The following is a 55,691-nucleotide window of genomic DNA, read 5'->3' as shown; positions in this document are numbered from 1 at the left end:
ATGCTCAGCCCGTACTTGGCCACGATGGCTTCGGCCTCGCCCAGCCACTCGTGCCAGATGCCAAAGCTGGAATGCGGGCCGCCCACGTTGGTCTTGCCGGTGCCGCCGGAGCCGAGGCCGGGATTTACCCGCAGGCCGCAGCGGCAGCCGGGAAACAGCTCGCCGAAGCGCTCAAGCTGGGCCAGCGAGCAGGCGTTGAAGCGGATGCCGTGCTTGTAGAGCTGGGCAAAGTCTTCGGGAAACTCCTGTGTGCTGAGCGAAATGTGCTCGGCCGGGATGCCCGCCCGCAGAGCGCGTTTGACCTCGAATCCGCTGGAAGCGTCGATGTGCAGCCCGAGCCGGTGAAACACGCGCAGGATGGCGGCGTTGGGGGCGGCCTTCATGGCGAAGCGGACCGTCAACCCGAAGGCGTTCGGGAAGGCCAGCGCGGCCTCCGCATGGCGTGTCAACGCGGCTTCGTCATACACGTAAACGGGCGTGCCAAACTCTTCCGCGATCTGGCGGACACTTTCGGGTGTGAGAAATTTCAGGGTCTCCTTGACCATGCGCGCACGATGAACGACCCGCCTCAAAAATTAAAGCACAAACAGGCGCTGTCCATGGCCGCACAGGGAGATGAGCCGGGCTACACCCGGTGGTATCAAGGGGAACAAGTTTCCCTTCGCCTCAAGAAAGGTCGCTCCCCAGTGTGGCCTGCCCCGGAACTAGAGGCTACTCCGATACGGTAAACAACCCCTCGGGCACGGCGGGGAGATCCTGCCGCCCCACCTCGAAGACAAAATGCCGGGGTCCTTCGGCCCGGGTCTGCTCGGCGGGATCGAGTCGGGCGGCAAAGCCGGAGCGGAAATAAAAATCCGCCACCAAAGCGTTTTTCTCCGTCGGGATATATAAGCCGGTCACGCGCCGGATACCGCGCTCGGCGGCGGTCCGCAACAGCGTTGTCACCATGTAATCGGCCAGGCCGCGCCCGATCACCCGGCAGCTCATCAGGAAAGTGTCCACCTCCCACTCCCCTTCGCGGGGAGCGGTGGCGATGACAACCCCGACCAGCCCGTTGTCGCCGTAGCGATCTTTTAAACGAAAAACCCGCGTCCAACCCGCCGGGTCAGCCGCGAAGCGCCGCAGCGCCTCCGCCGGGTGACGGCGCGTGGTCAGGTTAAACTGGTTTGTCTTGCCGACAAGCTGGGCCACCCGCTCCAGGTTGACCTCCGTGATTGGCCCGTGCGAAACGCGCATCCGCAACTGGCGTAGAAAAGTATTCAGATCGGGAGCGGCGGCTTCCAGTTGGCGACGCTCGGCGTTCGCCTGATAGGCGGCGTGGCGCACGCGGTCTTCCTCCGAGAGCGTGAGCGCCTCGAACCACCGCCCGCCGGCGAGAATGTTTATAAACTCCGCCGGGTCGGCCCCGATTTCGGGCACGGCGACCTGTGGCAACTCCTGCCGCACACGGGCCCGCTCCACTGGGTTGTCATCGACGAAGACAAAGCTGTCCAGCCCGACATTGAGGGTCTCGGCGATCCGGCGCAGGTTGACGGGCTTGTCTTCCCAGTTGGCCACGAAAACCGCGAAATCCTCCAGCCCGAGCACCATACCGTCGTGTTTTTCAAAGGGCAGGCGGGCGTCGGCCTCGTTGTTTTTCGAGCAGACAGCCAGCAAAATGCCGCGCTCCTTCAACTCACGGGCATAGCGCTGGAACTCGGCATAGGCCTCGCCCTCGGCCTGCGGCGGCCCCACGCGGATGCCCGCCAGCCCGTCCTCGCCGATGACGCCGCCCCAGAGCGTGTTGTCGAGGTCGAGCACGAGGACTTTCCGGCTCAGTCCGAGCACGGCGCGAATCAGCCCCAGACAGGCGTTCGCCAGCGCCGGAAGCGCGTCCAGCGCCGGGTGCTGCTTGTGCATATACCACTGGCGCGGATCGACCCAGCCAGCCGCCCCGGCGGCGAGCGCCTCCAGATCGAGCACGGCAACGCCGGGTGGAGCCTCGCGGCGCAAGCGTTCGTTGAGCGCGCGCAGGCAGCGGATGCGCCCGCCGGGCGCGTTCGCACCGAGCGCGCCGCCCGAGTCACCCGCGGGCAGGTCAAAGCTGTGCTGAATGACCGGGCACCCCAGCCGCTCCCGCAGGAGCCCCCAGCCGTGTTTCAACTCGGCGACAACCGGTGGCACTTCTTCAGCGGAAAGCAGTTCCACCGCCCCGGCCTCATCTTCAGCGGCAAAGGTGGCCAGTCCGGCGTCGCGCCAGTGCGTGGCCAGGACGACCACATCCGGCGCAAAGGCGTACAAGCCCGAGCTTTCGCTCAAAATCTCCTGCCGCCAGGTTCCGAAGGGGGCTTCGTAGATTTCGGGGAAAAACCCGTCCCGCACCGCTGCCACGCGCACGGTGGCGGCGTAAAACGTCGTCGTGGACGAGCCCAGGAGCGCGATCTTCAACGGGCGCTCCGGCATGGGGAACTTGGGCAAGAGCTTGCGGGCCAGCCGGTCGGCCCTACTCCAGAAGCCGTAGCTTTCCTCGCCCCGCCGCAGCGCCTCGCGCAGCGTCGCCAGTGCCAGCGGCGGATGCCCCGTCCGCAATTGCAGCCGTGCTACGGCCAATAGCGCGTCACCGGGATGGCCGTAGGCCCCGGACTCGGCGATAACTTTCCACGCCGACAAGGCCGCATCAGTTTCCCCCGCCTGCTCCAGCAGCGAAGCCTGCAACCACGCCACCATCGGGGCAGGGGCGGTTTCGGAGGTCCCGGAGGCGGAGTCTTTTTCAAGGGACGATTCCAGCGTCTCCAAATCCATTCCCTCCGCCGCCAACACATCGAGCAGTGCCGCCGCCAACGGCAGATCCACCGTCGGCAACGCCTTCACCACCGCCCACAGTGCGCGCACGGTCCCCGGCTCCGGAGCGGCGCGCAGGAGCGCGGTCAGGGCCGGGGTATCAAGACGGGACAGGGCTTCGGCGGTGAGGTTCAACATGGCGGAACGGGAGGGGAAGATGCCTTCTTATATAGTATAGCGTTTCAAGTAATATTGCAGCCCAAGGGTTACACGGCTAAATGGCTGATTGTTAATTGCTGGATGCTGAACGTAGGAAATAACAATTAACCATTTTAGCCATTTAACCATTCAGCGTTTCAAGAGTGACTGACATTTGATTTGAACACCATCTACGGCAAACAGCGCAGGATGTCCGCCACCGACTTGATCTCGGCCACCTGGGCCATCTCCAGTTCGCAGCCGAACTCCTGCTCCACCGCGAGGACGATCTGCACCATGACGACCGAATCCCACTCGGGATGGGCGGCGGTGGAGAAATCCTCCGCTAATTGCAGCGATGGCTCGTCGAGCACATCGCGAAAGATGCGTTGCAGGCGCGGCAGGCGAGAGTCTGGCATGGTGCTGGAGAGTTTCCGGGGAGATAAAAGTTCCGCCCGTTGTATTGGAAGACGGTCTTTATAATAGATAGGCGAAAGACAAGGCCGCAGCCTAAAACTGGCGGGTCAGACTTGGCCAGCCCGCAATGACGCCAGCGAAAGCACCCCCTTGCCCGCCTCGACCAGTTCGACGAGCAGTCGCCGCGCATCCATGAACCACGCGATCCGCCGCCCCGGAAAGGCCACTGCCGGGACTGGCTCGCCCAACGGGAACATCCCTCCGGCACGCAGATGAGCGCAGGCCGCCCCCAGCTCGTCCACCTCGTAGCAGAGGTGGTGCAGGCCGCCGCCTTTTTTCAGGGCGGAGCTGAGCTTGCTGTTTTCCGAGGCCGGGCTGACCAGTTCCAGCCAGCTATCCGCGCCCGGTTGCCGCAGGAACTGCACCCGGGCGGTTTGCGCAGAGTCCTCGATCACCGCCGACTCCACCCGGTAGCCCAACAGCCCGCAGAAGTGCGCGCCCGCCGCCGGGAGATCGCCCACCAGGTAGCCAGTGTGGTGGAGATTAAAGGTGGGCGCGGGCGTTTCCATCGGGCGTATTTTTATTTAGAGAAAAATGCTCGCTCAAGTCTGCGGTGCGTACTCGACGGACGCCATCGAGCAGTCGGCCAGTGTTTCGGGCAGGCGCATCAGGGCAACGCCCCACGACAGCCCGACGCCAAAAGCCGCCACCGCCACGAGCGTTCCGGGCTTGAGCCGCCCGCTGCGCCAGGCTTCGGCCAACGCCATCGGCGAAGATGCGCCGCTCATGTTGCCGATTTTCTCCAGAAAGAAAAACTGCTGCTCCGGCCCCAGGCCCGCTTTTTTGTAAATCAGGTCGAGCATCATCCGATTGGCCTGATGCAACACCAGCAGATCGAGATCGCCGGGGGCGATGTTCCATTTCTCAAAAGCGCGCTTGAGCGCGGCGGGCGTCTCACGGATCGAGAACTGGAAAACCGCCGGGCCGTTCATCTGAAGGTGCTCCTGTGTGTGGACCGAGCCGGTCTCGTCCTCGATCTCCCGCGCGGTCTCGGCACTGCGCGGGTGGCGCGCCCCGGAGGCCGGGATCATCAGGTGTTCGCCGCCGGAGCCATCCGTCCCCAGTTCGAAACCGAGCAGCCCCGCCTCGCCGGAAGCCGGTTCCAGCAGGGTTGCTACCGCTCCGTCACCGTGGAGCGGGACCAGCCCGCGGTCCCGCGGATGGATTACCTTGGTCAGAGTGTCGGCGTTGATGAGGAGCACGCGGCGGGCAACGCCGGTGGCGATGAGGCCGTTGGCCACGCTCAGGGCGTAGGGAAAGGCCGAGCAGCCCAGCCCGATGTCGAGCGCGCCGCAGTTTTTTGCCAATCCAAGCCGCCCGTGCAAGACACAGGCCGAGGCCGGGAGCTGGTAGTCGCCCGTCTGGGTGGCAAACAACACAAAGTCAATCGACTCCGGCGCAACACCCTGCGCTTCCATCAAGCGCCGGGCGGCACACTCGGCCAGATCGACCGACGTCACCCCCGGATCGGCCACACGGCGTTCGGTCACGCCGGAGAGCTTGGCGATATTGGCGACCGCTTTTTCCCCGAAGCGCTCCGCCAACTCCTCCTGCCCGAGAATGTCGGGGGGGATACAATAGTGCATGGCGGTGATGGTGGCGCGGGAAGCGGTCATGGTGTTACTTTCGCATAAAAGGTTTGGCCGGGACCCCGAGCACGCGTGCTCCGGCGGGAAGATGGGTGACGACCGCCGAACCGGCACCGATCGTACAACCGTCACCGACGCGACGACCGGGAATCACCGTGGCGTGAGAGCCCATGAAGACCTGCTCTCCCAGCTCGACGAAGCCAGTCAGATCGCAGTACGAGCTGACCGTGCAGCAGGGGCCGACTTTCGCGTCGTGCCCGCAGGTCGAGTGGCAATTGAGAAAGGAAAAATCCCCCATCCGCGCATCGGCGGAGACCTGGGTATAGGGGGCCAGCACAACGCCTTCGCCCAGCACCGCATTGCGCCCCAGGGTCGAAGTCGGATGCACAAAGGTCAGGAAGCGCGCCCCCCGCTTCTTCAGTTCAGGGCAGAGGCGGGCCTTGACCGAGGGAGCGCCGAGGGCGCAGACCAGCCATTCGCTGCTGGCAGGTTTATAACTGGAGATGCCGCCGACCACGCCGCCCGGATAGTCATAGCCGTCGAGCGCCTGCGCGTCATCGTCCAGAAAGCCCTTGAGCCGGTAAGTGGTGGCGAATTCGGCATCGACGGCGAGCTTGTGCTCCAGGTAGGACCACACTTCGCGGCCCAGGCCGCCCGCTCCGAGTACCAGTATTTCCTGCATCGCGCCTGTCATTTGAGGGTGTAGCCGCCATCGACGACGAGATTCTGGCCCGTGATCCAGGCCGCACGTTGGCTGAGCAAAAAGAGAACCGCCTCGGCCACCTGCTCCGGCGTCCCCAGGCCGAGCGGGTACAGGGTCGCGTTCTCCTCCAGTGCCTGCGCCGAGAGTTGCGCGGCGTTGGCCTCGGTCATGGCGGTCCGCACCTGGCCGGGGGAGACGACGTTCGCGCGGATGGCCTGACGCGCCAGTTCCAGCGCGAGCACGCGCACGGTGGAGATCAGCGCCCCCTTGGAACCGGCGTAAAGGGCGTTGCCGACAGTAGCGGCCTCGGCCGCGATTGACCCCAGATAGACCAGCGAGGCCGAGGGGTTGATTTTTTTCGCCTTCAGCAGGGCCGAAGTCAACAGGCAGGGTGCCCGGTGGTTGATAGAAAAAGTCTCCTCCCAGCCCGCGTCGTCGAGGAACTTGGCCGGCTTGATCCGGTGAAAACCGGCGGAAAAAACCACCCCATCCAGCGCGGGAACGGACGCGGCCAACTCGCGGCGGGCGGCGGCGTCGGTCAAGTCGGCAGGCAAAAGCGTATGCCCTTCTCCCGGCAGCGCGGCCAGCGTCTCCTCCAACCGGGTACGGTCCCGCCCGTTGAGCACGAGCGCGGCTCCGGCCCCGGCGGCGGCAAGGGCACAGGCCCGGCCGATCCCGGAGGAAGCGCCGCAGACAAGGATGCGTTTCTGGGCCAGGTCAGACACGGGAATTTATTGTTTGGCCGCCACCGCCTGGCAAAGCTCGCCCAGGTTTGCGCAGGCCAGAAGCTCGTCGCCGGGGAGTTCGACTCCGTACTCGCCGTCGATCATGGCCAGCACACTGAGGAACGCCAGCGAATCCCACTGCTCCAGCTCGCGGAACGCGGTCTGCGCGGTGAGGCCATCCGGCTCCAGGCCGTCGATGGCCTCGGCGAAGTTCGTGATAAAGGATTGGATATCCATAGTCTTAGAGATCAGGCAGATAGGGGTATGGGGCGGGTTGCCGGTTTCTGTCTTATATTGAAATGAAAAACCGCCTTGGTTCAAGTCCCGATCCGGGGTCGCCCGCCCGGCACGCCAGCTCCGGCTTGCCGGCCAGTTGCGTCGCCACGCTTAAGTCCCCCATAAGCATAGTTAAAGAACGCTTGATGCGGCGGGGATGGAGACTCAGTATCGTCCGACTGGCATGCCCCTTGCAGCCTCACCCAACACCATGGACGCCCCAAGCCTCATCCACCTGCTCAAGTTGGAGTCGCTTCCCGACGAGGGGGGATTTTTTCGCCGCGTCCACACCCATCCCCAAACCGTTCCGGGCACAGATCGCCCACTGTCCACCTGCATTTATTATCTCGTCACGGGCGACGGTTTTTCGGCCATGCACCGGGTCGATGCCGAGGAGACTTTCCACTTCCACGCCGGAGACCCCGTCGAGATGCTCCAGCTCCACCCAACAGGGTTAGGGGAAAAAATCCGCCTCGGCTCCGACCCGACCGCGGGCGAACTTCCCTTCGCCGCCGTGACGGCGGGCACCTGGCAAGGCTGCCGCCTCGCCCCCGGAGGGTCCGCCGGTTACGCGCTTTTTACCACCACGGTCAGTCCCGGCTTCGTCTGGAAGGGGTTCGAGCTGGGCTCTCGCGCCGTATTGGCCAGCGAATGGCCGGAGTGGACCGAAGATATTACAGCTTTGACTCGTCATTAGAAATACTACTCCTGCGGCGACTTTGCAGAATTTTGTCGAAATTAAGTCTCATTCGCTTATAAATAGCCAACGAACACGATGGCCAGTACCTGCACTCTATCCGAGATGAAACCGGGAGAAGCCGGAGTTCTCGACTCCTTCAACGCCCGCAACGGCACCCTGCTGCGGCTGCATGAGCTCGGGCTGACTCCGGGGCAAAGCCTGAAGGTCGTCCGGATTTCTCCGCTCGGCGACCCGATCGAAATCAAGCTGCCGGGCTTCCACCTGTGCCTGCGCAAGACTGAAGCCAGCGCGATCGAAGTCCGCCGCGCCTGAAAGGCCCTGGTCCATGCCCATCGCTGAACAATCGCCCCTTATGGGGAAAACTCCGGTCGCGGAAAAAGTCTTTGTCGTCGTCGGCAACCCCAACTCCGGTAAAACCACGCTCTTTAACGGACTGACCGGTCTGCGCCAGAAAGTCGGCAATTATCCCGGCGTCACCGTCGAGCGCAAGGAGGGCCTGTGCTACTCGCAGCACGGCAAACCCATCCGCCTGATCGACCTGCCGGGAGCCTACACCATCACCGCGCACTCGCCGGATGAGGCCATCACGCAGGACATCCTCATGGGGCGGCGCACGGACACCCCACGGCCCAGCGGCATCATTTGCGTGGCCGACGCTACCAACCTGGAGCGCCACCTTTTTCTCACCACGCAGCTTTTAGAGCTGGGGCTGCCCGTCATCCTCGTGCTCAACATGATCGACGACGCCGATACCGCCGGGGTCGAGATCGACGCCAAGGTGCTGGAAGAAGCCCTCGGCGTGACCGTGGTCAAGACCCAGGCCCGCACCGGCAAGGGCTTGACCGAGCTTCGCCTCGCCATGAGCCGGGAAAAACTCCCCCTGCCCAAGTGGCGCTTCGCCCTGCCGGAGGACTTCCAGCTCGCCCTTGACGAGACCGCCGCCCGCCTGCGTGAGCTGAGCGATATACCCCCGGCCCAATCCCGCGCCGAAGCCTGGCTCATGCTGACCGAGGCCACCCCGGACGAACTTCACCGCAATGTGCAGGAGCTGCCGCAGGCGGCCAGGGAATTCGCCGCCGAGTGGACCCGCAAACTTTCCCAGTCCGATCCGACCTGGAAGGAAAAACTGGTCGGCGAACGCTACGTGCAACTCGGTCAAGTCGTCCGTCAGTCCATCCGGCGCGGCCCGGAAAAGACCCCCACCCTGACCGACCGGATCGACGCCGTGCTCCTGCACCCCGTCGGTGGATGGGCCTTTCTCGGCCTCATCATGGCCGGTATCTTTTATACCATCTTCACCCTCTCCAGTATCCCGATGGACTGGATTGACGGGGCCTTCGGCTGGTTGGGGGGAGTCGTCCAGGAACACATGCCGGCGGGCACTCTGCGCGACCTGATCGTGGACGGTATGATCGCCGGGGTCGGCGGCGTGGTCATCTTCCTGCCGCAGATTCTGATCCTGTTCTTTTTCGTCGCGCTGCTGGAGGGCACCGGCTACATGGCCCGGGCCGCGTTCCTGCTCGACCGCGTCATGCACAAAGTCGGCCTGCACGGCCAGTCCTTCATCCCGCTGCTAAGCGCCTACGCCTGCGCCATCCCCGGCATCATGGCCGCGCGCACCATCGACTCGCGCAAGGACCGGCTCGTCACCATCCTCGTCACCCCGTGGATGAGCTGCTCGGCCCGCCTGCCGGTTTATTTCCTCATGATCGCCGCCCTCGCCCCCGGCGACCCCTGGGTCAAAACCGGGCTCATGTTCTTTGTTTACGCGCTGGGGACATTCTCGGCCTTCGCCTTCGCGTGGATCTTTAAAAAGACCCTCATGCGTGGCGAAAGCCCGACCCTTATCATGGAAATGCCCCCCTACCGCCTGCCCACCACCCGCTCGGTCGTGATGGACATGCTGGAGCGGGCCAAGCTCTTTCTGCGCAAGGCCGGGACGATCATCCTCGGGGTCTCTATCCTGCTGTGGTTCTTCGTCTCCTACCCGAAAAACGACCTCGGCGAGACGGAAATCTCCCAGAGCTTCGCCGGGCAGGTCGGGCATATGCTGACCCCCGTGACCGACCCTCTCGGCTACGACTGGAAAATCAACATCGGCCTGCTGGCCTCCTTCGCCGCGCGCGAAGTCTTCGTCAGCACGATGGCGATTATTTACAAGGTGGACGACGAGGACGCCGAGGAAGGCGGCCCGCTCGCCCAAGTCCTCCAGAACGAGAAACGCCCGAACGGGACGGCGGTCTTCACCCCATTGACCTGTCTGAGCCTGATGGTTTTTTACGTTTATTCCCTCCAGTGCCTGAGCACCGTCGCCGTCGTCAAGCGAGAGACGAACTCCTGGCGCTGGCCGCTGTTCCAGCTCGGCTACATGACTGTGGTCGCGTACGTGGCGGCGCTCATCATCTACCAGGGTGGACATTTGCTCGGTTTCAGCTAAACTGCCGCAACTGAGCCTCCCTCAACCCGACCGCCATCTTTTTGCATCACCCATGAACCTTTTCGGCCAGGAACTCGACACACAGGAACTTATCGCACTGGGCATCGTCGCCGTGACTCTGTTGATTTTCTGCTGGCTGATCGTGCGTAAAGTCCGTGCAAAAGGCTGCTGCAGCTCCGACTGCGCTTGCCCAACCGTCAAAAAGGGCAAACTCGTCCCCAAGCGCAAGGAGTAGTTTTTCCTTTGGGCAGGTTTTTTTTAACCACAGAGGACACAGAGAGCACAGAGATTTTTCAGGGATAAGTGAGGAGTCGTTTTCGCGCTTATTTGTTCTTTTGGGGCTATAATATTTCTCTCAATCACTCGCAAAGACTTCGCGCCTCTTCGCGTGACTTCGCGGGCAAACCATCCCGAAAAAGTCAGCCGAGCAGAATACCCAGCGTCATCAGCAAGCCATAAAAGAGCAGCAACTGGGCGGTACGGGCGAGCAGCCAATGGAAATCCCTGGGGCGGTGTGCCCGGGTCATGGCAACGCAAAGGAACGCCGCGAAGGGAAGTGTCAACAGCGGCAGCAGCACCCAGCCGCTGTAACCGGTACGCATGAGCAGGTCCGGCATGGCATAGGCGACCAGAGCGCTGGCCACGTATTGAATAACCGCATAGCGGTAGCCAAAGCGAACAGGCAGCGTTCGCTTGCCCGCCTCGCGGTCGGTCTCGATGTCACGGGCATTATTAACTACGAGCAGGTTGACCGAGAGCAGGCCGCAACCGGTTCCCGCCCAGAACGCCGCCCAGGAAAACTCGCCGGTCTGCACGTACGCGGTGAACATGACCGCCACCAGGCCGAAAAAGATAAAGACAAAGATGTCGCCCAGCCCGTTGTACCCAAGCGGATACGGCCCGCCGGTATAGGCGATGGCGCAGAGGATGCTCAGCACGCCGACCGCCACCAGCCACCAGCCGCCGTAAAAAACCAGCGAAAGCCCGATCAGGAAAGCCGCTCCGAGCACGATCATCGTCGCCCGCCACATGGTCTGCGGGGCGACCAGGCCGGAAGCCACCGCCCGCACCGGACCGACACGCTTGTCCGTGTCCGCCCCTTGGCGGTAGTCGAAATAGTCGTTGGCGTAGTTGGTGCCGATCTGGATCAGTAGCGCAAAGACCAGGCAGATCAGGGCCGGAACCAGACGGAATCCGCCCTCATGCACAGCCACCGCCGTCCCCAGCAGGACGGGCACGACCGCCGCCGGCAGCGTCTTCGGGCGCGCTGCCAGGAGCCAGATATTCCACGGAGTTTTTCTCAAGGATGCCACTTTTTACCTGTCGCCTGCCCGCAGCACGCGGACAATCGAACAAGGAAGCAGCCTACGCCTACGCTACCGGAAATTCAAGCCGTTCCCACGAGGATCTCACACAATTACCGGTGAATATAGCTGTCACCCGGCCAAAGCGCCTTCGCCCCGCGATCATCGTCGAAGCAGGCGTGATCCACCGAAAAACTGCCCCGCTCAAGAAGCAAAGAGAGAGGCAAACGCAGTTGCCCCGACAAATCCGCTCAAAGCGGATTGCTCATGATATAGACACGCCGGGTAAAGGTCTGCCCGTACATCTTCAGGAACTGCTCCCACGTAATTCCCATGTCATCCCAAGAGTCGTTCCCCACCATGTTCGCGCCCTCGTCACCAAGGACAGTCATGGTGATGTCGGCATAGACCAAGTGGCCATCGACAGCATCGTTATAGCCGGAGGTACCATCCCCACTGTCGGAAATGTAAATGCGGTCAGCGACAACAAAAGCCAGTGGATTGCCTGTCGCACCCTCATTTGAAGTGATGGCTTTGATATCCTTGGTGCCATCGGCATTACGCGTACCATCGTCATACCAGAAGATGACCTTAAAGTCCGCCACATTGGCGCTGAGGTAGTTATCCTTGGCAAAAACGCCAGTGATGCCCGTCCCCATGTTCCCCTCCCAGTAGTTGTCGTAGAGCGTACCACCGGCGGCGAAATTCGGCACGGTCATGACATCATTAAAGGTCGTCTCGGCATCAACCACCCGGCGGTAGAGTCCGTAGCGGCGGCGGTCAGTGGAAGTGGGGTTGAACGGGTTCTGATATTCTGTCGCGTAGGCGACCGCGCAGTAATCGCCTGCGACGTCACTATCCCGGTCGGTAACCGGAGAAAAGAAAAAGAGCCGCGCCTGATCATCGGAATTACCGACGGTCCCATAGACAGCCTGCATCCATACCATGCCCTTGCTGTTGAAATAGGCGGCTTCCATGTCCTGATTGATAAAATCCAGGGCGATGCGGGCCTCGTAGTTCTGGGCAAGCTGGTCAGATGAAAAATTCCAAGTATTGAGCACGTTCGTGGTCAACCCCAGCACGAGCAGGATCACCGCGACCATGATCCCGGTGGCGGCCATGATTTCCACCAGCGTGAAGCCCTGGCGTGAGCGCATCGTGCGCTGTTCAACGGGCTGCTCGGAGGCGGTGGGCTGGGAATCGTTATCCAGGGAGAGCGTGGTCATGGGGGAAAAAAGCAAAGCGGTTATCGCAGTTTAGCCGAAGGGTAGGAAAGGACACGGTTGGCCTCGCCAAGATTAGCAACATTAAATCCGCCATCCAGGTCCAGTTGATAGATGGTCACCAAAAAGGGCACGTAAGCTTCATCGTCGGGATCATCATACCCGTCCAGATCGAGCTTGGAGAGTTTAACAACAAAGGCCGAGCCGAGCATATCGGCACGCTGGGCGGGGGTAGGCTCGGTCGCTGACATGACGAGATCCACCGTACCACTCGCTGTATCCTCTTGCTCCCAGGCATAGCGATAGATATCAGACGTGCGGGTGCCAGCAACATCGTCGTAGGTCATCTGGTCGTTGACATAGGAATTAATCAGGCCGACCAGCGCGGTGGCCTTGTTTCCGTCCACCACCTGCTTGACCGAGCCCATTGTGGGCGCGAACAGTCCAAGCATGGCCACGACCGCGAGCGAAAGGACGCCGATGGCGAGCACGACTTCGATGAGGGAAAAGCCTCTGGAACGGATTCCGCCCCGGAACGAATGCTGGGATAGTGTAGAGCGAGCCATGTCCGTGTACGTTAAATGTTATTCAGGTCGTCAAAATCGGCAAGGATGACACTGCCGGTTTTGCGGATGTAGAAACCGGTAACGGCATACTGGTTGTCAAAGGTCAGACGTGGAGCACCTGTGGTACCATCATAACCGGACACCGTCCCGGCGGCGAAGACGACCGTATCACCGTTGTTATTTGACAGGCCGTTACTGTCGAACTCGTAAACGTAGCCCGTTACCCGGACACTCACCGTCGAACCCTCGACCGGTCGGAAAGTCACATTATCCGAGGTCATCGCCCCTCCGGTAGCTGTTTCACTGGCAATAGTCAGGACGCTGCTATCAAATCCACCCGTACGCGGCACGTAATAGACCCCCTGCGGAAGGTAGGTCCCGGCGTTCGCGGCCACCCAAACGTCGGCACCGGAAGAATCCGTCGTCTTGTAAATAACCTGGAGAAAGCGCAGATACTTTCCCGGATCGATACCTGTGTCGCCACTCTCGTAAACAACAACCTTGGTCTGCGTCTGCTTGAGCACAGCGATGGAACGGGCCGACTGAAAAACACCGGCCGCGATGCGCTGGCTGCTGCCAAGGGAGGCGCTGGCGTTACCGCCCCCCAATGAGACGCCGATGACCGTCGCCATGACGGCGATGATCCCGATGACCGCCAAAAGCTCGACCAGAGTAAAGCCGCGAGCGGCACTGGATGGGGAATGTCTCATATCAGATTAGTCCCAGGAGTAGACGCCTTCGCCTTCGGCGAAGTTGCTCGTGTCGCTGTAGATGGCGACCTTGGCGCGAACGGTTTCACTGCTCCCACTACCGGTGCTGGGGTTAGGGAGGCCGGTGATCTGCCCGTCGTTATTGTAATCCACCTTAATGATGATATTGGGATTACGAAAGGCGTCCACCAATGTATCGGTGGTCTCATCCGGGTCAAATTCATCTTCGGCAAAGGAGTAAAACGGAACCGCCCGGCGATTTCCACCTTCCTGGATCGGGTTGCCGTTCGTGATATTACGCCCGGAGAGGGTGTTAACGAACTCAGCTGTGTTGCTACCGACATTGTAGGAGGTCGCATCACTGGTGAAGAATTCCGGCCAGTAGCCATAAGTGCTTTTAAAGCTCTGAATGGCATTGGCGTAGCCGGTGAACTGGGCCTTGGTCTTGGCCTTGTTGGCGGACTTTCTCGCCGACCCCACGGTGGGGATCAGGATACTCGCGAGGATGCCGATGACCGCGATAACGGTCAGCAGTTCGATCAGGGTAAAGCCGCGACGGCGGGGGCGAAGGGTCTTTTTCATAGGGCAGTTAAAATTAGGTGTTACGGAGCTTCCAGGCCGAAAATAATGTTATCGAAAGCATAGTTCGTCGTACCAGGTGTACCAAAGTAGTCGTCTCCGTTCTGGGGAAAGATCCCAGTGCCCAGGTTGTAACCGGTGCCAGAGGTCGGTCCGGTCCGGCGGTCCGGCCCGGTGGACATCAGAATGAAGCCAGAGTGGTTCCAGCCCGTACCGCTGCGCCCCTGAGCCACGGTCTTGTAGTAGTACTTGTACGGGTTGCCCCACGGGTCGATGAAATAGTCAGGATTATTGCTGGTTTCGTGGGCATCAATAAGGTTTTCGTCGATCAAGGGCACCCGTTGAGCTGTGGACGGGTCGGTCATATCGTACTGAGTGCCATTCTTGCGCAGAACCAGTTGTCCCGTCAGTACCTGAAACAATTCTTCGGCATTACCCACGCTGGAATCGGTGGCGTCGGCGCCGAGCCAGGGATAGTCGCCGTACTTGAGCTTGAAGGACTCCAGCGCGTTGGCAATGGCCTGCAGGTCGGCTTTGGCGCGGGCCTGGGACTGCTGGTAGTAAACACCGCGCTGCACGCCGACGACGATACCGGCCAGGATCAGGATAACGCCCATCACCACCAGCAACTCGATCAGGGTGAAGCCGGAACGGGGCTTCCGCATCTTCATAAGGGGGAACTTCATAGGGTAAGAAATTGCGAGTCTGACAATACTGCGCAGGCTGTCAATTGAGAACCCGCGCCACGAGTCTAATGATTAGTATAGCCCGTCCGGGACGAATTTGCATCCCTGCCGCACCGTCAAATGCCAAAAAAGCCTCCCAAGAGCCGATAAAAGGCCGAAAATTTGGGCTTGATTCCCCCGCCCGGCCCTGAGAACCTAGCTAAAACCGGGACGAACTTGTTTCTAACCGCCCGGAGGCCAATTCGGCCCGTCACCGCACCGTAGCGGCAGACACCTTCCCCTTCTTTCCACCGCTCGCACGCAGCTTGACGGCTCCGTTGCGTGAACACCTTTTTTATGAGCGAAAACCACTCGCCAGAGAACCAGATCACCGTCGAAGGCATCTTCGAACCGTCCAACAACAAGACGGGCCAGCTGCTCGATCCGTCCAAAAACGGACGCCAGCGCCACAGCGACCCCTTTATCCCGCGCGAGCTCGTCCGCCGCTTTAAGCTCAAGCGCGGCCAGTGGATCAGCGCCAACGCCCTCCACGACGGACGCTTCCCCAACCCGAAGGTCCGCTACATCGAGGCCATCGACGGGCTCAGCGTCGAAGACCGCCGCCGCCGCTACGACTTTTCCCAGCTCACCACCATCGCGCCCAACGAACGGCTCAACCTGGAGAGCAAGGACGGACGCCTCACCACCCGCGTGATCGATCTGTTCTGCCCCATCGGCAAGGGCCAGCGCGGCCTTATCGTAGCCCCGCCTCGCACCGGCAAGACCACCCTGCTCAAGGACATCGCCGAGGGCGTGATTGAAAACCACCCCGAGTGCTCCGTCATGATCCTGCTGGTGGACGAACGGCCCGAGGAAGTCACCGACTTCCGCCGCGAACTGCCCACGGCCGAGATTTTCGCCTCCTCCAATGACGAGGAGCTTGAGAGCCACATCCGCATCGCCGACATCGCCATCGACCGGGCCAAGCGCCAGATGGAAGTCGGCAAGGACGTCGTCCTGCTGCTGGACTCGATCACCCGCCTTTCCCGCGCCCACAACGCCAACCGCAGTTCCGGGCGCACCATGACCGGCGGTCTCGACGTGCGAGCCCTGGAAAAACCGCGTCAGCTCTTTTCCTCCGCCCGCAACACCGAGGAAGCCGGCAGCCTGACCATCATCGCCTCCGCGCTCATCCAGACCGGCAGCAAGATGGACGACCTCATTTTCGAAGAGTTTAAAGGAACCGGTAACATGGAAATGGTCCTCGACCGCAAGTGCGCCGAACTGCGCCTGTGGCCAGCCATCAACATTAACGCCTCCGGCACCCGTAAGGAAGAGCTCCTGCTCGACCCCAAGACACTCGACAAGGTCGGCTTTTTCCGCCGTGCCCTCGCACCCATGAAGATCGAGGACGCCTGCGAAACCCTGATCGAGCGTATGAGCAAGACCAAGAACAACGCTGAACTCCTGCGCCTGCTGGAGGGCTGAGCGTCGGCCGCTACGGTTTCTCCTTCAGCCCGCACGACTGACCGGTGCTACTGCCATCCGCAAATATTGCCGCGGCGCAGTCTCTCCATTGCTGCCGCAATCACAGCCAGTTTCGCCGTATCTACTCTTCCCTTCCCATAAGCGTCAAATTCAGCGTAAACTAAGGCCAATCTATACCCGGGAATCGGCCAATGAGGCATTCGCTGCCGGGCAACAAAATGAGGCCTTGAGCCTAACCCTCCCCCTGCAAATGGCACCTTGAGGCAACCAAAAGCCCTACTTATAAATCTGGTAAGATTTTCAACTAAAAGGACTTGGACATTAAGCCCAGCCGCCGAACACCGATATCAGCGTATTGTAGTCATGAAAGCGACCTCCCGCGAGCAAAGCGACCTGCGTCGGTTATTCCACGATATCAACGGCGAAATCTTTCTCATCCGAGGAAACGCTGATCTCGCCCTGATCGGAGTGCCTGGTGATTCAAAGGCCAGGCAGCAGCTTCAGGACATTATCAATCACACCGAAAAGCTGGGGATATACCTCAGACAGGTGCAGGATTTATACTCTAGTAAAGACGCTATTCCCGCAGAAAGAACAATATAAGCGTTTTTTTATTTAAGGCGCAGAAGCAAACCCCGATAAGCCCACCTAACCTATGACGCCCTGGATTGATTTTTCTGATACTGGAGAGCCCGTGCTTCCTCGCAGTGGACAGTATCAGCCCCCCTCCGCCAAAGTCCGCCAGGAAATGGTCTCGCTGGGCCGTGAATTACTGCTGGACCCCGAGTATCCGGCTTCCGACATTCTGCGTAAAATCGCCAACGCCGTGATCGAAGGCCGTTAGGGCCTAACGACACAGGTATTCCCCGGCCCTCCCCCCCTGTGGCCCAGCGACAGTCTGTTTGTGCTGATACGGCCATAATTTTGTAGTTTTCACTACGGCGCATGTTCGCCACCCCCCTAACTGAGCGAACAAAAAACGCAGGGGGCTCATAAAAAGAACGCCCATTCCGCACCGGGTTGTCGGGGCGTATGCCTGCGAAGACTGAAAAAAACGGCTTCGTACGCCTTTCGTGTGGACGGCACGGCTTTTCTCATTAGGCTTCGTGGCTCAAACGTAACGCCACGTCGTTTAAGCTTAACCCTTTAGCCATTTATTTATCATGAGCTGGAACCGCTTTAAAGAATACTGCCTGAACATTCCTTCCCTGGACCTGTCGCTGGACGTCAGCCGCGTCGATTTCCCCGACACCTACCTGGCGGAAATGCAGCCGAAGATCGCCAAGGCCATCGCGGACATGGAGGCCCTCGAAGGCGGCGCCATCGCTAATCCCGACGAAAACCGCATGGTCGGCCACTACTGGCTGCGCAATGCCGCCATCGCCCCCGATGCGGCCATCACCGACGAGATCACCAAGACCCGCGCCCGCATCAAGGACTTCGCGAAAAAAGTCCACGCCGGAGAAATTGCCGGTCAGGACGGTCCCTTTAAAAACATCCTCTGCATCGGCATCGGCGGCTCCGCCCTCGGCCCTCAGTTCGTCTCCCAGGCGCTCGGCCACCCCGCCTCCGACCCGGTCAAGGTCTACTTCTTTGACAACACGGACCCCGACGGCTTCGACATCGTGCTGAGCCAGCTCAAGGGCCAACTCGGCCAGACCCTCGCCATCGTCACCACCAAGTCCGGCGGCACCCCCGAAACCCGCAACGGCATGGTCGAGGCGCAGGCCGCCTGGAAGGCCGCCGGCCTGGACTTCGCCAAGCACGCCGTCGCCATCACCGGCGAAGGCAGCAAGATGGACAAGGTCGCCGTCTCCGAAGGCTGGATCGAGCGTTTCCCGATGTGGGACTGGGTCGGCGGGCGCACCAGTGAGCTTGCCGCCGTGGGCCTCGTCCCCGCCGCGCTCAACGGCATCGACATCGACGGCATGCTCGACGGCGCCGCCGCCATGGACGAAGTCACCCGCAACAAGGACTTCCGCCAGAACCCCGCCGCCATGCTCGCCCTCATGTGGTACCGCCTCACCGGCGGCAAGGGCGCCAGGGACATGGTCATCCTCCCCTACAAGGAGCGCCTCTCCCTCTTCGCCAAGTACCTCCAGCAGCTCGTCATGGAGTCTCTGGGCAAGGAAAAGGACCTCGACGGCAACGTCGTCCATCAGGGTATCGCCGTTTACGGCAACAAGGGTTCGACCGACCAGCACGCCTACGTGCAGCAGCTCCGCGACGGGGTGCCGAACTTCTACGCCACCTTCATCGAAGTGCTCAAGTCCCGCGCGGGCGACTCCATCGCCGTCGAAGGCGAGCACACCGCCGGAGACTTCCTTCAGGGCTTCCTGCTGGGCACCCGCGACGCGCTTTATGATAACGGCCGCAACTCCATCACCATCACGGTGAAGGAAGTCACGCCCTTCACGGTCGGCATGCTGATCGCCCTGTACGAGCGCGCAGTCGGCTACTACGGCACGCTGGTCAACATCAACGCCTACCACCAGCCCGGCGTCGAAGCGGGCAAAAAAGCCGCCGCCAGCACCCTGGAACTGCGCCAGGCTATCCTCGACGGCCTCCGGGCCGCCAAGGGCGAGAGCTTCACCGCCGAGTCGCTGGCCAAGAAAATAGGGCGCGAACCCCAGACCGAACTGATATACAAAATCCTTGAGAACCTGGCCGCAAACCCCGCCAAGGGCGTTCAAAAAAGTGCTGGCCAAGCGTTCTGCGACAATCAATATTCCTGCGTTTAGCCCCACCTTAAATCAGTTACCCGCTTTATGAAAATGGTTTCCATTCTACTCCGCCTTATCGCGATCCTCGGCGCCTGCGCCGCCGTTGCCGGCTGGGTCCTCACCCAGGGCAAAGTCGATGAGGCCAACGCCAAGCTTGCCGATAAGGACAAACTGGTTGCGGATGCCCAGGCTCAGGCCACGGACGCCCGCAACCAGCTCGAAACCCTCCAGGGCAAGATCAAGGGCCTCGACTCCGACCTCGGAGCCAGCAAGGACCGTGAATCCAAGGCGCTCTCCCAGTACGCCACGGCCAACCGCAACCTCACCAGCCTGCAGAACGAACTGCAAAAGGCGAAGAGCGACCTGGCCAGCCTCAAGAGCGACAATGACAAGCTCAAGCGCGAGCTGATCGGCCAGCGCACCAGCGCCCCGGACAGCAGCACAAACGTGGCCGCCTATGAGTCCAAGATCAGCGCCCTCGAAGCCCAGGTCAAGACCCTGACCAGCCAGCTCGCCGACGCGCAAGCCCAGGCTCAGGCCGCCGCTTCCGCTGTCACCAGTTCCGCCGCCACTGCGGCCAGCACCACCCCTGCCAAGACGACCGCTCGCGTCGATCCCACCTACGGCAGCTCCACCTACACCCCGGCCGTCAGCAACAGTGAAGCTGGTACCGCCACCGAGTCCGCTCCGTCCGAGCCCGTTGTCACCAGCACCGCCACCGTGCTCAAGATGGACACCTCCAGCGGTATCGTCATCATCAGCCAGCCCAGCCAGGGCAATGTGAGTTCGCAGACCGAATTCGGTATCGTCAAGGGCTTTGAAAAGCCCTTGCGCCTCAAGGCCAGCCGTGTCGAAGGTGCCTACATCATCACGAACATCGTACCCGGCCAGAACAGCGCCCGCGTTTACAAGGAAGGCGACACGATTTCGATTATCAAATAAACGTATTATGTGGAAAAAAATTCTCTGCCTGAGCGCACTCATCCTCGCCGCCTTTGCCATCAGCGGCTGCGAAAGCGACCCGGATGAATCCAACATCCCCTGGGGCCGGCCAGCCTCCTGGGAAGGCGGTCCCGCCGGTTACGGCGATTCGCTCCCGGGCAAGGAAAGATACTAATTTCAGCGCCACCGCGCATCAAACAGGTTCCGTTTCACGGAACCTGTTTTTTTATGCCCCGGGCGGACAAATCGCGACAAGCTCTTGCCATGCTGGCCTCTCCTGCTGAAATAGTCCCATGACTCAGGACAATCCAGACGGGCAAGCCCCGGCCACCCCTGAAGCGGCGCTTTACGTAATCGGCACTCCCATCGGTAACCTCGGCGACCTGAGCCGCCGCGCCACCGAACTGCTGTGCGCCTGCGACTGGATCGCCTGCGAGGACACCCGCAAGACCGGCCAGCTTTTGGCACGCATTGGCAGCACCCGCCCCACCCTGTCCTGCCATGAGCACAACGAACAGGCCCGCGCCTCGGAACTGGCCGACAAGGTCGCCGCTGGGCAGTCCGTGGCCGTCGTCTCGGATGCGGGCACGCCCGCCATTTCCGACCCCGGCTTCCGCGCCGTGCGTGAGTGCCGCCGCCGGGGGCTTCCCGTCGTCCCCGTGCCCGGCCCGAGCGCGGTCATCGCCGCCCTCAGCGCCTCCGGCCTACCCACCAACGGCTTTCTCTACGTCGGCTTCCTCCCGCCCAAAAGCGCCGCTCGCCGCCGCTTTCTGGAGGAACATAAGGACTTCCCCTACACGCTCGCGCTTTACGAGTCCTCGCACCGGATTGACAAGTTCGCCGCCGAAATGGTGGACGTGCTCGGCCCGGAGCGCGTCGTCTGCCTGGCCCGCGAAGTGACCAAGCTCCACGAGACCTTCCTCGTCGGCGGGGCGGAAAGTGTTGCCGCCCGGCTCACCGGCCATAACCTCAAAGGCGAATTCACCGTGCTGATCGCGCCCCGCGATTACGTGCTGTGAGCAGGTAAATCCCCCCCTTTTTTTTCGGCATGAGAATCGGCGTCATCGACATCGGCAGCAACTCGATCAAACTCCTCGTGGCCGAAACCGGCTCCACCCTGGCCGCGCTTTACCAGACTACGCTGGAGACCCGCATCAGCGCAGGCATTAGCAAGGACCAGCCCGTGCTCAGCCAGACCGCCATAAAGGCCGCCACCGAGGCCGTGGTCAAGCTCGTCGGCGAGGCCAGCCGTTTCTCACCGGAGAGCTTCGCCATCGTCGCCACCAGCGCCGTGCGCGACGCCGTCAACCGCAAGGAATTCGTCCAGCACATTGAGGACGCCACCGGCCACCGCCTGCGTGTGCTCAGCGGCGAGGAAGAGGCCGCCTACATCGGCCGCGCCATCACCACCGACCCCGCGCTGGCCACCTACCCGGCCTTTACCCTCTGCGACCTCGGCGGCGGCAGCATGGAGTTCATCCGGCTGGAGAACGGCGCCATCACCGAAAAAGTCAGCCTCCAACTCGGCGCGGTCCGCCTGCTGGAGCGCTTTGTCAACGATCCCGCCGCCCCCCTGCCCGCCCGCACCGCCGCCCGCATCGCCGATTACGTACGCGCCAAGGTGGCCGAGTCCGGTTTCTCCGGCCTGAAAAACCAGCACACGCTGGCCGCCACCGGCGGGGCCTTCAACGTGGCCCGGGCCGTGCGCGCTTCCTGGCTGGGGCGCAGCTACACCGAGACGTCCTCTGTCATAACCGTGAATTACCTGCGCTACCTCAGCGAGGAACTCAGCGCCGCCACCTTGCTGGAGCGCCAACGCATCCCCGAACTCCCCGACGCCCGCGCCGACATCATGCCCGTGGCCTGCGTCATCCTCCTGACCGTGGCCGAACTCGCCGGGACCGACCACTTCGTCCACTCCCTGCACAACCTGCGCTACGGCATCGCCGCCGAGGCGGGTGGTGCGTGACCGCACAGGACAACGAGGGGCTGCCGCCCCTACGGTGTGCGTGACCGCACGGGACATTAAGGGGCTGCGCCCCTACGCGGCCAGAAAGGCCGCTACCCCATGCGTGAGCGGACGGACAATAAAAAAAGGGGGCGTACTGGACCAGCAATCCCCCTGCGCCACCACAAAGGCGGCTACCCCGTGTGGCCCCTTTCGCCTGCCCGCACGTAGCGCATTCAACGGGCCAGGCTCTACATCAGCAGAGACTCCAAAGTCGGTCCGGCGTTTGTGCGCAGCACGAACGCCGGACCGGGGGTGCAGCCCTCGGCTGCCGCAGGGTTTGGGGGCGCGCAGCCCCCAATATATCTCACCACCCTACTCGCTACTTGCGCAGGTCACCGAGGCGGGGGCCGCCCTGGGCCTTGGCACGGGCGCGCAGGCGCAGGCCTTGGAGGTGGATGAAGCCGCTGGCGTCGTCGGGGTTGTAGTCGCTCTTGACGCCTTCCATTGAGGCGATGTTCTCGTCGTAGAGCGAGACCGGGGACTTGCGGCCCACGGTGATGACGTTGCCCTTGTAAAGCTTGAGCCGGACGGTGGCGCTGACGCTCTTTTGCGACTCGTCGATAAAGGCCTGCAGGGCTTCGCGCTCGGGGGCATACCAGAAGCCGTTATAAACCAGTTCGGCATACTTCGGGATCAGGCCGTCACGCAGGTGTTCGAGATCGCGGTCCAGCGTGAGGGACTCGGCCTGCTTGTGGGCGTGCAGCAGGATGGTGCCGCCGGGGGTCTCATAGACGCCGCGACTCTTCATGCCCACGAAGCGGTTTTCCACCAGGTCCACGCGGCCGATGCCGTGCTTGCCCGCGAGGGCGTTCAGCTTGAGCATGACGCCGGCGGGCGAGAGCGCCTCGCCGTTGACGGCCACGCAGTCGCCCTTTTCAAAGTCCAGCTCGACGTACTCGGCCTGGTCCGGGGCGTCCTCGGGGGAGACGGACAGTTTGAACATGCCCTTGTTCTCCGCTGTGGTCGGGTCGAACCACGGGTCTTCAAGGATGCCTGCTTCGTAGGAAATGTGCAGGAGGTTGCGGTCCATCGAGTAGGGCTTAGAAGCGCTGGCCTCGACGTTGACGCCCTGCTGGCGGCACCAGTCGATCATTTCCTTGCGGCCCGGGAAGGCTTGACGGAACTTGTCCATGCGCCACGGGGAGATGATTTCAATCTCCGGGGCGAGGGCGGCATAGGTCAGCTCGAAACGGCACTGGTCGTTACCCTTGCCGGTAGCACCGTGGGCGACGTGGGTCGCGCCCTCCTGACGGGCGATCTCGATGTGGTGTTTGCCGATGAGCGGGCGGGCGATGGAGGTGCCCAGGTAGTACTGCCCCTCGTAGATGGCATTGGCACGCATCATCGGGTAGATAAAGTCGCTGGCGAACTCCTCGACCAGATCGAGCGTGTAGTGCTTGACCGCGCCGGTGGCCTTGGCCTTGTCTTCCAGGCCGTCGAGCTCCTCCTGCTGGCCTACATCGGCCGCGAAGGTAACGATCTCGGCGTTGTACTCTTCTTTCAACCACTTGACCAGGACGGACGTGTCAAGCCCGCCTGAGTATGCCAGGACAATCTTCATAAGTCTCCACAAGCATGCGCTTTTGCCCGTCGAGTCAATGCTGATCCCATGCGCCTGCGTTTTTGAGGGCCGTGGCGGGCAGATTTTTCGGCGGGTTTCCCCTAACGCCTTGACAGCACTCCGCAGTCCATGACGCTCTGGTACGGGGCGTGCTGGCAAAAGGCTTTGCGGCTCAGCCCATTTTTCCGGCATGGACACCGAATTTGACGCCTACACCACCTTCACCATCGGGGTACTCTTTCTGCTCGTCGGAAAAATGCTCAACAAACGCGTCCGCCTGCTGCGCGAGTTCAACATCCCCGAGCCGGTCACCGGCGGCCTGCTCGCTGCGCTCATCGGCCTGGCGGCCTACCTGACAGCGGGGATCGAGTTCACCTTCGACCTCGACGCGCGCGACGGGCTGATCCTGTACTTTTTCACCGGGATCGGCCTCAACGCCAGCCTCTCGAAACTACGAGCCGGGGGCGTCCGCCTGATCATTTTGACCGTGATCTGCGTGGGCTATATCTTCGTCCAGAACTACCTCAGCGTGAGCCTGGCCGATGCCACCGGCCTGAAACCGGTCAGCGGACTGCTCTGCGGGAGCGTGTCGCTGGTGGGCGGGCACGGCACGACCATTGCCTGGGCCCCGACTTTTATCAACCAGTACGGTATCGCCAACGCCATGGAAATGGGCATCGCCTGCGCGACGGCGGGGCTGGTGCTCTCAAGTATCATGGGCGGGCCCATCGCACGGGGGCTGATCCGGGTCTTCCGGCTCACCCCGAACACCGACCGGCACATCGACTTCGGCGTGATGTACGGGGACAAACAGGAGAAGAAAATCGACTACTTCGACGTGCTCGGCTGCTGGTTCATTATGAACCTCTGCATCGCCCTGGGCTCGGGGCTGGACGAGATTCTGGAGTCCTTTGGCATCATGCTCCCGACCTTTGTCTCGTGTCTGGCACTGGCCATCGTCGCCACCAATACCGTTCCGCCCCTCCTGCGCCGCTGGAACATGAACGTCCGCTGGCCCAACGACAGCGACTCGCTCGGCCTGATCTCGGACATCTCACTGGGCAGCTTCCTCGTCATGTCCCTGATGAGCCTGCACCTGTGGGCGCTGGTTGACCTGGCCGGGCCGATCCTGATCATCCTGGCCGCGCAGTTCGTCCTCGCCGTCATCATCACGACCGTCGTTGTGTTCCCGCTGATGGGGCGCGACTACGAGGCGGCGGTAGTCGCAGCCGGATTCGGGGGCATCAGCCTCGGCGCGACCCCCATCGCCATCGCCAACATGCAGGCCGTCACCGAACGCTACGGCGCCGCCCACAAAGCGTTCATTATCGTGCCGCTGGTCAGCGCGTTCATCATCGACATTGCCAACGCCGGGACGATCAAGCTCTTCCTGCACTGGTTCGGCTGAGGAGTTGATATTTAACAGAAAGGACGGGAAGGACGGGAAGGGCGGAAAGAGAAAGTCACCAAGCGGAAACAAAAAGGACAAGAACTGGTCAATTCGCGCAGGTTTTTCAGAGGTTTGCGCCCCTCATTTGCCCCTCCCGACCCCGCGAAGCGCATCTGATTTGAGCGATTTGCGGCATTAGGAGCATTTTACTGTTTCCAAGCGGGCGGAAATCGGGACAATGGCCCGCGCTATGACGCCGAAGAAAGTTGGAATCCTTACCGCCGGAGGGCTCGCGCCCTGTCTTTCGTCCGCCGTTGGCGGGCTGATCGAGCGCTACACCGAGATCGCTCCGGAAGTTGAAATCATTTGTTACCGCGGGGGCTACAAGGGCCTGCTTCAGGGCGACTCCATCAAGGTGACGCCCGAGATCCGCGCCAACGCCGCCATCCTGCACCGCCACGGCGGCAGCCCCATCGGCAACAGCCGCGTGAAGCTCACCAACGTCAAGGACTGCGTCAAGCGCGGCCTGGTCAAGGAAGGCGAAAACCCGCAGAAGGTCGCCGCCGACCAACTCGTCAAGGACGGGGTGGACGTCCTTCACACCATCGGGGGTGACGACACCAACACCGCCGCCGCCGATCTGGCCAAGTTCCTTCACGAGAACGGCTACGAACTGCACGTCATCGGCCTGCCCAAGACCATCGATAACGATGTCTTCCCGATCCGCCAGAGCCTCGGTGCCTGGACCGCCGCCGAGGAGGGCGCGAAGTTCTTCCGCAACGTCGTGGCCGAGCACAACTCCAACCCGCGCATGCTCATCGTGCACGAGGTCATGGGCCGCAACTGCGGCTGGCTCACCGCCGCCACCGCCAAGTACTACCGCGAGAACGTGCTGGGCGACCGGGGCTTCCTGCCCGAAATCGGCCTGGCCAAGAGCAACCTAGACGTACACGCCATTTTCATCCCCGAGATGGAGATCGACTTCGCCGCCGAGGCCAAGCGTCTCAAGGCGATCATGGACGAGGTGGACTGCGTGAACATCTTTGTCAGCGAAGGCGCGGGTGTCTCCAGCATCGTCAAGGAACTGGAAGCCGCCGGCAAGACCGTCGAACGCGACGCCTTCGGCCACATCAAGCTCGATACGATCAACCCCGGCCAGTACTTCGCCAAGGAGTTCGCCAAGAAGCTCGACGCCGAAAAGACCATGGTGCAGAAGAGCGGCTACTTCTCCCGCGCCGCCCCGGCCAATGTGGACGACCTGCGCCTGATCAAGTCCTGCACCGACCTGGCCGTGCAGTGCGCCTTCGAGGGCAAGAGCGGCGTCATCGGCCACGACGAGGACCAGAACTGCGTCCTGCGGGCCATCGAGTTCGAGCGCATCGCCGGCGGCAAGCCCTTTGACATCGACCAACCCTGGTTCGGCGACCTGCTCGCCGCCATCGGCCAGGCCAAGGGCACCAAGGTCGAAGTCGAGCACTAAGCCGGGTTCAGCGGCCCCGCCCGCCGTGACTCATTCTTTTTCCAAAGCCTCCGCCTTTCCGGGCGGGGGCTTTTTTGCGGCCCGGTTCCCCGCTTGTTCGCGGGATCGACCGGGAGCACTCACGCCTCCCGGACCGTCAAGGATTGCGTACACCGGAAAATCACGACTTGCCGGGCGGGCAGGCAGCATTCAGTTTTGCTGTCACAGCTCACGCGTACCCTCAGCTTTTCTTCAAAACAGATAAAAACAGGGCCGCGTCATTCCTCACCGCTATTGTTATGGACCAGCCACCTTCCTTACCGCCCCAACTTCCGCCGCAATTACCCCGGCAGGAGCATCTCGTAAAACCCGCCAAGCCGCGCTCGAAGCACTTCAAGCTACACCCGGTTTCCTGGATCCTGCTGACCATTACCGTTCTCGCCTGCCTCGGCGGGGCCTATGCCTCCACGCACGGGCAAGGCTTCGGGCCAGAGCAGATCGGTTTCTACATCGGCACGCTTATCGGAACCCTGATCCTGCCTTGTGTGCTCGGCTGGCTGACCTGGCTGCTCTCGCGGCGGCGGCAGTGGGCGGGTAATCTCGTCTTCTCGCTGCTGCTCGTTCTGATGCTGCCGGGGCCCGTTGCCATGTTTTTCCAGGCTCAGGACGAGGAAGCAATCCTGCGCCAACGGATTCAGGAACTGAGCGCGAGCAACAAAGACGAGAGCATCTCCGCCGAAGAGCAGTTGCAAACGATGAAGGAATTGACCACCAGCCTCAAGGACTATGCCGCCCTCACCAGTGACGAGCGCGAAGCCGCCACCGCGCGCGTCGGGGCCGCCTTTATGGAGCAATCGCAAAGCCAGCTGGATAAATTCCTGGCCGCCCACGCGGCTTTTGCCGACGACGACTCGGTCACGCTGGTCGCCGGTAGCTATACCGAGCCCGTACAGCTTAAGCATGCCCGCACCGTCACCCAGGCTTACGGCCAGTCAGCCAAGGCCGTGCTCGATCTCTACGGCAATCTCACCCCCCGGTTCACGGCGATGTTTGAGGCACAGGGTTTCCCTCCGAAAGCGGCGGCAGAATCCGCCCGTGAAATCGCCTCAGAGGTCGGGCCAGAGACCCTCGACAGCATTGATTACATCTACGGCACCCACTATGAGTATGCCACCAGCATCGACAAATTCCTGAAACTGCTTCAGGACAACTGGGGCCAGTGGGAATACGACCCGGACGAGCAGATGCTCTACTTCGAGGACGACGATACCCTCGCCGCCTACAACCAGCTTTTAAAGCGCCTCGTGTGGCTGGAAGAACGCCTCAACACCATCTCTGAAGACAATCAGGAATAGAGGAAGGCGAGCGCGCTCACGCTGCCAGTCCGTAATCCGCCCAGCCCGCCTCATTCATCCGACCGGTCATTTTACCGGGAACGGGCCTTGGCGGCATCTCCCGTCCGGTGGAGTTGTGCTTCAATCCCGGTCAACCCGCGTTAAAACAGGTGCGAGAGTCCAGTCAGCTTGCTCCGGCGGCGACAGCGGCGGCACAACGTCACAGCGACAAAAACCAACACCGCAAATCCACCCACCATCAGGAAAATTCCGCCGAAATTCTGCACCGAACTTCCCCCCGCAGCCTCAGTGCTGGCTGCCGATAATGTGGCAGTCAACATGAGCGACATTGAAAACAGCGCGCAAATCTTACTCTTCATAAGCCCGTTATTATGAATATACAAAATACAAATTTAACGACGCCGTCAATCAGAAGGCGTCACCCCATACCGGGATAGGGACTTTGCAAAAAGATGAGTATCTGGCAAGGCGATTAGTCGATCTAGGGTAAAGCTTGAGAGTTTTTCAGGGTTGCCTCGACAGGAACAATGGGCATCTTCAGCGTGTCGCGTGTGCAAGACCGCATGAAAGTTCTCTCCCTTATCCTCCTGGCAGCCTCCAGCCTCCTGCCAGCCCTCCGGCTCACAGCCCAACCGCCCCCGATTTCCGCTCCCACGCTGCCCGTGTCCGAGATACAGCCCGGCATGCAGGGCGAGTGGAAAACCGTCGTATCCGGCTCACAGATTGAGACCTTCCGGTTCGAGGTGCTGGGCACGGCCCGCAATTTCACCGGCCCGCAGCGGGACATCATCATCGCCCGCGCCCTGGACGAGAGCCAGATCGTGAGCGGCCCGGTCGCCGGGATGAGCGGCAGCCCCTGTTTCATCGACGGCAAGCTCGTCGGCGCCTACGCCTACGGTTACTCATGGCCCAAGGAACAGACCATCATCGGCATCACTCCGATTGCCGACATGCTGGAAACCTTTGAGAAAGAAGCCCAGCGCCAGCCCGATAAGGCACGACAGGCTGGCTATCCCGGCTACCACGGCGAAGCCTCCCACTGGCAGCCCCGCAGCGGCCAGGAACAGATGAGCGGCATCCCGCTGGACAGCGTGCTCAAGCCCCTGCCCAGCCCGCTGATGGTCTCCGGCATTTCGGCGGACACGCTGGCCGCTTTTAGCGAGGAGTTCGCCCGGCGCGGCGTCGAGCCGATGCGCGCCCCCATTGGCACGACTTCGGACCTCAGCGCCACCGACATCCAGACCGGCAGCCCCGTGGCGGGTGTACTCATGACGGGGGACTTCCAGTTCGCCGGGGTCGGCACCGTCACCTGGCGCGAGGGCGACCAGGTTCTGGCCTTCGGGCACCCCTTCTTCGCCACCGGCGACGACAACATGCCGATGGCCCCGGCCGAAATCATCACGGTCATCCAGAGCATGCCCGGCTCCTTCAAGCTCTCCAATGTCGGCCCCGTCGTCGGCACCATTTACCAGGACCGGCTCACGGCCATCGCGGGCGCGGTGGGCGCGCCGCCGCCCATGACCGAAGTCTCCATCCACGTCCACGGCCCCGGCACCGCTGAGCGCACCTTCAGCAGCCAGCTCTACCAGAGCCGCCAGTGGTCGCCGCTCATCACCGCGCTGGCCCTGCTGGAGAGCCTTAACAACACGATGGAGGCCTCGGCGGAGCAGACTTTTTATGTGCATGTAAAGATGGATGTGGCCGGGTTCGGGCCGCTGGAGTTCGACCATGTCGCCACCGGCCCCAGCGGCGCGGTCGGCACAGCCTTCCGGCTGATGCGCGACTACGACCTGCTGCTCAACAACCCCTTCGGCATGGCCGAGGTCAAGTCCATCGCGGTGGACATAAAAATCGCCGACGAGTGGGTCCGCAGTTCGCTGTACTCGATCCAGATCCTCAGCGGCGAACTCCACCCCGGCGACAACCTGGAGCTGGCCGTCACCCTGAACAACTACCTGGAGGAGCGCACGCGGCACCGCTTCAACATTCCGATCCCGCCGGGCACCGCCGGGGAGAAGCTGACCGTTTTCGTCGGTGACGCCTCCGCTGCCGACAAGCTCGACCGCTCGGGCGTGCTCAACACCGCTGACTCGCTGGCGGGCATCGTCAATTATCTGCGCACCGGACGCAGTAACGACCGCCTCTACGTCAAGGTGTTGCGCGAGGCACGGGGCCTCAACGTCAACGGCCGTCGTCTGGGCGAGCTTCCCGCCTCCGTGCGCGCGCTGCTGGATTCGGAGCGCAGCCCCACACCCGTGACCGACAACCGCACCGTCACGCTCTGGGAAACCTCTCTTCAGGTCCCCGGTGTATTCGATGGTGAATACACCCTTCCAGCCCACATTCGCTAAAAATAACGCCACCATTTCTCCGCCTTTCCATGAACAAACCGCTTTCCGCCTTCCTCGTCCTCGCCTTCGCGGCCAGCCCGCTGGCCGCCGTCCAGACCCACTCGGTGCTCCAGGCCGACTACGCCGCCTTTGCCGCGGGCGAGCCCGCCAACGTTTCCATTTCCAACCTGGGCGAGATCGGCCTGGCCCCGTCGCTGGAGCAGTTGACCGTGCTCGACGACCCCATCATCTGGCGTGCGGTGGCCGACGCCGACGGCAACCTCTACCTGGGCACCGGCAAAAGCGGCACGGTTTACAAGATGGCCCCCGACGGCAGCCTTGAGACGGTCTTCGAGCCGGAGGAAATCCTTTCCCGCGCCCTCACCCTCGACGCCGAGGGCAACCTCTACGTGGGCACTTCGCCGCAGGGGCGTGTTTACCGCATCCCGCCCGGCCAGCGCCCGGAGATTTACTTCGACCCGCAGGACGAATACATCTGGGACCTGACCTTTGACAAGGAAGGCAACCTCTACGTCGCCACCGGTGCCGCCGGGGCCATTTACAAGCTCAAACCCGACTTCAAGCCCGGCGACGAGGCGATCAAGTGGTTCGAGACCGACCGGGCACACGTCACCGCGCTGACCTTTGACGACGAGGGCAACCTTCTGGCCGGAACCGCACCGCGCGCCTACGTTTACCGCATCGCGCCCGACGGCAAGGGCACCGTCATCTACAACGCGGGCACGGACGAGATTTCCGGCCTCAGCGCCGCCGAAGACGGCACGGTTTACTTCTCCACCCTGCACATGAAGCCGCAGGGCGGCGACTCCAAGGACAAGCCCTCCTCCCCCGCCCCCGGCGACCTGACCAGCATCCTGGAAAAACTCTACCGCGGCCCCGGCGGCAGCCCGAGCGGCAACGGCAAGGACAGCAGTTCTAAAGAGCCCGCCGCCGCCAGCGTTCCGAGCCTGCTTTTCCGGCTCGGAGCCGACGGCTTCGCCGAGCCGCTCTGGTCTCCGGTCAACATGAATATCTGCGCCTTTCTCCCCGACGGTAAAGGCGGCTTCACCATCGGCGGCAGCGAAAACGGCAGCCTTTTCAGTGTCAGCGGTCTCAACGACTGGTCCCTGCTCCAGTGCGCCGAGGGTGGCGGCGAAGTCACCGCCCTGCTCCCGGTACCCGGCGAGGACGGCGGGCTCTACGTGCTGACCAGCAACCCCGGTGCGGTTTACAAGCTCTCCGGCCAGCCCGCCACCAGCGGCAGCTACACCTCCGAACCGGTGGACGCCTCGAGCGTGGCCGCATGGGGCGCACTGCGCCTCTTCGGCAGCCCTTCGCAGGAGTTGCCCGGCCTGACCTGGGAAACCCGCACCGGCAACTCCCCAAGCCCGGACGCAACCTGGACCGGCTGGGACGCACTGGACACAAACACCATCGCGAACCCACCCGGCCGCTACCTCCAGTATAAGGCCACCTTTACCGAGACCGACGCGCTCCTGCGCGGGGTACGGCTCTTCTACACTACACGCAACGCCGCCCCGCTCATCAGCCGCATCAACGTGCTCCCGGTCGGCCTGACCGTGGTCAGCCTGCCTCCCAAGACTGCCCCGATCACCCTTTCCCAGCTCACCGGCAGCTCCGGCAATGACAACCTCGACCGCGAGCCCGCCCCCATCCAGCAGATCCGCCCGCTGGGCGAGGCTGGGTACTTCACAGCAGGCTGGAGCAGTTTCGATCCCAACGGCGACGAGCTCATCTACTCCGTCGCGATCAAATCCGAGGGCGCGGACGAGTGGATCACTCTGGCCGACGAGTTGCCCGCCAACGTCTATTCCTTTAACACACGCGGACTGGCCGATGGCTACTACCGGGTCCGGATCACGGCCAGCGACCAGCCGGGCAACCCGCCCGGCGAAGCCCGCATCGGCTCGCGGGTCAGCCAGCCCTTCCTCGTGGACAACACCAGCCCGGCCGTCAGGCTGGAGACCCAGAAGCGCAACGCGGCCAGCACCGTGCTCGTCTTCTCCGCCACCGATGCAAGCAGCATCATCGCGACGGCCAGCTACGTACTCGACGGCGGCAGCCCGGTCATCCTCCAGCCCGAGGGCGGTATCTTTGACGCGCAGGAGGAGATCTTCCGCATCCAGCTCGACTCTCCCAAACCCGGCCCGCACAGCATCGTGGTCGAGGCCGTGGACGAATCCGGCAACCGCGGAGTCGCTCAGACGACGTTCACCATCGAGTCCGACAGCGAAGAACCAGCGACCGAGTAATCCTGTTCCCGATAGAGGTAAGAAGCTCACACGGAGGCACGGAGGAAGTAAGGAAGGCTGCGTCTCCGAACTGACTTCGCGTTCTTCCCGTCCTTCCTGTTAAATCCTTCGATTGATCATAACGATGGAAGACGCCCCCATGTGGCCGTTCCCGCGACGGGCGTTTTTGCTCGTCGTCAACCGGGCCACCGGCTTGAATAAACATCCAAGCCCGGCGGCACGCGCAGCGACCGCCCGGGAAAAGCCATCACAAACAGCCTCGCGAAGCCATTTCCTCCATGCCTGCGGACCATGCCACTGCTCCCGACCCGGCGGACTGGGTTGATGAGTACGGGGACGCCCTGTACCGCTTCGCCTTTTTCCGGGTCAACAACGCCGCGCTGGCCGAAGACCTTGTGCAGGACACCTTCCTGGCCGCGATGAAGGCACGGGACAATTTCTCCGGGCGCTCCTCAGTCAAGACCTGGCTCACCGGTATCCTCAAAAACAAAATCATCGACCACTACCGCAAAAAGAACCGTACCCAGTCGATGAGTGAGCTGGCCGGTTTTTACGAAAAGGAGGAGGGCGAACTGTTCAGCCAGGACGGAGCCTGGAACCTCGGCAGCGGCCACGCCCCCGGCGACTGGACCCCGGAGGCCGTGCAAAAGCTCGACCGGGCGGAGTTCATGCAGCATTTCCACGCCTGCGCTTCCAAGCTGCCCGAACGCATCCGCCAGGTCTTCCTCCTGCGCGAGATCGACGGCATGCCCAGCCCCGAAATCTGCGAGCGCATGGACATCACCCCGCAAAACCTCTGGACCATCCTCCACCGCGCCCGTATGGCCCTGCGCCAGTGCCTCGAGGAGAACTTCCTCGGGAAAAGTAATACCGGTTCAAAATAGCTTTGAGGGTTATGCGAGAGGGTCTTTTTTGAAAAAACACCCTCTCGCGCTCTGCCCCAAAAACTTTTGAGACGGAACTTCGTTCCTTTGCAAGAACGCGAGAGACCTAGGTCGTGTCCACGTGGCCTAGGCTACGCACGGGGTAGGAGCCTTTCTGGCTCCGTAGGGGGCCTGTCCCCTCATTGTCGAGTGCGGCCACGCACCCGTAGGGGCCTGTCCCCTCATTGTCGAGTGCGGTCACGCACCTTGTCCTTGGCCGCTTCGCGTTCCTCAGTCAGGCGGGCACGCTCGTTGACGAGCTGCTTCTCGATGGCGGCGTGCTCGTCCGGACGAGCCTTGGCCAGTTCGCCCCGGAGAAAGACTTCCTTCTCGGCGATTTTCGCGTCGTACTTTTTGTCGATGTCGGCCAGCGCGGCCTTTTGTTCCTCGGACAGTTTGGCGGTGGGCTCATCTTTTTCGAGCCGCTCCATGGCGAGTTCGTATGCGCTCTTCATGGGGCTAGAGCTTGGCGAAATTCACCCCAAAGACAAGCACAGGCGCGAGAATCACCACCGGCAGCAAATAAACCACCGGACGCGTCCGCGCCCGTCGTGCCACCACCAACAGGCTCCCCAGCAGCAGAAGCGTCGTCAACGGAGCCAGCCATTCATGGGCAAAGCGTGCCTGCCAGAATCCGCCCGGTACCGCGACAGCGGCGCTGACCACCGTCCACATCTCCCACACCACGGCCCAGGACAGGGTGTTGATCCAGACGCACACAGCCCCGGCCCCGGCCAAGCCGAGCACACCCGAGACCAGCGCAAGCACGATTACCCCGGTCGCCAGCGGGACGAGGATCAGGTTGAGAAAAATCGCCCCCGGCGCGAAGATGTGAAAATATGCCACTGTCAGCGGGGTGGCGAAAATAAAGGCCGTGGCCGAGACCGCGAGCGAGGCGTTGAGCCCGCGCATCGCCCAGCGCAGGAAACGCTGCCAGCGGCGCAGGCTGTTGAGCGGAATCAGCCGGTAGGGATCGAGGCGGGCATTGGCCCACTCCGTCAGCGGGACGGCGTAGAGCAGCAGCGCCGCCACGATGAGGTACGAGAGCTGGAAGCCAGCGCCAAAAAGCTGCCGCGGGTCGATCAGGAGCACGGCCACCGCCGAAGCCAGTAGCGCGGAGAACGGCGCGGGCTTACGCCGCACGACCTGCGCCCCCCAGTAGAATGCCACCATCAAAAAAGCCCGCAAGGCCGAGGGGGGCACCCCGATGACCTGCACATAGAAAAACAACAAGCCCAGCCCCACGACGGCGGCGACCGGTCCCGACACCCGCACCAGTCGCAAGGCAAGCGCAAGCGTCCCGGCAATGATCCCCACATGCAGCCCACTGACGGCGAACAGGTGCATCGTCCCGCTCGCGATAAAGGTCTCCTTCTGCTCGCGTCCGAGCGCGGCCTTGTCCCCGAGAAACATCGCCGTGGCCACCCCGGCCAGCGCCCGTGTGTCCGGCGACACCGCCCCCTCTCCCAGCGCCCCGGCCAGCCGCCGATTGACCGAGCGGCACCACTGCCGGAAAGCCCCCGCGGGTCGCTCCACCCCGAGCAGACTCCCCTGGCTGAGCTGAAGCGGATAGCCGCTGTTGACCAGGTATTGCTCGAAATCGTTCAGGTCCGGCTTGGTGTCCAGCCGGGCGATTTTCCCCCGCGCCCGGATGAGTGCACCGGGCAAAATCCCGCCCTCCTCAATACCCTCCGTCCAGAGAGAGAACGCCACCGCCTGCCCGGCCAACTGCGGACGCCACGCCGGGCTGGTTACGATCGTACCCAGCCCGCTGATGCGGGCGTACTTCGGGTTGGTCTGGAAAAGCCGCCCGACTTCCAGCACGACCTCACCCTCGCGCGGGATAAAGTCACCGACAGGCGCGGACGACGGCTCCCGCACCAGGTAATACGCCCAGGCCAGCAGCACGCCGGCTGTCAGGATCAGAAAGCCCCAGACAGGCCGCACGAACCAGCCTTCGCGGCAAGTCAGTACCAGCGCGGCCGCTCCCACAGCAAGCCCGAGCGCCGCCAACCCCCACACCGGCAGCGCCCCGCCCAGCGTGTGCGCCAGGATGTAGCCCCAGACCAGCGGCACCGCCAGCCACAGCAACGGCGCGTGCCCGTCGGTGCGCGGCGCGGATTCATCGGGGCGGTCAGCGGCCATGATTTTATCCACTCACAAAACCCTGAACTTATAAACGGCTAAAATCCAAAATCGGCTCACAGCTCTCAAACCCTCAAACATTCCTAACGCCATGACCGATGAAGCGCTCGCCCCGGACCTGCACGGGCTGCTTCATCGCGGCCTGGAGGTAGGCGTGGGCCGCGCGGACGGCAGCGGGCAGCGGCTGGCCTTTGGCCAGTTCGGCGGCGATGGCGGCGGAAAGCGTGCAACCGCTGCCGTGCGTATTGACATTCTCAATACGTGTCGAGGTCAGTTGCAGCGGGGCCTCACCAGGGCGGACGAGAGTGTCGATGAGAGTACCCCCGGACAGATGTCCGCCCTTGAGCAACACTGCGGTTTCGTAGCGAGCGCTCAGTTCGGCGGCGGTCGAGGCGAGTTCGTCGGATCGGCTGACCGGGCGTCCCAACAGGACCGCGGCCTCGTCGAGGTTCGGTGTAATCAGCGCCGCGCGCGGGAGCAACTCGGCCTCCAGCGTGGCGATGGCCTCGGGCTTGAGCAGGACCGCGCCCGACGTGGCGACCATGACCGGATCGACCACGGCGGGGATTTTTTCCCGTTCGATGAAGCTCGCCGTCACCGCGATGAGCGGCGCGGAAAAGAGCATCCCCGTCTTGAGCGCGCGGATGGGAAAATAGGCGGCAAGCTGGTCGAGCTGAGCCTGAAGAAAGCCCGGCGAAAGCTCCTCGATGGCGCTGACCCCGTCCGGATTCTGTGCGGTGAGGGCCGCAAAGGCCGTCACCCCGTACACCCCGCGGGCGGCAAAGCTCAACAGGTCCGCCTGAATCCCAGCCCCTGCTCCGCTGTCGGAGGTGGCGATGGTGAGGGCAACGGGCAGTTCGCTGGGCATCCGCCTATTGCATAGCGCCCCGCCCACGCTTGGCAAGCCCCGGCTGGACGGGGCACAGCGGGCGACGGCATTGAAGGGAGAAAAGCGGCCACGAAGGATACGAAGAAGGTACGAAGGGCACAAATGGCTACCCTTGCCGACGAAAGCAGCAGGAGCGCAGCACAGAGATAAGCAGTCCCCCCAAGGCGGGTGGAATCTTTTTTAAACAGAAAGGCCGGGAAGGATAGAAAGGAAGACGGGGGACATTTATTCCACACACACCCACACACAAAAACGCCGTCCCCGACAGGAACGGCGTCTGAAAATGAAAGAACTGCCCGTACGGCTTAGTTGCCGCGACGGCGGCGGAACTTGTTCTGGAACTTTTCCACGCGACCGGCGGTGTCCACGAAACGCTTTTCACCGGTGAAGGCCGGGTGCGAGTGGCTCGTCACGTCGCAAACCATGACGCCGTACTCGACGCCATCAATGGTTTCCTTTTGGGTGGTCCGGACCGTGGAACGGGTCAGGAACTTGTTGCCCGTTTCAACGTCAACAAAGGCGACGGGGCGGTAGGAAGGATGAATATCTTTTTTCACGGTTGCGCCTTAAAAGGTTAGCCCTGCCGCGCCTTGAAGCGGGGGTTGGTTTTGTTGATCACGTAGATGCGGCCACGACGGCGGACGACCTGGCAATCCGGGTGCCGGTTTTTCAGTGATTTGATGGAGGATACAACTTTCATGGCTCTGAAATTTATGGAAAGCGGACGAAAAAAGACTCTCCCCCCCGCAATGTCAAGCGACTATTTTCCCTCCACTCGCATTCGGACCGGGTTGCAAGACAGCGTCCTGCGTCTGTCATGCTTGTCGGATCACTGATGCCATGCCGCCAACGCGACGACATGGGCAACGGTGATTGACCCAACTCAAACAAACCTCGGCCCGCAAGCTCAAATGTCCGGGGCCTCTCAATGCCAGCGGGTGCTACCCGCCCCAGATGCCGAGGGCTTCGAGTTGGGCGGTGGCCTGGGGGGCCCAACCACGGTTGGCGGCGGGGCTGGCGGGGCTGGGGTGCAGGATCGTGCCGATCTTCGGGCCGTCGAGGCCGAGGGCTTCGCGGGCGCGGCCCTCGGCGAATTTCCCCACCCCGATGACCCACTCGGGCCGGAGCGCGGCCACCACGGCCCTCAGGTGCTCGTCGCAGAGAGCCAGCAGGTGGGCCGAGTCAGCGGCACTGAGCTTGTCCGGGGCGATGTTGCGGCAGCCTTTTTCGTCCGCCTGGAGAAAGAGCAGCGGGATGTAGTTAGCCACGAAGTGCTCGCGGAAAAAGTTATCCGCCGTGCCGAATTTTTCCGCGAACAGGCCCCAGAGGCGCTTACCGCTGACCTCGGCCCGCGTGCAGGCGAAGCCATCCACCGGACGCTTCGGGTGCTCCTGAGGGGGCTTGCCCACCGGGGCCTCGACTCCCACCCAGTCGCGGGCGGAGGCGATTTCGCCGAAGGGCACGCCGCACTGGGCCATGCCAAAGGGGCCGGGGTTCATCCCGAGAAAAACCACACGCTTGGTCGTGGAGCCCCACTTCTTTAAATAAAGAGCGTGCGGCTCCCAGGCATAGTCCAGCGGCTGGTAAACATGCGTCACAGGCGGGCCGAAGCGCAGCCCGGAGAGTTCGTCGCGCAGGCGGAGCGCGGCGGTTTGCAGTTGTTCGGAAGGGGACATGGGTTAATGTGCTACCAATTTTCAGGAACGCCGGGACGCGGTTGCGCCCGGTGGTCATTACCAATATTGTCCGGATTCAATGCCCGAAACTCACCCATGCGCAAGCCCGCACGCCTCTTCGCCCTCTTTCTGTCCACCTTTCTCCTCTGCCACCCCGCCCTGCGGGCCGACCGCATGACCAGCCTCGGACAACGCCCCGACTGGAGCACGCTCGACCCGTACCAGCGCACGCTGACGCGGGCGGAGTTCCAACGGCGGCTTGACACCCTCTACGCCCCCGGCGATGCCTGGCGCGAAACCATCACCCTGACCGACGAGGCCGCCCTTATCCATACCCGCGACGGCGCTCCGACCTACCGGCTCATCTTCGCCGCCAGTGCCGAAGACGCCGCCCCCACCCCGCGCCGCTGGCGCACCCCAGGCGAACTCCTCCCCGACGCCCCGCCCGGCAAGCCGCTCACCGGCTGGGAAATCGCGCTCGACCCCGGCCACCTCGGCGGCGAATACGGCCCGATGGAGGGCCGCAGTTGGAGCATCGACGGCGGGCCGGTCATTCAGGAGGGCGACCTCGTACTGGAGGTGGCCCAGGTTTTAAAGGGCAAGCTGGAAGCGCTCGGGGCGCGGGTCACACTGGTGCGGGACCGCCCCGGCCCTGTCACCACGGAGACGCCGGACTCGCTGCGCCCACAGGCCGAAGCCTGGCTCGCCGCGCTCAACCCGGACGGCCCGCCGCCTTCGCCCGAGGAAATCCGCCGTCGCAGCACCTTGCTTTTTTACCGGGTGAGCGACATTCACGCCCGCGCCGCCCGCGTCAACGACCAGATTCGCCCCGACCTCGTGCTTTGCCTGCACCTGAACGCGGAAGACTTCCCCGACCGGCAGGCCCCCGCCCCGGTCGAGCCCAACCACCTGCACCTGCTGGTCAACGGCGCGTACAGCGCGCAGGAGTTAAGCTACGACGACGTGCGCTACGGCATGCTGGTCAAGCTGCTCAACGGCTCCGGCGCGGTCGAGGGCGAGGTGGCCGCCAGCGTGGCCGCTTCGCTGGCCGGGGCCACCGGCATGCCGTCCTTCACCTACCGGGGCAAGAACGCCGTCGCCATCCCCGACCAGCCCTACGTCTGGGGCCGCAACCTGCTGGCCAACCGCCTGTACGCCTGTCCGGTCGTTTTTCTGGAGCCCTACGTCGCCAACAGCCAGGCGGTTTACCCGCGCCTCAAGGCCGAGGCCGAAGCCCCCGAACCGCTCCCCGACGGCCTGATCGAGGAGTACGCCGAAGCCGTCGCGCAGGGGCTTGTCCGGTTGCGAGACGCCAAAGCAGAACCGACAGAAAAATTTTGAGAAAAAGCTCTCGTCTTAACACATCTGTAACATTCGCCTGCTAATATCCGCCGTTCGCAACCAACCGTCACGCCGATGAAACCGCACCGTCACCGCCGCTTTCCGCCCCCGGGCCTGCTCCTGCTAGGCGCGGCGCTGCTGACGGCGGCAATACCGGCCAGCGCCTCGGACAAGATCGTGGTCAAGGGCTCGGACACGCTCGGGGCCCGGCTCATGCCCCGGCTGAAGGAGGAGTTTATCGCGATGAAAAAGGCGCGGGGCGAGGAGGTGACCTTTGAAATCGCCGCCGAGGGCTCGCGCACCGGCATCACGGCCCTGATCGACGGCAAGGCCGACCTGGCCATGTCCAGCCGCCGCCTCCAGAGCGGCGAGCTGAGCACCGCACGCGCCCGGGGTGTCAACCTCAAGGCCATCCCCGTCGGGGTGGACGGGATCGCCGTCATCGTCAACGCGGACAACCCCGTCGAGCAGCTCAGCCCCCGGCAGGTGGAAATGATCTTCACCGGCGACATCGACGACTGGAGCGGGATCAGCCCGGTCAGCGGACGCATCTCGACCTACACGCGCAGCACATCTTCGGGCACGTACAGCCTGTTTCAGACCCTTGCCCTGCACCGGCGCGATTACTCGGACTTTTCCCTAAAGCTGGCCGGTAACGAGCAGGTCGCCGCCGAAGTGGCCGCTAACCCCCGCGCCATCGGCTACGTGGGGCTGGCCTTCTCCCACACGCCGGGGGTCAAGGTCCTGCCGGTGGATGGCAAGCTCCCCTCCAGCGAGGACTACCCCCTGGCCCGCCCGCTGTACTTTTATGTCAACGTGAACGCGACGCACACGCCCGTCGTTCAGGAGTTCATCGACTTCATCCTAAGCCCGGAGGGGCAGGCCGTGGTCGAGAGCGTGGATTTCCTGCCCGCCTCTCGCCTGAAAGAGATGTACCCCGAACTGGCGGTTGATTAACCCTTCGACGGCCCGTGAACACCTCCGCCGCCAAGGAACCAGACCCGCGCATTCGGGGATTGCTGTCAGCCTCGTTTTGCCCCGATGCTGGCCCCGACCCACGCCTGCCATGAACGGCTCCCCGACCCAGCCCCTGCTCAACCTGCGCCGACGGCGTGGCCGCACCCTGCCCGGCCCCGGCCGACAGACGCTGCTCAAGGCGTTTTTCGGCGGCAACGCGCTGGTGGCCGTCATCGTGCTGCTGTTGATCACGTTTTTTCTCTTCCGCGAGGGGCTGAGCTTTTTCCCGCAATACCGGCAGGACATGGAGCTGTACCGCCGCAGCGGCATGGAATACGCCTCGCTCGTGCGGGCCGAGCACGAGCGTTTCAACAACCTGCTCGGGCAACTGGTCAATATCCGCCGCGAGCAGATCCTCCAGCTTGAGGCTGAGGGCAAGAGCCGGGAGGAAATCGCCGCGCTGACCGCGCCCATGCAGGCGTACATCACGGAATTCGGTGAGCTGGCCGTGCCCCTGCGTGACTACCAACTCGCCGTGCGCGACCTGGCGGCGGAAACCTACAAACAGGCGCAAGGGCGGGCCATCACGGGTCGCCCCGCACCCGGCCAAAGCGGCCTCATCGACTACGCCGGGACCATTGCCACGATCAAGGCGACGTTCCCGCAGTTCACCGCCCTCAACGACCAGCTTGAGAGCGACATGCTCCACGTGCTGAAAACCTTCCCCGAACTGGAGGAGCCGCAACTCAAGCCGCTGGCCGAGACCTTCCGCCGGGACGCCATCGCCTTCACCGCCGGGCTGCCCCGCTACGGCGCGCAACTGGCCGAGTGGGAGCCGGAGCGCGGCGTCGGGCTGGGTGAGGCGGTCAGGTCCTTTCTTTTCGGGGACCAGTGGCTCATTAACAACAACGGGCACAGCCTGTTCGGGCTGCTGCCGCTGTTGACCGGCTCTCTGCTGGTGACGGGCATCGCAGTCCTCATAGCGATCCCCTTCGGCGTGGGCGCGGCCATCTACACCAACCAGATGGCCCGGCGCGGCGAGTCCGGTTTTATCAAGCCCTGCATCGAGTTCATCACCGCCATCCCCTCCGTCGTGATCGGTTTTTTCGGGATCGCGGTCTTCGGCACGCTGGTGCGGACGCTCTCACAGACCCCGTGGCTGGAGTGGCTGCCGGGCTTCCCCGTCGCCGAGCGCCTGAACGCCTTTACCGCCGGTTGCCTGCTCGCGCTCATGGCCATCCCCACGATTTTTACCCTCTCCGAGGACGCCATCAGCCGCGTGCCCCGCATCTATGCCGAGTCCTCGCTCGCCCTGGGGGCCACGCGCTTCCAGACCACCATGCGGATCATCGTCCCGACCGCCGTCAGCGGCATCGTCTCGGCGGTACTGCTCGGAGTCGGGCGCGTGATCGGCGAAACCATGGTCGTGCTCCTGTGCGCGGGCAACCGCATCCGCATCCCCGACTTCACCGAGGGGCCCGGCGCGGCCTTCCAGCCCGTTCATACCCTGACCGGCATCATCGCCCAGGAAATGGGCGAAGTCGCCCAGGGCGGCATCCACTACCGGGCGCTGTTCTGTGTGGGGGTGGTGCTGTTCCTGCTCACGCTCGGGATCAACTTCGCCGCCCAACGCATTTTCCGCCACTCCCGCGTCGGCGAGTAACAACACTCCGAAAACAGAAATGCCGAGAAAATCACAGCAACCGTAAGATAGATTTTTTTAACAGGAAGGCCGGAAAGAGCGGAAGCCATTGTTACCCGCATCCTTTTTCTGTCCTTTCCGGCCTTCCTGTTAAATCCCCCTAAAACATAAACACAGCCAGGAAGTCGCACCAGGCGACTCGCATAAAACACCCGCTCCACCGTGAACCCGTCCGCCCACAGTCCGCGCCAAAATCCCTTCCTGCCTAAGCCCTCGGGCCCCCGGCGGGTGGAGACGCTCGTGCGGCAGATCTTGCGGGGACTGACGTATTTCATCTTGCTGGCGATGGCGGCCATCATCCTGACTATCGCGATCAAGGGCGCGCGGGCTGTTTTTCAGGCTGAGTGGCCCTTCATCAACACGGAGTTCCTGACCCAGTCGCCGGAGACGCTCCACGTCTTCGAATCCGGGGGGCAGACGATGCAAATGAGCGACTCGGAGTTTCGCGCCACCTACCAGGAGCAGGGACTGCCCCCGCCCAGCGCCCGTGCCTACTCCCACGCCGGGGGCGGCATCCTGCCCGCCATCATCGGCACGGTCCTGCTCGTGGCTGGAGCCATGACCATTTCAATGGCTCTCGGGGTGGCCAGCGCGGTCTTCTTGAGCGAGTACGGTAAAAGCGGCCCGCTCCTGCGACTGATCCGGCTCTCCATCCTCAACCTGGCGGGCGTGCCCTCCATCGTGTACGGGCTCTTCGGGTTCGGGCTTTTCGTGGTCTTTCTGGACTGGAACGTCTCGCTGCTGGCGGGGTGGTTCACCCTGGCCTTCATGGTGCTTCCGGTCATCATTTCCTCCAGCGAGGAAGCCCTGCGCAGCGTGCCGGGGGGCTTTCGTGAAGCTTCGCTCGCCCTCGGAGCCACCCGCTGGACCATGATCCGCACCAGCGTGCTCCCCTACGCCCTGCCCGGCATTCTCACCTCGTCCATCCTCGGCATCGCCCGCGTGGCCGGGGAAACCGCGCCCATCATGTTCACCGCCGCCTACCTGCTGCGCGACCGCCTGCCCTGGCAGGGACTCGACCACTGGTACGACTTCTTTTTCCAGGGCGTGATGGCCCTGCCCTACCACCTTTATGTGGTCAGCGCCAAGCTCCCCCAAAACGCCTACACCGAGCGCATGCAGTACGGGACAGCCTTCGTCTTTCTGGCGCTGGTGGCGGCGATGGCGTTGACCTCGATCCTCCTGCGCGCCAGGATCCGCAAACGTCACCACTGGTAGCCCGACGACATGGAAAACTCATCCGCCACCCGCCCGGGCCAAGCCGCCGCGCCCAAGCCCCCGCCCCTGATCGAGATCGAGCATTTCGACTTTTTCTACGGGCAGACGCAGGCGCTCAAGGACATCAACCTGAGCGTCCGCCAGAACAGCGTGACCGCCCTCATCGGCCCCTCCGGCTGCGGCAAGACCACGCTCCTGCGCTGTCTGAACCGGCTCAACGACCTGACCGACACGGCCCGCGTGGCCGGGGGGCGCATTCTCATCGGCGGCTACGACATCTACGAGCGCGACATCGACGTGATCGAGCTGCGTAAAAAAGTCGGCATGGTCTTCCAGAAGTCCAACCCCTTTCCCAAGTCTATCTACGACAACATCGCCTACGGGCTGCGCATCCAGGGCATTCGCAACCGGGACCGACTCGACGACACGGTGGAAAAATGCCTCCGCGCCGCCGCCCTCTGGGACGAGGTCAAGGACCGGCTCAACGACAGCGCCCTGAACCTCTCCGGCGGCCAGCAACAGCGGCTGTGCATCGCCCGCGCCCTCGCTGTGGAGCCGGAAATCCTGCTCATGGACGAGCCCTGCTCGGCCCTCGACCCGGTCGCCACCTCCAAGGTCGAGGAGCTGATCCACTCCCTGCGCCTGAACTACACGATCGTCATCGTCACCCACAACATGCAGCAGGCCGCCCGCGTCAGCGACCACACGGCGTTTTTCTACCTGGGCCGCATCGTCGAGCACAACGTGACCGAGGCCATTTTCATGAACCCCCGCGACCCCCAGACCGAAGCCTACGTCAGCGGCCGCTTCGGCTAAGCGGAGCGCAGCCCTGCGCCTGTGATGCCGCGCATCACCCTTGCGGCTCCAGTCGGATCGCGGACGCCCCAATCGGACGCTACGCCCGACGCGCCCCCCTGCTCCTGCCGGAATGTTGCGTCTCGCCGTTTGCTTTCCTTGCCAGTAGCGCGGGCGTGTGCACACTGCGCAGGATGAATCTGGCCGACATGCGCCGCAATTACACCCGCAACGGGCTTTCCGAGGAAAGCGCCGAAGCGGACCCTTTTGCCCAGTTCCGCGTCTGGTTCGAGCAGGCCCTCCAGGCCGAGCTCGCCGAGCCCAACGCCATGACCCTCGGCACCGCCGGGGCCGACGGCCAACCCAATCTGCGCACCGTCCTGCTCAAAGCCTACGACGCCAAGGGCTTCGTCTTTTACACCAATTACACCAGCGCCAAGGCGACCGAGATCGCCGAAAACCCGCAGGTGTGCCTGCTATTCACCTGGCTCGATCTCGAACGGCAGATCAAGATCCAGGGCCGGGCGGAGAAAATCAGCGCCGCCGAGTCCCTGCGCTACTTCGCCAGTCGCCCCTTCGGCAGCCGCCTCGGGGCCTGGGTCTCGCACCAAAGCCGGATCATCTCCTCGCGCAAGCTCCTCGAAATGAAGCTGGAGGAAGTGAAGCGCAAATTCGCTGGCGGGGAAATCCCCCTGCCCTCCTTCTGGGGCGGCTACCGCGTGAAACCGATACGCTTTGAGTTCTGGCAAGGGCGCGAAAACCGCCTCCATGACCGGCTCCAGTACAGCCCCTCCGGGGACGGAGATAACTGGAAAATCGAGCGGCTGGCTCCCTGATTTAACCCCATCAACCGGCTTCTCGCCTGTCCCGATGTGGGCTGCCCAGGCCCCTCTTTGGCCCTGCGGCAGCTTTTCTTTCCTTTAAAACAATAGAGGCCCCCATCCCTGGGGGCCTCCCGCCATCTCTACTGTTTTATCATTCCTTCGGTGTTAACCGGGAAAGAATAAATGCACTGAAATTATAGGTTTTGTATAAACTCAAAAGTGACGAAAAAGCAACACAGAAAACATTTCTTTCACCTAAAAGTCACTATCCGCAAGGCAGTTGCGTTAAAACAACTCCGCACAACAAGCTTCAAATTATCATAACCAAACAGCACGATATTACGAATCAGGGATTGCGCAAGTCAGCCCGCCCGAACACAATACGTTTCCTATGCGACTTTACCTGCTGCGTCATGCCGAGGCCGAAAATACCGCTCCGGACGAAACCCGCGAGCTGACCGCCAAAGGCGAGAAAACGCTTCGTAAACTCTGCCAGACGCTCAAGCCCGAGGAATTCGACGGCGTGCGCAAACTCTGCCACAGCCCTCTCACCCGCGCCGTGCAGACGGCCCGCCTTTTCAAGGATTTTTTAAAGCTTTCCCAGCCCCTCCAGGAGCGCGCCGGCCTGCGCCCGGAAGACAACCCCTTTGTCTGGCTCAGAGAGCTGGCCGAGGACGAGGACGACCTCATGTTCATCGGGCACAACCCCCACCTTTCGATCCTGGCTGACGCGCTGATGCTTCAGTCGCGCGAAGGCGGCCTCATTACCTTCAGGAAAGCCGGACTGCTGTGCCTGCGGCGCCTCTGTCCTCCCAGTCGGGCGCTTCCCTACGGCGAGTGGACGCTGGAGTGGTTCATCGTCCCCCGTGTGCTCTGATCTCAGACGGCTTCGCCTGGCTATTAACCGTCAAAAACCAGCCCTTTCCTCCCTCGGCTCCGGACAGGGCCTGAACGCAGTGGCTTCCCTGTGCCCTCCACCCCGCTTTACCCACCAAAAAGACCTCATACCAACATCTTACCATTTACACAGATACCGCTGGAATAAATAGTTAACCACGGGATGTCTTAGTTTTCCACCACAACAGCCAGAGAAAAAATACCGGTAAAGTTCTCCCGCCAGACAACGCTTCCGACGCCACGTAAAACGCCTGTCAGCGATCGCGTTTAAATTAACATAAAAATACGAATTTTTGAGAAATTAAGGGATATATCATTAATAGGTTGACGGTAACTTTAAGGACTTCATTCATATGAGAAATTGTCCCAACCGCTAACCATTAATCACTCATCCAAAACCTGAAACGTCCCTGGCAGGAGCAGACCTGCCTCCCGCCAACAGAGTAACCAGCTACTGCATTTATGCCACCATCGGTTAGAGAAACCCGCCAACGAACAGCCATCCGAAACGCCTTACAGTCACAGAACCGACCGCTCAAGCCCAAGGAAATCCAGGAACTCGCCCAACAAGAATGTAAAAGCCTCGGCATCGCCACTGTCTATCGCAACCTGCGCACCATGCTCGAAGACGGCCTGGTGGAGAAACTTGAAATCCCCGGCCTGGCCACCTGCTACAGCCTGCCCCGGGAGATTAAGCGCCCCATTCTTGTGTGCCAGCGCACAGGGCAGATTCATTGGCTTAAAACCCGGCCAGCCGATGTCGATTTGAGCCAGGTCCCCCCCAATTTCGAATACGAGGGGCACGAAATCATCGTTTACGGCCAATTTCAGACTTAGGACGTGCCTTCAAATGACGGAGCAAGTGCGCGAGGGCTGGTTTTTATGCAAACGACTTGCATCTATTAGAATCCGCCCCACACTAGGTGGGCTATGTCCCTGCGGAAAAAGATCATTGCCCTGCTGATCGGGGTGCTTGCCACGCCCCTGCTCCACGCCACCCAGCCACATGTCGTTGCGAGCTTCGGCATTCCTGCCGACTGGGTCAGGCAAATCGCCGGGGACAAGGTCGAGCTGACCGTCCTCGCGGACAAGGGACAGGATATCCACGCCTTTGAACCGGCCCCCCGCGATCTGGCCAAGCTCTCCCAAGCCGACCTCGTCGTCCAGATCGGCCCCAACCTGGAATTCTGGCTCGACGACCTGCTGGCCTCCTCGCGTTTTCAGGGGCAGCGGCTGAGCCTCAGCAACGGCCTCACCCTGCGCAAAGCCGACGACTACCACGGCGACAAACAGTCAGACCACAGTGATAGCCACGATGGACATTCCCATGACGGACACGACCATGACAGCCACGCCGGGCACGATCACGGAGACTACGACCCGCACGTCTGGATGGACCCGGAGAATGTCTCCCGAATGTCCGCCGCCCTGACGGAGGCCCTTTGCCAGATCGACCCCGATAATGCCTCCACCTACCGCGATAACGCCAAGCGCTGGAACGACAAACTGCTCGCGCTCGACCAGCAGGCCCGCGAACGCTTTGCCGCCATCCCGGAGCAAGCCCGAGTCATCATCACCTATCACGACAACCTCGGGTACTTCGCCGACCGCTACGGGATCGAGATCCCCGCCACCATCCTCGGCTCGGTCAGCACCGAGGGCGGCGAGCCCTCCGCCCGGCAGATGGCCGCCTTGATCAAGCTCATCCGGCAGGATCAGGTCGCCGCCATCTTCACCGATCCGGGCGCCAATGACCGCCTCGCCCGTCAGCTTTGCCGCGAGACCGGCCTGCCCGCCCCGCGCCTGCTCTACGTGGGCACATTTTCCCGCGACACAAGCGGGCCACAGGATTATGAATCGCTTTTTCTCTACACAGTGGACACGATAGCCGATTCTATTCAGGCTAAAAACAATTGAGTAAAGGAATCATAAGCGGGCTGCTCTCCTACCGGGGAAACTGCGGGGGCTGCCATTATCCGGACGCCTCCGCCATCCGCACCGAGGGCGTAACGGCTCGCTACGCGAGCACCGGCACGCCCGCGCTCAACGGCGTGTCCCTCTGCGTCAAGCGCGGCGAACGCCTCGCTCTGGTCGGCGACAACGGCTCCGGCAAATCCACCCTGCTCAAGTGCCTGGCCGATCTGCTCCCCTACGAGGGCGAGATCCGCATCCTCGGGCACCGACCCGGCGTCTGCCGCCACGAGGTGGCGTACCTGCCCCAGCGCAGCAGCCTGGACTGGGAATTTCCCATCAGCCTGAGCCGGTTCGTGCTCACAGGCACCTACGTGCGGCTGGGCTGGCTGCGCCGCCCTGGCCGTGAACAGCGCACCCTGGCCGCGCAGGCGCTTGACTCGCTGGGGCTCAGCCCCTACGCCGGGCGACAGATCGGCAGCCTCTCCGGCGGCCAGCAACAGCGGGCGCTGCTCGCCCGGACCCTCCTGCACGACGCCGAGCTTTACCTGCTCGACGAGCCCTTTAACGCGGTGGACGAGACCAGCCGCGGCCTCATCTGGGAGGCCCTCGACCGGCTGAAGGAGCGAGGCTGCACCGTTGTCATGGCCACCCACGACATCGCGCATTTCATGGACCGCTTTGACCGCGTGCTCACCCTCGAAAACGGCTGCGTCTCCCCCGACTGAACGCCCGCCCCCTCATGGATTTCCTGACCGAACCGTTTTCGTACGCCTTTTTGCAAAAAGCCCTCGTGGCCGTGCTGCTGGCCGGGCTCAACTGCGCGCTGGTCGGCACCTACGTCGTTTTGCGGCGAATGGCCTTTCTCGGGGGGGCACTCGGCCACACCATCTTGCCGGGGGTGGCCTTCGCGTTCTTAAAGGGCTTTAATCTTTTTCTCGGCGCGCTCGGGGCCAGTCTGGCCACGGCGCTCGGCGTCGCCATCCTCTCCTCGCACCGCCGCGTGCGCGAAGACACCGCTATCGGCGTTGTGCTGGCCGGGATGTTCGCGCTGGGGATCCTCTTGATGAGCATGGCCAGCTCTTACCGGGACTTCGAGGCTATCGTCTTCGGAAGCATCCTCGGAGTCACCGCCGGTGATCTCGCGCTGGTCGGGGCGGTCACGGTCATTATTATCGTGGCGCTGACGCTTTGGCACAAGGAACTGGAGCTGACCTCCCTCGACCCGGACTACGCCCGCGTCATCGGCATCAACCCCAACCGCATGCGCCTGCTCGTGCTCCTGCTGGCCTCGCTGGCCGTGGTCTCCGCCGTGCAGGTGGTGGGCGCGCTGCTGACCATTGCCCTGCTCATCACGCCGGCGGCTTGCGCCGCCCTGCTCATGCGCAGTGTCTCGGGCATCATGCTGCTGGCTTCCGCCGTGGCCATCGTGGCGGGTTTCTCCGGGTTGCTGCTCTCGTACCACTTCGATGTCTCCTCCGGCGCGTGCATCGTGCTCGTGGCCACCGTCTGCTTTCTGCTGGCCTGGACTTTTCGCCTTATCCGCCCGCAGCGTCATTAGCGCACACCGAGGAGTCTCTGAGGGCACAGAGATTCTCGCTGTGCGCAACCGCCGGAACGTTGAGCCTCCGCCCGAAAATGGTTAAGCTCCGGTAACGGCGCGGTTTTTGCTTTTGTCAGGGGCGGGGCGGTTATTTGATGGAAACAGGCATATGGAAGTTACTTTTCTAGGAACGGGCACCTCGCAGGGCGTGCCCATGATCGCACATGAAAACGAGGGCTGCGACCTGACCAACCCGAAAAACTGGCGCACCCGCTGTTCCATGCACATTGTCATGGACGGCTGGCACATCCAGATCGACGCCGGACCGGAATTCCGGCTCCAGTGCCTGCGGCATGACCTGCGCCAGATCGACACCTTTATCCTCACCCACGGCCACGCCGACCACATCATGGGCATGGACGACCTGCGGCGCTTCTGTGACCTGCGCAACTTCAGCGCGATCGAAGTTTACGGCTCCGAGGAAGGGCTCGGGCGCGTGCGCTCGGTCTTCCCCTACGCCATCGGTGACAAACCCGCCCGCAAGGGCTACGCCGCCTTTCGCCCCCTGCCCATGCCCGACAAACTGGAGACTCCCGGCGGCGACATCTACTCGACCCTCCTGCCCCACGGCAGCATCGACACGCTGGGGCTCGTCTTCGTGGAAAAATCCTCCGGGCGCAAATTTGCCTACTTCAACGACTGCAAGGAACTCACTCCCGCCGCCTACGAACTCGCCGCCGGGGCCGATGCGGTCGTACTCGACGGCCTGCGCCCGACCGAACACCCCACCCACATGACCATCGACGAAGCCACCGCTGCCGCCCTCCAAATCGGCGCGCCCCAAAATTGGCTCACCCACCTGACCTTCCAGGTCGATCACGATACCTGGGAAGCCAAACTCCCCGCCTCCGTCCGCCTCGCCTACGACGGACTCACCCTCACCCTGTAGTCGAGGACCCGGTATGGATAAACTTGGGGGCTGTGCGCCCCCAAACCCCGCAGCAGCCGCAGGCTGCACTTTCGTTGCCCCAATCATTATAACGAGCGCTCGGGGCGCAGGCTGGTCTGGTCCGGAAATTTACGCGTTTTGATAGACGCCCATGCGGCGGAACTTCTCGTAGCGGGCGTCGATCATCTTTGACTCGCCCAGGCCGAGAACCTCGTCAAGATGGCGCTTGAGGACCGTGCGGAGCGTTTCCCCCGTCACTTCGGGGTCGGTATGAGCGCCGCCGAGCGGTTCATCGACGATTTCGTCCACAATGCCCAGTTCCAGCAGCTTGTCTGCGGTGATCTTGAGGGCCTCGGCCGCGCGGGCCGAGTGCGAGCGGTCCTTCCACAAAATGGCCGCGCAGCCTTCGGGCGAAATAACCGAGTAGTAGGCGTTCTGGAGGATGAGCACGCGGTCGGCTACAGCGATCCCGAGCGCCCCACCGGAGCCGCCCTCGCCGATAACGGTGGCGATGATCGGCACGCGCAGGTTGCTCATCTCGCGGATGTTGACCGCGATGGCCTCGGCCACATGGCGCTCCTCGGCCCCGACGCCGGGATAGGCCCCGGGGGTGTCGATCAGGCAAAAAACGGGCATGCCGAACTTTTCGGCCATTTTCATCAGGCGCAGGGCCTTGCGGTAGCCTTCGGGGTTGGGGCAGCCGAAGTTGCGGGCCAGGTTCTCACGGGTCGAGCGGCCCTTCTGCTGACCGATGACCATAACCGGACGCCCGTCAAAGAGCGCCGTGCCGCCCACAATGGCGCGGTCGTCGCGGAATTGCCGGTCGCCGTGGAGTTCCTGAAAGTCCTCGAAAAGCTGCCGGATGTAGTCCAGCGAATAGGGTCGCTGCGGATGCCGGGCGAGCTGCACCTTTTGCCAGGGCGTCAGCTCAGCGTGGATGCGCTTCTTGGTCTCGGTGATCTTCTCCTCGATGGCCTGGATTTCGGCAGCGACATCCATCTTGCTCTCGACGGAGCTCTTGCGCAGGTCCTCAAGCTGGTCGCGCAGGATCTGGATTGGTTTTTCAAACTCCAGGGTGAAAGTGGCTTTACTCATAATCGGTGCAGATACGTCCTCAACTGATCAACCGGTATTCTGAAAGGCAAACCGGGCCGATGGAAACCCTAAAATCAGGCCAGTCCCGAGTCCTCCTCCGGCTCGGAATTCAATTCTTCCTTCCAGCCGAGCGTGCGGGCCTTAGCCCCGAAGTGCTCGGCCATCTGTTTATCGCCCTTGTGCATCCAGATTCGCGAGAGGCTGGTGTTGATGTGGATGTCCTCGGGGCGCAGCTCGAAGGCGCGGGTGGCCGCCTCCAGCGCGTGGTCGTAGTCCTTCATGGACACATAGACCTCGGTCATCGCGTGCCAGGCCTCGAAGCAGCCGGGCGCCATTTCCTGGGCTCGGCGCAGCTTGCGCAGGGCCTCGTCGTTGTCACCGAGGGTGAAATCAAAGGTCGCTTCCTCGACCATGGCAATGGGATCGCGGGTGGGTTCGTTCTGGTGTTGCGGCATAAGTCGTGCTTAAGTAGAGTATCTTGACGCATGCAGCCGCGTTTTACAAACGCTTTTCCCGACCCTCATGACGCGCCCGCCGACGCCCCGCTGGCGGTGGGTGGCGACCTGTCCATTATTCGCCTGATCGAGGCGTACAGCCGGGGCATTTTCCCCTGGTACAACGCCGGCGAGCCGATCCTGTGGTGGAGCCCGGACCCGCGTTTCGTGTTGCTGCCGCGCGAGTTGAAGGTCTCCCACAGCCTGCGCAAGGAGTTGAAAAAAGATTGCTGGGAAGTCACCTTCGACCAGGCCTTCGGGCGCGTCATCCGGGCCTGCGCCCATACGCCCCGCCCCGGCCAGGACGGCACGTGGATCGTCGAAGATATCATAACCGCCTACCTGGAACTGCACGCCGCGGGCTTCGCACACAGCGTGGAGTGCTGGCTGGAGGGCAAACTGGTCGGCGGGCTCTATGGGGTCAGCCTCGGGGCCGCCTTTTTTGGCGAAAGCATGTTCCACCACGCGCCCAACGCCTCCAAGGTCGCCTTTGTCCGCTTGGTTGAACGCCTCCGGCAGTGGGAATTCCAGCTCATCGACTGCCAGCAGCCCACCCGCTACCTGGCCAGTTTCGGGGCCACCTGCTGGCCGAGGGAAACCTTCCTGCGGACGCTCTCCAACGCCGTCACCGCCCCGACCCGCATTGGCAAATGGTAGCGAGGCGGCTGTAGCGGGCAGTGGACATTAGACTTGCTCACGAATATTCCGGTTGGTTTATATTACGGTCTGCATGGCGGAGTTTTACATCAGGGAAGCCGATTCAGAAGAAGCCCGCGGGCCGTACAGCCCGGAGCGGATCGCAGACTTGCTCGGAGCGGGCCGCGCCAGCGCCGCCACACTCTACTACGACGAGGACCGCGAAGACTGGCTCCCGCTCTCCGAAGGACCGGCCTTTCAGGCCATCCTCCACCCCGAGCAGAAGCGCGTCCAACTCAAGGCCCGCGACTTGCCCCCCGTCGTCGAGCCCGCTCACCATGAGCCGCCGCCCGTCACCGTGGACGAGATGCTGGCCGCCGCCGAAGGCAAATCCGATGAGACCCGCCACCTGCGCGCGCGGGAGAACCGCATGGGCAAGGCCGCCGCGCTCTCGCTGCCCGCGCTAGTCCTGATGCTCGCACTGTGCGCCTTCACCGACATTTTCCCCTACTGGGACATCGTCATGACTATCCGCGAGGAGCGCACCTGGTCGCTCCTGCTGGAGTACCCGATGCTCATTCTGGGCGCGGTGGACCTCTTTTTCGTGCTGTGCTGCATCCTTTCGGCCACCGACGTTTTCCCGCTCATCCGCATCCGGGCCATGCTCGGGCTGGGCTTTTTCACGTATATTTTCTGGGCTTGGGGCGAGTTCCCGCAAAGCCTGGCCGTCGCCGTCGGTTCGCTCTCGCTCTACGTCTGCACGGCCACGCTCAACCTCTACGCCATGATCCTCTTTGCCATTCTGGGGGTCGGCAGCTTCGGCGCGCTGGCGGCGATGTATTTCCTCTAAACGCACCGCTTCCCGGCGCTATCTCCTGATTATGCCTTCCAACGAGGCCAAAAAACCTTCCCGCATCGTCCAGGCTTTCACCCGCGTGAAAAACTGGCTGGTTTCCGTGCCGCACCTGATCGGCAAGGAAATCTGGGAAACAGATAAAGTGGACGACAAGAGCCTGCGCGGCTCGGGCTTCGCGGTGCTGCGTGTGCTGGCCATCACCTGGGAGGGTATCCTGCGCAACCTCATCCCCAGCCAGGCGGGAGCGTTGAGCTACTACACGCTGATCGCCATCGGTCCGCTGCTGGCCATTGTCATCATGGTCTCCGGCTTCGTGCTCAAGGGCGACAACGCCGAAGACATCATCGTTGAGAACCTGACCAAGCTCATCTACTTCGTGGCCCCGCCGACCGAGCAGGCCGCCATGATGGACCTGAACGCCTACGACGCCGACCACAATAACGTGCCCGACACGCAGGAGGGCGAAGTCACCGTCCAGACTGAAGACGGCGACCGCGAAAAGGCTTCGGTAGACCCCAAGATCGTCGAATTTCTCAAGGGCATCGTGCGCAATGCCCGCTCGGGGACGCTCGGGGTCTTTGGCTCGCTCATGCTGATCTGGCTCAGCGTGCAGTTGCTCTCCACCATTGAGAAGACCTTTAACCAGATCTGGGGCGTACGCCGCGCGCGCAATATCCTCCAGCGCATTGTTTTCTACTGGACCCTCATCAGCCTGGGCTCGGTACTGGGCTTCACCTCGGTCAGCCTCGGCATCTATGGCCGCATCGCCCAGCAGTTCGACCACCTCCCGCTCGGCCACCTCTTTCGGGAGTCGTTCCTGTGGCTGGCCCCGCTGTGGACCTTTATCAGTGTGGTGGCGCTGGTGGCGATTTTCAACCGCTTCATCCCCAACACCCATGTGCGCTGGAAACCGGCCTTCCTCGGGGCGCTGGTGGTGACCATCCTGCTCAACCTGAGCAAACAGTTGAGCGTGCTTTACGTGGGCTTCGTCATCCGGCAGGGCAGCCTGCTGGGCGTGGTCAGTATCCTGCCGATTTTCCTCTTCGGGCTGTGGCTGTTCTGGGTCATCCTGCTGCTGGGCGGGCAGGTGTCCTTTGCCATTCAGAACGTCAACAACCTGACCAACCAGCGCGCCTGGGAAAACGTCAGCCTGCGCACCCGCGAAACCCTCAGCCTGGTGGCCCTGCTACTGGTGGCGCGGCGCTTCGACGAGTGCCGCCAACCGTATAGCTCGGATGAGTTGGCGGACAAAATCCGCGTCCCCGCCAACATCCTTAACGAGTGCCTGGCCCAACTGGTGGACATCGGCTACCTCAGCCCGGTCGAAAACGAATCCAAGTCCCGCCAGGAATCCTCCCGCTACCAACCCGCCCGCCCGCTGGAACGCATCACCCTGGCCGATTTCAAGCAGCGGCTCGAAACCCGCGGCAACAACGAGGGCACGAGCCTTATCAAGTATTCCGACCCCGTCCTCACCGAGTACGAGGAACGCCTGCTCGACTACTCCAGCTCCGAATCCGGCCAGAAAAGCCTCAAGCAGCTCTTCGCCTAGGGCTAACGGACATTCAGGATGTCAACCAAATGAGGGCGCATGCGAGGAAGAGGAATGCCATATAGTGAGAGTCGTTTCGGTCGAACCTTGTTGCGATGCGGCGGTTTTGTTTGAGCGTACCGAATAGGCGTTCGATCCTGTTTCTTTGCTTGTAGAGTTTTTTGTCGTGGGGGATTTGCTGTTTTCGGTGGCATCTACTGGGAATAACAGCCTTCATCTTGGCCTTAGCGATGAAGGCCCGAATGGCGTTTGAGTCATAGCCTTTGTCTGCGATGACGGCTTGGGCACGCTGACCTTCAAGCAGCGTTTCGGCCTGCGTGCAGTCATTGCAATGACCACCGGTGAGGTGCATTTTAAGTGGCCTTCCGAGCGCATCGCAAAGCATGTGCAGCTTCGTGGTCAGTCCTCCACGGGATCGCCCCAGAGCCTGACACATCGCCCCCTTTTTCCCGTTGTGGCGTTCTGGTGGGCCTTAACGAGAGTCGAGTCGATCATCACATATGCGTTTTTGGGGTCCTTCAATAATCGCTTAAAAACCTGTTCCCAGATACCCTTCTTGGCCCAGCGGCTGAAGCGTTTATAGGTCGTTTCATAATTGCCGTAACGCTCCGGCATGTCTCGCCAAAACGCGCTGCTACGCAGCACCCACATGACCCCGTTGATGAAGCGGTGGTTATCCTCAGCGGTGCGCCCGGGATCGCCAACCTTGCCAGGAAGCAGATCCTTGATCTGCTCATATTGCTCATCTGTTAGCTCATATCGCTTAGCCATCAATGCCTTACAACATCACTGACGCAAAATGTACAGATACTTTAGAACTACTTGAATGTCCGTTAGCCCTAGG

The 55,691-nt window shown here is 62.4% G+C and carries 58 protein-coding genes (1 of these 58 running past the window's edge); 33 read left to right on the top strand and 25 right to left on the bottom strand.

The genetic code is table 11. From position 1 onward, the window contains the following. The 8 genes from H5P28_RS08645 to H5P28_RS08610 all read right to left on the bottom strand — a co-directional run. Positions 1–545: the 5' portion of a diaminopimelate decarboxylase gene (locus tag H5P28_RS08645; RefSeq protein ID WP_185675315.1), read on the bottom strand. It extends 730 nt beyond the left edge of the window; the window shows 545 of its 1,275 coding nt (coding positions 1–545); its start codon is at positions 543–545; its stop codon lies beyond the left edge, outside the window. A gap of 166 nt (positions 546–711) precedes the next feature. Beyond that, positions 712–2,958 (bottom strand): HAD-IIIC family phosphatase, encoded by a 2,247-nt coding sequence (locus tag H5P28_RS08640; protein WP_185675314.1) that lies wholly within the window; start codon positions 2,956–2,958, stop codon positions 712–714. Positions 2,959–3,149: 191 nt separating this feature from the next. Next, positions 3,150–3,377 carry an acyl carrier protein gene (locus H5P28_RS08635; RefSeq protein ID WP_185675313.1) on the bottom strand — a complete coding sequence of 76 codons (228 nt, stop codon included), beginning with the start codon at positions 3,375–3,377 and terminating at the stop codon, positions 3,150–3,152. Positions 3,378–3,482: 105 nt separating this feature from the next. Beyond that, complete coding sequence (locus tag H5P28_RS08630) at positions 3,483–3,944, bottom strand: VOC family protein (RefSeq protein WP_185675312.1); 462 nt, start codon at positions 3,942–3,944, stop codon at positions 3,483–3,485. 33 nt (positions 3,945–3,977) lie between these two features. Next, entirely contained in the window at positions 3,978–5,051 is a 1,074-nt protein-coding gene (locus H5P28_RS08625; protein WP_185675311.1) for a 3-oxoacyl-ACP synthase III family protein, read from the bottom strand. A 4-nt stretch (positions 5,052–5,055) separates the two neighbouring features. After that, entirely contained in the window at positions 5,056–5,706 is a 651-nt protein-coding gene (locus H5P28_RS08620) for an acetyltransferase (RefSeq protein WP_185675310.1), read from the bottom strand. Between the two features lie 8 nt (positions 5,707–5,714). Continuing rightward, positions 5,715–6,452, bottom strand: coding sequence for an SDR family NAD(P)-dependent oxidoreductase (locus tag H5P28_RS08615; RefSeq protein WP_221773388.1), 738 nt, complete (start codon positions 6,450–6,452; stop codon positions 5,715–5,717). 6 nt (positions 6,453–6,458) lie between these two features. Further along, a complete protein-coding gene (locus tag H5P28_RS08610; RefSeq protein ID WP_185675309.1) occupies positions 6,459–6,689 on the bottom strand; it encodes an acyl carrier protein in 231 nt (76 codons plus the stop codon). 250 nt (positions 6,690–6,939) lie between these two features. On the opposite strand from H5P28_RS08610, the gene H5P28_RS08605 reads away from it, so the two are divergent. The 4 genes from H5P28_RS08605 (at position 6,940) to H5P28_RS08590 (ending at position 10,100) form a co-directional block, all read left to right on the top strand. Then, the gene (locus H5P28_RS08605) at positions 6,940–7,425 is read left to right on the top strand and encodes a cupin domain-containing protein (protein ID WP_185675308.1); all 486 of its coding nucleotides are present in this window, start codon (positions 6,940–6,942) and stop codon (positions 7,423–7,425) included. Positions 7,426–7,530: 105 nt separating this feature from the next. Then, on the top strand, positions 7,531–7,740 hold the full coding sequence (locus H5P28_RS08600) for a FeoA family protein (protein WP_185675307.1): 210 nt from the start codon (positions 7,531–7,533) through the stop codon (positions 7,738–7,740). A 40-nt stretch (positions 7,741–7,780) separates the two neighbouring features. Continuing rightward, positions 7,781–9,865: a ferrous iron transport protein B gene (gene feoB, locus H5P28_RS08595; RefSeq protein ID WP_221773387.1), complete on the top strand. Its 2,085-nt coding sequence runs from the start codon at positions 7,781–7,783 to the stop codon at positions 9,863–9,865. A gap of 52 nt (positions 9,866–9,917) precedes the next feature. Beyond that, positions 9,918–10,100, top strand: a complete 183-nt coding sequence (locus tag H5P28_RS08590; protein ID WP_185675305.1) for a hypothetical protein — start codon at positions 9,918–9,920, stop codon at positions 10,098–10,100. 184 nt (positions 10,101–10,284) lie between these two features. On the opposite strand, the gene H5P28_RS08585 is transcribed toward H5P28_RS08590, so the two are convergent. From H5P28_RS08585 to H5P28_RS08560, 6 genes are all read right to left on the bottom strand, one after another. After that, positions 10,285–11,178, bottom strand: coding sequence for a 1,4-dihydroxy-2-naphthoate polyprenyltransferase (locus H5P28_RS08585; protein WP_343075473.1), 894 nt, complete (start codon positions 11,176–11,178; stop codon positions 10,285–10,287). 242 nt (positions 11,179–11,420) lie between these two features. Next, positions 11,421–12,395: a PulJ/GspJ family protein gene (locus tag H5P28_RS08580; protein ID WP_185675303.1), complete on the bottom strand. Its 975-nt coding sequence runs from the start codon at positions 12,393–12,395 to the stop codon at positions 11,421–11,423. Between the two features lie 20 nt (positions 12,396–12,415). Beyond that, positions 12,416–12,958 carry a prepilin-type N-terminal cleavage/methylation domain-containing protein gene (locus tag H5P28_RS08575; protein ID WP_185675302.1) on the bottom strand — a complete coding sequence of 181 codons (543 nt, stop codon included), beginning with the start codon at positions 12,956–12,958 and terminating at the stop codon, positions 12,416–12,418. Between the two features lie 11 nt (positions 12,959–12,969). Beyond that, positions 12,970–13,668, bottom strand: a complete 699-nt coding sequence (locus H5P28_RS08570) for a prepilin-type N-terminal cleavage/methylation domain-containing protein (protein WP_185675301.1) — start codon at positions 13,666–13,668, stop codon at positions 12,970–12,972. A 6-nt stretch (positions 13,669–13,674) separates the two neighbouring features. Beyond that, a complete protein-coding gene (locus H5P28_RS08565) occupies positions 13,675–14,250 on the bottom strand; it encodes a prepilin-type N-terminal cleavage/methylation domain-containing protein (RefSeq protein ID WP_185675300.1) in 576 nt (191 codons plus the stop codon). A 20-nt stretch (positions 14,251–14,270) separates the two neighbouring features. Further along, entirely contained in the window at positions 14,271–14,933 is a 663-nt protein-coding gene (locus tag H5P28_RS08560; protein ID WP_185675299.1) for a prepilin-type N-terminal cleavage/methylation domain-containing protein, read from the bottom strand. A 336-nt stretch (positions 14,934–15,269) separates the two neighbouring features. On the opposite strand from H5P28_RS08560, the gene rho reads away from it, so the two are divergent. The 8 genes from rho to H5P28_RS08520 all read left to right on the top strand — a co-directional run bounded on the left by rho (position 15,270) and on the right by H5P28_RS08520 (position 22,034). Next, positions 15,270–16,400, top strand: coding sequence for a transcription termination factor Rho (gene rho / locus H5P28_RS08555; RefSeq protein ID WP_185675298.1), 1,131 nt, complete (start codon positions 15,270–15,272; stop codon positions 16,398–16,400). A gap of 363 nt (positions 16,401–16,763) precedes the next feature. Then, positions 16,764–17,003, top strand: coding sequence for a hypothetical protein (locus H5P28_RS08550; protein ID WP_185675297.1), 240 nt, complete (start codon positions 16,764–16,766; stop codon positions 17,001–17,003). Positions 17,004–17,055: 52 nt separating this feature from the next. Continuing rightward, positions 17,056–17,244 carry a hypothetical protein gene (locus tag H5P28_RS08545; protein ID WP_185675296.1) on the top strand — a complete coding sequence of 63 codons (189 nt, stop codon included), beginning with the start codon at positions 17,056–17,058 and terminating at the stop codon, positions 17,242–17,244. A 319-nt stretch (positions 17,245–17,563) separates the two neighbouring features. Beyond that, complete coding sequence (locus H5P28_RS08540; protein WP_185675295.1) at positions 17,564–19,141, top strand: glucose-6-phosphate isomerase; 1,578 nt, start codon at positions 17,564–17,566, stop codon at positions 19,139–19,141. Positions 19,142–19,168: 27 nt separating this feature from the next. Then, on the top strand, positions 19,169–20,065 hold the full coding sequence (locus tag H5P28_RS08535) for a hypothetical protein (protein WP_185675294.1): 897 nt from the start codon (positions 19,169–19,171) through the stop codon (positions 20,063–20,065). A gap of 7 nt (positions 20,066–20,072) precedes the next feature. Then, the gene (locus H5P28_RS08530; RefSeq protein WP_185675293.1) at positions 20,073–20,240 is read left to right on the top strand and encodes a hypothetical protein; all 168 of its coding nucleotides are present in this window, start codon (positions 20,073–20,075) and stop codon (positions 20,238–20,240) included. A gap of 118 nt (positions 20,241–20,358) precedes the next feature. Continuing rightward, the gene (gene rsmI, locus H5P28_RS08525) at positions 20,359–21,084 is read left to right on the top strand and encodes a 16S rRNA (cytidine(1402)-2'-O)-methyltransferase (RefSeq protein WP_185675292.1); all 726 of its coding nucleotides are present in this window, start codon (positions 20,359–20,361) and stop codon (positions 21,082–21,084) included. 29 nt (positions 21,085–21,113) lie between these two features. Further along, positions 21,114–22,034 (top strand): Ppx/GppA phosphatase family protein, encoded by a 921-nt coding sequence (locus H5P28_RS08520; protein WP_185675291.1) that lies wholly within the window; start codon positions 21,114–21,116, stop codon positions 22,032–22,034. 361 nt (positions 22,035–22,395) lie between these two features. Here the strand turns inward: H5P28_RS08520 and H5P28_RS08515 are convergent, their stop codons facing one another. Then, positions 22,396–23,637: an argininosuccinate synthase gene (locus H5P28_RS08515; protein WP_185675290.1), complete on the bottom strand. Its 1,242-nt coding sequence runs from the start codon at positions 23,635–23,637 to the stop codon at positions 22,396–22,398. A 190-nt stretch (positions 23,638–23,827) separates the two neighbouring features. Here H5P28_RS08515 and gltS point away from each other — a divergent pair, with 190 nt between their 5' ends. The 3 genes from gltS (at position 23,828) to H5P28_RS08500 (ending at position 27,841) form a co-directional block, all read left to right on the top strand. Continuing rightward, entirely contained in the window at positions 23,828–25,045 is a 1,218-nt protein-coding gene (gene gltS, locus H5P28_RS08510; protein ID WP_185675289.1) for a sodium/glutamate symporter, read from the top strand. A gap of 232 nt (positions 25,046–25,277) precedes the next feature. Continuing rightward, a complete protein-coding gene (locus H5P28_RS08505; protein WP_185675288.1) occupies positions 25,278–26,507 on the top strand; it encodes a pyrophosphate--fructose-6-phosphate 1-phosphotransferase in 1,230 nt (409 codons plus the stop codon). 278 nt (positions 26,508–26,785) lie between these two features. Continuing rightward, positions 26,786–27,841 (top strand): Yip1 family protein, encoded by a 1,056-nt coding sequence (locus tag H5P28_RS08500; protein WP_185675287.1) that lies wholly within the window; start codon positions 26,786–26,788, stop codon positions 27,839–27,841. Positions 27,842–27,981: 140 nt separating this feature from the next. Here the strand turns inward: H5P28_RS08500 and H5P28_RS08495 are convergent, their stop codons facing one another. Then, complete coding sequence (locus H5P28_RS08495) at positions 27,982–28,200, bottom strand: hypothetical protein (RefSeq protein WP_185675286.1); 219 nt, start codon at positions 28,198–28,200, stop codon at positions 27,982–27,984. Between the two features lie 204 nt (positions 28,201–28,404). On the opposite strand from H5P28_RS08495, the gene H5P28_RS08490 reads away from it, so the two are divergent. From H5P28_RS08490 to H5P28_RS08480, 3 genes are all read left to right on the top strand, one after another. Next, positions 28,405–30,192 carry a hypothetical protein gene (locus H5P28_RS08490; RefSeq protein WP_185675285.1) on the top strand — a complete coding sequence of 596 codons (1,788 nt, stop codon included), beginning with the start codon at positions 28,405–28,407 and terminating at the stop codon, positions 30,190–30,192. Between the two features lie 29 nt (positions 30,193–30,221). After that, positions 30,222–32,444 carry an Ig-like domain-containing protein gene (locus tag H5P28_RS08485; RefSeq protein ID WP_185675284.1) on the top strand — a complete coding sequence of 741 codons (2,223 nt, stop codon included), beginning with the start codon at positions 30,222–30,224 and terminating at the stop codon, positions 32,442–32,444. Positions 32,445–32,722: 278 nt separating this feature from the next. Next, positions 32,723–33,328, top strand: coding sequence for a sigma-70 family RNA polymerase sigma factor (locus H5P28_RS08480; protein WP_185675283.1), 606 nt, complete (start codon positions 32,723–32,725; stop codon positions 33,326–33,328). A gap of 221 nt (positions 33,329–33,549) precedes the next feature. Here H5P28_RS08480 and H5P28_RS08475 read toward each other — a convergent pair whose 3' ends face one another. The 6 genes from H5P28_RS08475 to H5P28_RS08450 form a co-directional block, all read right to left on the bottom strand. Further along, positions 33,550–33,822: a hypothetical protein gene (locus H5P28_RS08475; protein ID WP_185675282.1), complete on the bottom strand. Its 273-nt coding sequence runs from the start codon at positions 33,820–33,822 to the stop codon at positions 33,550–33,552. Positions 33,823–33,826: 4 nt separating this feature from the next. After that, positions 33,827–35,512 (bottom strand): ComEC/Rec2 family competence protein, encoded by a 1,686-nt coding sequence (locus H5P28_RS08470; protein ID WP_185675281.1) that lies wholly within the window; start codon positions 35,510–35,512, stop codon positions 33,827–33,829. Between the two features lie 73 nt (positions 35,513–35,585). Beyond that, the gene (thiD, locus tag H5P28_RS08465) at positions 35,586–36,380 is read right to left on the bottom strand and encodes a bifunctional hydroxymethylpyrimidine kinase/phosphomethylpyrimidine kinase (protein ID WP_185675280.1); all 795 of its coding nucleotides are present in this window, start codon (positions 36,378–36,380) and stop codon (positions 35,586–35,588) included. Between the two features lie 326 nt (positions 36,381–36,706). Further along, positions 36,707–36,958, bottom strand: a complete 252-nt coding sequence (locus H5P28_RS08460) for a type B 50S ribosomal protein L31 (protein ID WP_185675279.1) — start codon at positions 36,956–36,958, stop codon at positions 36,707–36,709. A gap of 17 nt (positions 36,959–36,975) precedes the next feature. Further along, positions 36,976–37,101: a type B 50S ribosomal protein L36 gene (ykgO, locus tag H5P28_RS08455; RefSeq protein ID WP_185675278.1), complete on the bottom strand. Its 126-nt coding sequence runs from the start codon at positions 37,099–37,101 to the stop codon at positions 36,976–36,978. A gap of 241 nt (positions 37,102–37,342) precedes the next feature. Then, on the bottom strand, positions 37,343–38,077 hold the full coding sequence (locus H5P28_RS08450; protein WP_185675277.1) for a uracil-DNA glycosylase family protein: 735 nt from the start codon (positions 38,075–38,077) through the stop codon (positions 37,343–37,345). A 96-nt stretch (positions 38,078–38,173) separates the two neighbouring features. Between H5P28_RS08450 and H5P28_RS08445 the strand changes: the two genes are divergently transcribed. From H5P28_RS08445 to H5P28_RS08390, 12 genes are all read left to right on the top strand, one after another. After that, complete coding sequence (locus tag H5P28_RS08445) at positions 38,174–39,418, top strand: N-acetylmuramoyl-L-alanine amidase (protein WP_185675276.1); 1,245 nt, start codon at positions 38,174–38,176, stop codon at positions 39,416–39,418. A 75-nt stretch (positions 39,419–39,493) separates the two neighbouring features. Then, the gene (locus tag H5P28_RS08440) at positions 39,494–40,375 is read left to right on the top strand and encodes a PstS family phosphate ABC transporter substrate-binding protein (protein WP_185675275.1); all 882 of its coding nucleotides are present in this window, start codon (positions 39,494–39,496) and stop codon (positions 40,373–40,375) included. A 109-nt stretch (positions 40,376–40,484) separates the two neighbouring features. Continuing rightward, a complete protein-coding gene (gene pstC, locus H5P28_RS08435) occupies positions 40,485–42,038 on the top strand; it encodes a phosphate ABC transporter permease subunit PstC (RefSeq protein ID WP_185675274.1) in 1,554 nt (517 codons plus the stop codon). A 201-nt stretch (positions 42,039–42,239) separates the two neighbouring features. Further along, positions 42,240–43,295: a phosphate ABC transporter permease PstA gene (gene pstA, locus H5P28_RS08430; RefSeq protein WP_343075472.1), complete on the top strand. Its 1,056-nt coding sequence runs from the start codon at positions 42,240–42,242 to the stop codon at positions 43,293–43,295. A gap of 9 nt (positions 43,296–43,304) precedes the next feature. Further along, positions 43,305–44,111, top strand: a complete 807-nt coding sequence (pstB, locus tag H5P28_RS08425) for a phosphate ABC transporter ATP-binding protein PstB (protein WP_185675273.1) — start codon at positions 43,305–43,307, stop codon at positions 44,109–44,111. A 173-nt stretch (positions 44,112–44,284) separates the two neighbouring features. After that, on the top strand, positions 44,285–44,926 hold the full coding sequence (gene pdxH, locus H5P28_RS08420; protein WP_185675272.1) for a pyridoxamine 5'-phosphate oxidase: 642 nt from the start codon (positions 44,285–44,287) through the stop codon (positions 44,924–44,926). A gap of 379 nt (positions 44,927–45,305) precedes the next feature. Beyond that, positions 45,306–45,791 carry a phosphohistidine phosphatase SixA gene (gene sixA / locus H5P28_RS08415; RefSeq protein ID WP_185675271.1) on the top strand — a complete coding sequence of 162 codons (486 nt, stop codon included), beginning with the start codon at positions 45,306–45,308 and terminating at the stop codon, positions 45,789–45,791. Between the two features lie 482 nt (positions 45,792–46,273). Further along, entirely contained in the window at positions 46,274–46,648 is a 375-nt protein-coding gene (locus H5P28_RS08410) for a Fur family transcriptional regulator (protein ID WP_185675270.1), read from the top strand. Positions 46,649–46,741: 93 nt separating this feature from the next. Then, a complete protein-coding gene (locus H5P28_RS08405; RefSeq protein WP_185675269.1) occupies positions 46,742–47,728 on the top strand; it encodes a metal ABC transporter substrate-binding protein in 987 nt (328 codons plus the stop codon). Further along, positions 47,725–48,450, top strand: coding sequence for a metal ABC transporter ATP-binding protein (locus H5P28_RS08400; RefSeq protein WP_185675268.1), 726 nt, complete (start codon positions 47,725–47,727; stop codon positions 48,448–48,450). The genes H5P28_RS08405 and H5P28_RS08400 overlap by 4 nt, the downstream gene beginning before the upstream one ends. 14 nt (positions 48,451–48,464) lie before the next feature. Beyond that, complete coding sequence (locus tag H5P28_RS08395; protein ID WP_185675267.1) at positions 48,465–49,283, top strand: metal ABC transporter permease; 819 nt, start codon at positions 48,465–48,467, stop codon at positions 49,281–49,283. Between the two features lie 151 nt (positions 49,284–49,434). After that, entirely contained in the window at positions 49,435–50,214 is a 780-nt protein-coding gene (locus tag H5P28_RS08390; RefSeq protein WP_185675266.1) for an MBL fold metallo-hydrolase, read from the top strand. A gap of 129 nt (positions 50,215–50,343) precedes the next feature. Here the strand turns inward: H5P28_RS08390 and H5P28_RS08385 are convergent, their stop codons facing one another. Together H5P28_RS08385 and H5P28_RS08380 are read right to left on the bottom strand one after the other, a co-directional pair. Continuing rightward, positions 50,344–51,309: an acetyl-CoA carboxylase carboxyltransferase subunit alpha gene (locus H5P28_RS08385; RefSeq protein WP_185675265.1), complete on the bottom strand. Its 966-nt coding sequence runs from the start codon at positions 51,307–51,309 to the stop codon at positions 50,344–50,346. A gap of 74 nt (positions 51,310–51,383) precedes the next feature. Next, positions 51,384–51,764 (bottom strand): tetratricopeptide repeat protein, encoded by a 381-nt coding sequence (locus H5P28_RS08380; protein WP_246455935.1) that lies wholly within the window; start codon positions 51,762–51,764, stop codon positions 51,384–51,386. 30 nt (positions 51,765–51,794) lie between these two features. Here H5P28_RS08380 and aat point away from each other — a divergent pair, with 30 nt between their 5' ends. From aat to H5P28_RS08365, 3 genes are all read left to right on the top strand, one after another. Beyond that, positions 51,795–52,460: a leucyl/phenylalanyl-tRNA--protein transferase gene (aat, locus tag H5P28_RS08375; protein ID WP_185675264.1), complete on the top strand. Its 666-nt coding sequence runs from the start codon at positions 51,795–51,797 to the stop codon at positions 52,458–52,460. 73 nt (positions 52,461–52,533) lie between these two features. Beyond that, positions 52,534–53,289 carry a hypothetical protein gene (locus H5P28_RS08370; RefSeq protein ID WP_185675263.1) on the top strand — a complete coding sequence of 252 codons (756 nt, stop codon included), beginning with the start codon at positions 52,534–52,536 and terminating at the stop codon, positions 53,287–53,289. A gap of 31 nt (positions 53,290–53,320) precedes the next feature. Further along, positions 53,321–54,847, top strand: coding sequence for a YihY/virulence factor BrkB family protein (locus H5P28_RS08365; RefSeq protein ID WP_185675262.1), 1,527 nt, complete (start codon positions 53,321–53,323; stop codon positions 54,845–54,847). A gap of 13 nt (positions 54,848–54,860) precedes the next feature. Here the strand turns inward: H5P28_RS08365 and H5P28_RS08360 are convergent. Then, a protein-coding gene (locus tag H5P28_RS08360) for an IS5 family transposase (protein ID WP_185675261.1) occupies positions 54,861–55,618 on the bottom strand; the annotation gives its coding sequence in 2 pieces (ribosomal slippage) (positions 54,861–55,291 and positions 55,291–55,618; 759 coding nt in all). Between the last annotated feature and the right edge of the window lie 73 nt (positions 55,619–55,691).

The organism is Ruficoccus amylovorans, assembly GCF_014230085.1.
In the GTDB taxonomy this organism is placed as follows: domain Bacteria; phylum Verrucomicrobiota; class Verrucomicrobiia; order Opitutales; family Cerasicoccaceae; genus Ruficoccus; species Ruficoccus amylovorans.
The sequence above is the reverse complement of the archived record's forward strand: the minus strand, read 5'-3'. Positions and strand labels throughout refer to the sequence as shown.

Excerpts from the sequence above, each read along its gene's own strand:
- H5P28_RS08640 (WP_185675314.1), bottom strand. The coding sequence starts at position 2,958 with ATGTTGAACCTCACCGCCGAAGCCCTGTCCCGTCTTGATACCCCGGCC.
- H5P28_RS08635 (WP_185675313.1), bottom strand. The coding sequence starts at position 3,377 with ATGCCAGACTCTCGCCTGCCGCGCCTGCAACGCATCTTTCGCGATGTG.
- H5P28_RS08630 (WP_185675312.1), bottom strand. The coding sequence starts at position 3,944 with ATGGAAACGCCCGCGCCCACCTTTAATCTCCACCACACTGGCTACCTG.
- H5P28_RS08625 (WP_185675311.1), bottom strand. The coding sequence starts at position 5,051 with ATGACCGCTTCCCGCGCCACCATCACCGCCATGCACTATTGTATCCCC.
- H5P28_RS08620 (WP_185675310.1), bottom strand. The coding sequence starts at position 5,706 with ATGCAGGAAATACTGGTACTCGGAGCGGGCGGCCTGGGCCGCGAAGTG.
- H5P28_RS08610 (WP_185675309.1), bottom strand. The coding sequence starts at position 6,689 with ATGGATATCCAATCCTTTATCACGAACTTCGCCGAGGCCATCGACGGC.
- H5P28_RS08605 (WP_185675308.1), top strand. The coding sequence starts at position 6,940 with ATGGACGCCCCAAGCCTCATCCACCTGCTCAAGTTGGAGTCGCTTCCC.
- H5P28_RS08600 (WP_185675307.1), top strand. The coding sequence starts at position 7,531 with ATGAAACCGGGAGAAGCCGGAGTTCTCGACTCCTTCAACGCCCGCAAC.
- feoB (WP_221773387.1), top strand. The coding sequence starts at position 7,781 with ATGGGGAAAACTCCGGTCGCGGAAAAAGTCTTTGTCGTCGTCGGCAAC.
- H5P28_RS08590 (WP_185675305.1), top strand. The coding sequence starts at position 9,918 with ATGAACCTTTTCGGCCAGGAACTCGACACACAGGAACTTATCGCACTG.
- H5P28_RS08580 (WP_185675303.1), bottom strand. The coding sequence starts at position 12,395 with ATGACCACGCTCTCCCTGGATAACGATTCCCAGCCCACCGCCTCCGAG.
- H5P28_RS08575 (WP_185675302.1), bottom strand. The coding sequence starts at position 12,958 with ATGGCTCGCTCTACACTATCCCAGCATTCGTTCCGGGGCGGAATCCGT.
- H5P28_RS08570 (WP_185675301.1), bottom strand. The coding sequence starts at position 13,668 with ATGAGACATTCCCCATCCAGTGCCGCTCGCGGCTTTACTCTGGTCGAG.
- H5P28_RS08565 (WP_185675300.1), bottom strand. The coding sequence starts at position 14,250 with ATGAAAAAGACCCTTCGCCCCCGCCGTCGCGGCTTTACCCTGATCGAA.
- H5P28_RS08560 (WP_185675299.1), bottom strand. The coding sequence starts at position 14,933 with ATGAAGTTCCCCCTTATGAAGATGCGGAAGCCCCGTTCCGGCTTCACC.
- rho (WP_185675298.1), top strand. The coding sequence starts at position 15,270 with ATGAGCGAAAACCACTCGCCAGAGAACCAGATCACCGTCGAAGGCATC.
- H5P28_RS08550 (WP_185675297.1), top strand. The coding sequence starts at position 16,764 with ATGAAAGCGACCTCCCGCGAGCAAAGCGACCTGCGTCGGTTATTCCAC.
- H5P28_RS08545 (WP_185675296.1), top strand. The coding sequence starts at position 17,056 with ATGACGCCCTGGATTGATTTTTCTGATACTGGAGAGCCCGTGCTTCCT.
- H5P28_RS08540 (WP_185675295.1), top strand. The coding sequence starts at position 17,564 with ATGAGCTGGAACCGCTTTAAAGAATACTGCCTGAACATTCCTTCCCTG.
- H5P28_RS08535 (WP_185675294.1), top strand. The coding sequence starts at position 19,169 with ATGAAAATGGTTTCCATTCTACTCCGCCTTATCGCGATCCTCGGCGCC.
- H5P28_RS08530 (WP_185675293.1), top strand. The coding sequence starts at position 20,073 with ATGTGGAAAAAAATTCTCTGCCTGAGCGCACTCATCCTCGCCGCCTTT.
- rsmI (WP_185675292.1), top strand. The coding sequence starts at position 20,359 with ATGACTCAGGACAATCCAGACGGGCAAGCCCCGGCCACCCCTGAAGCG.
- H5P28_RS08520 (WP_185675291.1), top strand. The coding sequence starts at position 21,114 with ATGAGAATCGGCGTCATCGACATCGGCAGCAACTCGATCAAACTCCTC.
- H5P28_RS08515 (WP_185675290.1), bottom strand. The coding sequence starts at position 23,637 with ATGAAGATTGTCCTGGCATACTCAGGCGGGCTTGACACGTCCGTCCTG.
- gltS (WP_185675289.1), top strand. The coding sequence starts at position 23,828 with ATGGACACCGAATTTGACGCCTACACCACCTTCACCATCGGGGTACTC.
- H5P28_RS08505 (WP_185675288.1), top strand. The coding sequence starts at position 25,278 with ATGACGCCGAAGAAAGTTGGAATCCTTACCGCCGGAGGGCTCGCGCCC.
- H5P28_RS08500 (WP_185675287.1), top strand. The coding sequence starts at position 26,786 with ATGGACCAGCCACCTTCCTTACCGCCCCAACTTCCGCCGCAATTACCC.
- H5P28_RS08495 (WP_185675286.1), bottom strand. The coding sequence starts at position 28,200 with ATGAAGAGTAAGATTTGCGCGCTGTTTTCAATGTCGCTCATGTTGACT.
- H5P28_RS08490 (WP_185675285.1), top strand. The coding sequence starts at position 28,405 with ATGAAAGTTCTCTCCCTTATCCTCCTGGCAGCCTCCAGCCTCCTGCCA.
- H5P28_RS08485 (WP_185675284.1), top strand. The coding sequence starts at position 30,222 with ATGAACAAACCGCTTTCCGCCTTCCTCGTCCTCGCCTTCGCGGCCAGC.
- H5P28_RS08480 (WP_185675283.1), top strand. The coding sequence starts at position 32,723 with ATGCCTGCGGACCATGCCACTGCTCCCGACCCGGCGGACTGGGTTGAT.
- H5P28_RS08475 (WP_185675282.1), bottom strand. The coding sequence starts at position 33,822 with ATGAAGAGCGCATACGAACTCGCCATGGAGCGGCTCGAAAAAGATGAG.
- H5P28_RS08470 (WP_185675281.1), bottom strand. The coding sequence starts at position 35,512 with ATGGCCGCTGACCGCCCCGATGAATCCGCGCCGCGCACCGACGGGCAC.
- thiD (WP_185675280.1), bottom strand. The coding sequence starts at position 36,380 with ATGCCCAGCGAACTGCCCGTTGCCCTCACCATCGCCACCTCCGACAGC.
- ykgO (WP_185675278.1), bottom strand. The coding sequence starts at position 37,101 with ATGAAAGTTGTATCCTCCATCAAATCACTGAAAAACCGGCACCCGGAT.
- H5P28_RS08450 (WP_185675277.1), bottom strand. The coding sequence starts at position 38,077 with ATGTCCCCTTCCGAACAACTGCAAACCGCCGCGCTCCGCCTGCGCGAC.
- H5P28_RS08445 (WP_185675276.1), top strand. The coding sequence starts at position 38,174 with ATGCGCAAGCCCGCACGCCTCTTCGCCCTCTTTCTGTCCACCTTTCTC.
- H5P28_RS08440 (WP_185675275.1), top strand. The coding sequence starts at position 39,494 with ATGAAACCGCACCGTCACCGCCGCTTTCCGCCCCCGGGCCTGCTCCTG.
- pstC (WP_185675274.1), top strand. The coding sequence starts at position 40,485 with ATGAACGGCTCCCCGACCCAGCCCCTGCTCAACCTGCGCCGACGGCGT.
- pstB (WP_185675273.1), top strand. The coding sequence starts at position 43,305 with ATGGAAAACTCATCCGCCACCCGCCCGGGCCAAGCCGCCGCGCCCAAG.
- pdxH (WP_185675272.1), top strand. The coding sequence starts at position 44,285 with ATGAATCTGGCCGACATGCGCCGCAATTACACCCGCAACGGGCTTTCC.
- sixA (WP_185675271.1), top strand. The coding sequence starts at position 45,306 with ATGCGACTTTACCTGCTGCGTCATGCCGAGGCCGAAAATACCGCTCCG.
- H5P28_RS08410 (WP_185675270.1), top strand. The coding sequence starts at position 46,274 with ATGCCACCATCGGTTAGAGAAACCCGCCAACGAACAGCCATCCGAAAC.
- H5P28_RS08405 (WP_185675269.1), top strand. The coding sequence starts at position 46,742 with ATGTCCCTGCGGAAAAAGATCATTGCCCTGCTGATCGGGGTGCTTGCC.
- H5P28_RS08395 (WP_185675267.1), top strand. The coding sequence starts at position 48,465 with ATGGATTTCCTGACCGAACCGTTTTCGTACGCCTTTTTGCAAAAAGCC.
- H5P28_RS08390 (WP_185675266.1), top strand. The coding sequence starts at position 49,435 with ATGGAAGTTACTTTTCTAGGAACGGGCACCTCGCAGGGCGTGCCCATG.
- H5P28_RS08385 (WP_185675265.1), bottom strand. The coding sequence starts at position 51,309 with ATGAGTAAAGCCACTTTCACCCTGGAGTTTGAAAAACCAATCCAGATC.
- H5P28_RS08380 (WP_246455935.1), bottom strand. The coding sequence starts at position 51,764 with ATGCCGCAACACCAGAACGAACCCACCCGCGATCCCATTGCCATGGTC.
- aat (WP_185675264.1), top strand. The coding sequence starts at position 51,795 with ATGCAGCCGCGTTTTACAAACGCTTTTCCCGACCCTCATGACGCGCCC.
- H5P28_RS08370 (WP_185675263.1), top strand. The coding sequence starts at position 52,534 with ATGGCGGAGTTTTACATCAGGGAAGCCGATTCAGAAGAAGCCCGCGGG.
- H5P28_RS08365 (WP_185675262.1), top strand. The coding sequence starts at position 53,321 with ATGCCTTCCAACGAGGCCAAAAAACCTTCCCGCATCGTCCAGGCTTTC.